The sequence below is a fragment of the Pseudomonas mandelii genome (assembly GCF_024138395.1).
Lineage (GTDB): Bacteria > Pseudomonadota > Gammaproteobacteria > Pseudomonadales > Pseudomonadaceae > Aquipseudomonas > Aquipseudomonas mandelii_E.
Window position 1 is genome coordinate 115,344 of the sequence record NZ_JAMYDU010000008.1, and the last position, 57,671, is coordinate 173,014.

The following is a 57,671-nucleotide window of genomic DNA, read 5'->3' on the forward strand; positions in this document are numbered from 1 at the left end:
GACCACCTTGCCGCTGCCCAAGTCAAGTTTGGGCTGGTAGTGCAGGACAAATTCGTTGCGTTCCAGCGCCAGACGAATACCCGACTCGATGCTCTGCTGTTCCCGGGCGCGCTGGTTCATCTCATCGATGAAAAAGCTGAAATCGTTGGGGCCGCTTTCCTTGACGTTGCGCATCGCGGTTTCGGCTTTTTTGATCAGCGCGATCGCATCGAAACCGTCCTCGGGGTAGATGCTGATGCCCAGGCTGGCCGTCACGCTCAGGTCGTGGCCGGCGATGTGTTGAGGGGCGCGTATGGCGTTCAAGAGCTTTTCGGCGATGCCCTTGGTCTGCTGTGGGTGGTGGATATCAGCCAGGATCACCACAAACTCATCGGAGCCGTAACGAAACACCGAATCGGATGCGCGCACGCAGGCCACCAGGTTGTGCCCGACACGTTTGAGCATCTCGTCACCGGTCGGGTGACCCAAGGCATTGTTGATGCGCTTGAAGCGATCGAGCCCCAGAAACATCACGGCCAGCTGTTTGTCATGGCGTCTGGACAGGGCCAGTGACTGGTTCAGCCGGTCGCCCAGCAAGGTACTGTTGGGCAACTCGGTCAATACGTCGTACTGCAACAAGTGCGACACCTTGAGCAGCTCGTGGACCCTGGCCTCGATGGTTTGCTCCAGGGTCTGCACTTTCATGGCCGCATCCTGCGCCATCTGCCATTTCCAGGTCAGGGCGCTGGCCATCTGGCGGATTTCCAGGCTGTCGAAGGGTTTTTTCAGCACCAGTAACTGATCGCCGAACTCCAGTCGTTCGGCCATGGCTTCCCAGGTGTAATCGGAGAAAGCCGTGCACAGCGCGATTTGCAGGTGAGGATCAGCCTTCCAGAGCCGTTCGATGGTTTCCAGGCCATCCCACCCCGGGGGCATGCGCATGTCGGTGAACGCCATGGCGTAAGGGCGACCTTGTGCCTGGGCGCGCGTGACCAGTTCGAGCGCTTCCTGGCCCTGATAGGCGGAGTCGAGCTGGAACACCAGTCGTGCCGACTGCGGGCTGCCGAACAGCGCTGCTTCAGTGCCGGCGAGGGTTTGTTCGTCGTCGGTATCCGGGCCGAGAATCTTGCGGAAATCCTGATGGATCGAAGGTGTGTCGTCGATGATCAGAATGCGCCGGTTGGCCTGGACGGACGGAGTTTTCATTCCTTGTCCTCCGTGGCACGTCGCGGGTCGTCGGGCATCGCTCCGGTTCCGTGGGTGGCATGCACAATGCTCCCGGCCTTCAGCAACTCGGCGGCCTGTTGGCTGCTGACCGCTTGGCTGAAGTAGTGACCCTGGGCGTTCATCGGTGAGCCGGTGGCCATCAGTGAACTGCGCTGCTCCTGGGTCTCGACACCCTCGGCGATAATGCCGATCCCTACGTCGCGGGCGAAGTTGATGATGGCCCGCAAGGTGGTTGCACTGGCTGGGTCGCGTGCGGCCATGTCAATGAAGGTCTGGGCGAGTTTCAGGTGATTGACCTGGTAAGTCTTGAGGTAATCGAACGAGGAGTATTCGGTGCCGAAGTCGTCGATGGCGATTTTCACCCCCAGCTCACGCAGGCGCGGCAGTACGTCGTTGTGCGTCCACTTGGTCTGCGCCAGGGTGGCTTCGGTAACGTCGAAGCGCAGGTCCCACGGGCACAGTTCCCAACGCGCGGTAGTGCGCAACACGTCATAGATCAGCTCGGGACCGCTCTTGAGTTGAGCCAGGGACAGTTTTATCGCCACCACCGGTGGCGCCATGCCCTCTTCACGCCATTGACGCATTTGCCGACAGGCGCGCTCCAGCACCCAGTGCCCGAGGGCGATGATGGTGCCGGTCCTTTCCGCTGCGGGCAGAAACGCCTGGGCTTCGAGCAAACCGCGCAGGGGGTGATTCCAGCTGACTTGCGCTTCCATGCCAAGGATCTTGCCACTGCTCAGGTCCACTTCCGGCCAGTAACGCAGCTCGAGTTCATCGTTTTCGATGGCCGTTTTCAAGTCGTTGGCGATGGTCATGCGCTCGACCACTTCCTGATTGATCTCCTCGGAATGGAAGTGGTACTGGTTGCGGCCTTTTTCCTTGGAGCGATACAGCGCCATGTCGGCCTGGGTCAACAGGCTGTCGGTACTGAGGCTGACCGGCGCGTAGCTGCTGATGCCGATGCTGACCGAGACCCGCACGTCATTGCCGGCCAGGGAGTAGGGCAGCACCAGTGCATCGCGGACCTTGGCGGCCAGGGCCGCTGATTGGGTCGGATCGCCGACGTCCAGTTGCAGTATCGCGAACTCGTCGCCACCCAGTCGGGCGACCACGTCGTTTTCGCGCACGCAGTTTTTTATGCGCCCGGCGACCGCTTGCAACAGCAGGTCGCCCACCGGATGGCCCAAGGTGTCGTTGATCCGTTTGAAGTGATCCAGGTCCAGGTAAAACATCGCAAAGGGGGTGGCCCCGCGTCGGGCGGCAGCGAATGCCTGGTGCAGCCGCTCGATCAGCGTCGCGCGATTGGCCAGCCCGGTCAGCCCGTCGGTGCGGGCCAGCAGGGCGATTTTTTCCTCGGCCAGTTTGCGTTCGGTGATGTCGATGATGATGCCTTCGACTTCCAGCAAACGACCTTCATCGTCACGCACCGGAATGTAGCGGTTTTCGACCCAGCGCCAGTCACCGTCACCGGTGCGCATCCGAAACTCGATGGAAGCACCTAACGCATGGCGGTCCAGTACCCTGGCCATGGCTGTATCGACTTTTGATTGATCGTCAGGATGGACCAACTCCTGCGCCCAGTTGGACGATGCCACCAGGGCCGCCGCGATGTGGCCATATTTGGTGATGTTGTGGGAGATGTACATCAAGGGAAACGACGGTTCGCCCCGCAGCCGATACAGAATGGTCGGGCTGTTCTGCACGATGATGTTGGCGTCGGACAGCTCCCGGGTGCGTTCCTCGACCGCGTGCTCCAGCAAGGACATCTTCAGCGCCGCGTCTTCGGTCATTTGCCACTTGGCGGTCAATGCGCTGGCCATCTGGCGGATTTCGATGGCATCGAAGGGCTTTTTCAGGATAAGCAGGCGATCACCCAGTTCCAGACGCTCGGCGATGTCTTCCCAGGAATAGTCGGAATACGCGGTGCAGAGCGCCACCTGCAGTTTGGGATCGACTTGCCACAAACGTTCGATGGTTTCCAGACCGTCCCAGCCCGGCGGCATGCGCATGTCGATGAACGCCATCGCGTAGGGCGAGTCATTCGCCAGTGCGTTCTCGACCTTGTCCAGCGCTTCGCGGCCCTGAAACGCGGAATCGATGACGAAACTTTGCAACGATACCGACGCAGGGGTACCGAACAGGGCGTTTTCGGCGCTGAGCAGGCTATCGTCTTCGATCGATGGCGGGCTGAGAATCTTGGCAAAATCCTCATGGATCGACGCGGTGTCATCGACGATGAGAATCCGACGATTAATGCGCGCAAGCAGCGTGTTCACTGACATGCGCCTGTACTGACAGCAGGTTGGTGCAATGAGCTCATAGAGGGTATCCCTTCCCTGATCGCTGGATGGAGCGGGTATCGTTCTGGATCCGAGTGATCTGAGCATAGTCGCCCGGCCAGCACTTCGCCCGGTTGACTGAAACGAATCATTTCCGGGGTCGGGCCGAAAATCATCTAGCCTGTAGGTCAGGCTCGGGAACGTCGGACGTTTGCCCCCCGCGCGCGATAAAGACACCGTTTTACTTGAGGTAATGCCATGGAAGAGCAACTCCCCACGACTGTGACCGATAAGCCCAAGTTATTGCTGGTCGACGATGAGGAGTCGATTCTCAACAGTCTGCGCCGCCTGCTGCGCGGCCAACCCTACGAGGTGCTGCTGGCTACCAGCGGTGCCCAGGCGCTGGAGATCATGGCGCAGCAGCCGATCGATCTGGTGATGAGTGACGCACGCATGCCCAATATGGACGGCGCCACGCTGCTGGCTCACGTCCACCAGCGCTATCCCGACACCACCCGGATCATGCTGACGGGTTATGCTGATCCGTCGGCCATTATCAAAGCCATCAATGAAGGGCAGATTCATCGTTACATCAGCAAACCCTGGCACGATGAGGAAATGCTGCTGACCTTGCGACAATCGCTCGCCTATCAGCATTCCGAGCGTGAACGCTTGCGTCTGGTACAGGAGGCGTGGGATCAGAACGAGAAACTGAAGCAGCTCAACGCCACCCTCGAAAAACACGTCGCGGCCCGCACCAGCGAGCTGCAACAGACCGCCGACATGCTGGATCTGGCCTACGAAGAGCTCAAACGCAGCTATGTCACCGGCACCGAAGTGTTTTCGTTGCTGGCCAACCTGCGCCTGCCGCCCGCCAAACAGACCAATCGGCAGATCATCGAACTGGTGCGGGTGTACTGCAAACTTCATGGTCTGGACGAAGGCACCAGTCGTGACCTGACCATGGCCGCGGCGCTCTACAACATCGGTAAATTGAGCTGGACCGACAGCATGATGAGCACGCCCTCGGACCTGCTGCATCACAATGACCGCGAACGCTATCGGGGTTATCCGAAGCAGAGTGAGTCGCTGCTGATGACGCTCGATCCGATGAAGGATGCCGCCCGGCTGATCCTGCATCATCAGGAGCGTTGGGACGGCAGCGGTTTCCCTGATCGACTCAAGGGCGAAGCGATTCCGTTCGGTTCGCGGTTGCTGAAACTGGCGGTGGATTTCATCGAGTTGCAGCGCGGGCTGATCCTCGAACGGCAGATGAACAGCGATGAAGCCCTGGTGTACATCCGCCAATACGCCGGTCGCCTCTACGACCCGGAACTGGTGGAGGATTTCATTCAGGTCTGCGCCACGTATCTGAGCGATGTGACGCTGGCCGATCCGATGGTCAAGGTGCTGACCACCCGGGATCTGGTGGCGGGCATGATCCTGGCGCGCAATCTCAATGCCGACAACGGCATGCTGCTGCTCAATGCCGGCAAGGTGCTGAATGGGCCGCTGGTGGAGAAGTTGATCGCTTTCGAGGCGATGGAAGGGGCCAAGTACAGCATTTTCGTGAAAGTGCCGGAGGAAGTGCAGGGCGCGGTTCTCGAGACGAGTTGAGCCTTCAGGCCGTAAGTAAAGACGCATAACCTGTAGGAGTGAGGCTTGCCCGCGAAGAACGATGACGCGTAGTACCTGAAAAAACGCGGTGCATTCTTCGCGGGCAAGTCGGGTCGCCGCACCGCTCGCTCCTACAGGGAGGGCTGCGGAGATTTTTTCGGCGTGACGAAGAACCGGCACTCATGTGATCCTTGCGGCTTTTACCCAAGGCCAATCCTGATCCATGACGCTTTCATCCGCCACTTCGCCCCGCCTCATCCGCATTGCCGCTGCCCTGCTGATCGGCTCCGACGGTCGCACTTTGTTGGTCCGCAAGCGCGGCACCCAGGCGTTCATGCAACCGGGGGGCAAGATCGAGGCCCATGAGCAACCGGTTCATGCCCTCGCCCGTGAACTGGAAGAGGAACTCGGCCTGGTCATCGATCCGGCGCAAGCCACGTACCTTGGGCAATTCTCGGCACCGGCCGTCAATGAGCCGGGTTTTGTCGTACAGGCCGAACTCTTTCAGCTGACCATCGATTCGCACGTTTCCCCGGCGGCGGAGATCGAAGAGGTGCGCTGGATCGATCCCGCCACCGACGGCGATGTCACGCTGGCGCCATTGACACGGGACCAGATCTTGCCGTTTTATCGAGCTTCACTGATCGAAACTGCCTGATCGTCCAGGGACGGAGAGTGTCCATGATTCCACTTCAAGACTTGCTGATTTTTGCCGCCGCGGCGCTGCTGATGGTGCTCACGCCCGGGCCGAACATGATCTACCTGATCTCTCGTTCCATCTGCCAGGGGCGCAAGGCCGGGGTGACTTCGTTACTCGGCGTGGTCGCGGGATTTTTAGTGCACCTGTTCGCGGCTGCCGCGGGTTTGACCGCGGTGTTCGTGGCAGTGCCGATGGCTTATGAAGTGTTGAAGTGGGCCGGTGCGCTGTACTTGCTGTGGCTGGCCTGGCAAGCGGTGAAACCCGGTGCGCGTTCGCCATTCGAAGCGCAGCAGTTGCCGGCGGATTCGTCGCGCAAGTTGATCACCATGGGCTTTCTCACCAGCGCCCTGAACCCGAAGATCGCGGTGTTTTACCTCTCGGTGTTTCCGCAGTTCATTAGCCCTGAGCACGGTTCGGTGTTCACCCAGAGCATCATTCTCGGCCTGACCCAGATCAGCGTGAGCTTCAGCGTCAACCTGCTGATCGCGTTGTTTGCCGCGGGCATCGCCTCCTGGTTCGTCAACAATCCGAACTGGCTGGCGATGCAGCGTTACTTCATGGGGTTTGTGTTAGGCGGGTTGGCCGTGCGCCTGATGCTCGAGCAACGCCGGACGGCTTGAGCATGTGGATCGAACGGCTGGACGCCAGCCATGCGCTGGCTTATCGGGAACTGATGCTTGAAGCCTACGACCGCCATCCACAGGCGTTTACTTCCAGCGTGCGCGAGCGCGCGGTAATGCCGTTGAGCTGGTGGGAAGGGCGCCTGACCCACAAGCTGGACGTAGTGTTCGGGGCGTTTGAGAAGGGTAAGCTGGCGGGCATCGTCGGCCTGGCATTCGAACCGCGAGAGAAGGCTCGACACAAAGCCACATTGTTCGGCATGTATGTCTCCACCGATTTTCGCCAACGCGGTTTGGGCTTCGAGCTGGTGCAAGCCGTACTGGCCGAAGCGCGAAATCACCCGGCGCTGAAACTCATCCAGCTCACCGTCACCGCCGGCAACGACGCCGCGTTCAACCTCTACCAGCGCTGCGGGTTCATCCAGTTCGGTCTGGAACCGCTGGCGGTGCGAGTGGGGGAGGACTATTTCGACAAGTTTCACATGTGGCGCGAACTCTGAAACCACCCCCGATCGTTCCCACGCTCTGCGTGGGAATGCAGCCCGGGACGCTCCGCGTCCCATCCAGAGCCGAACGCAGAGCGTCCGTTGAGGCATTCCTTTGCTGCGCGTGGGAACGATCAAATCCTCATTAGCCTCGCGGATCGAGGTTATCCAGCACCCGGTACAGGGGCAGTCGCTCTATCGAACGGCACTAACCCCATCCAGCGTCGAAAACGACGTGTCTTTGGCCGTCAGCAAAAAATCGCGCATGTACGGTGCATCGAGCATGTCCGTGCGAATCGCCGCGTACAACGTCGCGAACAAACCTTTCTCGCCAAGCCGCTTGGCCTTCACATAACCCCGTGAGCTGTATTCATGCAGCGCCCAATGGGGCATGCCGCAGACGCCGCGACCGCTGGCCACCAGTTGCATCATCATCACTGTCAGTTCCGACGTGCGCACCTGGGCCGGTTCGATGTCGGCTGGCTCCAGGAAGCGGGTGAAGATGTCCAGCCGGTCACGCTCCACCGGGTAGGTGATCAAGGTTTCCGTGAGCAAATCTTCGGGCACGATGTGCGTTTTGCTTGCCAATCGGTGCTGATTCGCCACCGCGAGCATGGCTTCGTAGGTGAACAACGGCACGTAAGTGATCCCGGCCAGTTCCAGCGGATCGGAGGTTACCACCAGGTCCAGATCGCCTCGGGCCAGCGCCGGCAGCGGGGCGAAGGAGAACCCTGAGGCCAGGTCCAGTTCGACTTCCGGCCAGGCATCGCGGAACTGGTCGATGGTCGGCATCAGCCACTGAAAGCAACTGTGGCACTCGATCGCCATGTGCAAACGCCCCGCAGTGCCGCCGGCCAGTCGTGCAATGTCGCGCTCGGCGCCGCGCAGCAATGGCAGGGTGGCATCGGCCAGTTGCAGCAGGCGCAAGCCGGCACTGGTGAAGCGCACCGGTTTGGTCTTGCGCACGAACAACTGCATGCCCATGCGCTCTTCCAGCTCCTTGAACTGGTGGGACAGCGCCGACTGGGTCAGGTGCAGGCGGTCAGCCGCATCTACCAGGCTGTCGGCTTCGCGCAAGGCGTGCAGGGTTTTCAGGTGACGGATTTCAAGCACCGGGGGCTCCATGAGGAAAACTTGTGATCAACACGAAAAGGTTGAGTTTGTCTCATGTTGGGTGGGCTGTCGACAATAGCACCATCTTTTACTGATGGAGTGCATTCGACATGGCTGTGGCACATACCCTGGGTTTCCCGCGCATCGGCGCCGATCGCGAATTGAAAAAAGCCCTCGAATCCTACTGGAAAGGCGACCTCGATCAGGACGCACTGAAAAGCGTCGGTCGCCAACTGCGCGCCACCCACTGGCAATTGCAAAAAGACGCCGGCATCGACCTGCTGCCCGTGGGCGACTTCGCCTGGTACGACCAGGTACTGACTCATTCTCTGACCTTCGGTGTCATCCCCGAGCGCTTCGACAGTGCCAAGGATTCCCGTGGCCTGCCGACACTCGACACCCTGTTCGCCATGGCCCGTGGTGCTAGCGTGGCCTGCTGCGACGGCGAACATGGCAAGGCGCAATACGCGCAGGAACTGACCAAGTGGTTCGATACCAACTACCACTACCTGGTCCCGGAGTTCACCGCTAATCAACAGTTCAAACTGAGCTGGGAACAGCTGTTCGACGAAGTCGACGAAGCCAAAGCCTTGGGCCACAACGTCAAACCGGTGATCATCGGCCCGCTGACTTACCTGTGGTTGGGCAAGGCGAAGGGCGATGGCTTCGACAAACTCGACCTGCTGGAGCGCCTGCTGCCAATCTACGGCGAAATCCTCGGTCGCCTCGCCGCCCAAGGCGTGGAGTGGGTGCAGATCGACGAACCGATCCTGACCCTCGACCTGCCACAGGCCTGGAAAAACGCCTTCGAGCGCGCTTATCACATCCTTCAATATTCGCCGCTGAAAAAACTCGTGGCGACTTACTTCAGTGGCTTGGAAGACAACCTCGGCCTGGCTGTCAGCCTGCCAGTGCAAGGCTTGCACATAGACGCGGTGCGCGCGCCGGATCAACTTGGCCAAGTACTGGATCGCCTGCCGACTTACAAAATTCTCTCGGTGGGCCTGGTCAATGGTCGCAACGTCTGGCGTTGCGAATTGGAGCAAGTCCTCGCGCAACTGCAGCCGGCTCAGGAGCGCTTTGGCGATAACTTGTGGGTCAGCAGTTCCTGCTCGCTGCTGCACAGCCCGGTGGACCTGGACCGTGAAGACAAACTCGATCCGGAACTGAAAAGCTGGCTGGCGTTTGCCGTGCAGAAGTGCGGTGAAATCGCCGTGCTGCGTGATGCCCTCAACGATCCGCAATCGCCCAAGGTACAAACCGCCCTGGCCGAAAGCCGCGCCATTGCGGCCAGTCGCGCCCAATCTCCGCGTATCCACAAAGCGGATGTTCAGGCCCGAATCAACGCCATCGGCTCAGCGGACAGCCAACGCCACTCGCCGTTTGCCAAACGCATCGAACAACAACAGGCACGGCTGAAACTGCCGGCGTTCCCGACCACTACCATCGGCTCGTTCCCGCAGACGGGTTCGATCCGTCTGGCGCGCCAGGCCTTCAAGCAAGGCAAGCTGTCGGCCAACGATTACACCGATGCCATGCACAGCGAAATCCGCCACGCCGTGCAAATCCAGGAACGCCTGGGCCTGGACGTATTGGTACACGGTGAAGCCGAGCGCAACGACATGGTCGAGTACTTCGCCGAACAGCTTGAGGGTTATGCATTCACCCGGTTCGGCTGGGTTCAGAGCTACGGTTCGCGCTGCGTCAAACCGGCGATCATTTACGGCGACTTGAGCCGTCCAAAGCCGATGACGGTCGACTGGATCACCTATGCCCAGAGCCTGACCGACAAGGTGATGAAAGGTATGCTCACCGGTCCCGTGACCATGCTGATGTGGTCGTTCCCGCGCGAAGACGTCTCGCGCAAAATTCAGGCGCAGCAACTGGCCTTGGCCTTGCGCGATGAAGTGGTGGACCTGGAAAACGCCGGCATCAAGATCGTGCAGATCGACGAAGCCGCGTTCCGCGAAGGGCTGCCGCTACGCCGGGCGCAATGGCAGGAATACCTCGACTGGGCGGTTCAAGCCTTCCGCCTGAGTGCTTCGGGCGTGCGCGACGAAACCCAGATCCACACCCACATGTGCTACAGCGAATTCAACGACGTGATCCAGTCCATCGCGGCCATGGACGCCGACGTGATCACCATCGAAACCTCGCGCTCGGACATGGAACTGCTGGAAGCCTTCGAAGCGTTCGACTACCCGAACGACATCGGCCCGGGCGTCTATGACATCCACTCACCACGGGTGCCGGACACGGCCGAGATGGTGAAGTTGATGAGCAAAGCGGTGAAGCGGATTCCGGCAGAGCGGTTGTGGGTCAATCCCGATTGTGGGTTGAAGACTCGCGCGTGGCCGGAGACTGAGGCGGCGTTGGTGAACATGGTGGCGGCGGCGCGGCAGTTGCGCAGTCAGTTGGCTTGAGCTGTGGCGCGGGGGGCTTGTCGGAACTTGCGTTCCCCCACCCCCCACTGACCACCTAGTGTTCAGGCGTTTTTTGTCAAAGCTGTTTAAAGTCCACGTCATCCAGATACACCGGCCCTTTATTGGCAAAAGGATCGGACGGTACCGAAAAGCGTATTTCGGCCTCTTTCACCCCAAGTAACAATTCGCCGCGGTAGCTGACCGTATTCGAGGTGGGGTTGATCCCGGCCATGCTGAAATCATGTTGAACCGGTACACCGCTGGCATCGAATCCCGTGATGATAAACAGCACGAAAGCGTGAATCAGCGGGTCGGGTGGCCCTTCGTGCTCGATGGATTGCGGGGCGATGGCAGTGAAACTCAAGGTGAATGTTCCGGGCTTGGCGTTAGCTCGGGTAAATAACAGTTGGCCGGTGCTCCTGCCACCCGCCAGTCGCGCTTTGTAACTACCGCCGTAGTGAACTACGTTGGCCGGTGTGTTGAAAGCTTGCACCGTCCAATGAGTGAAGTCCTTGGTTTCGAAATCACCGTTGAGAATGGGCATTTCAGGCGTCCTTATGTTCGAGTGAGAGCATCATCAAATTCCTTGGATGGATTCCCGGTCTACTGTCAGATCTGATAGTAGTGATGAACGGTCGACTGTTTGGGTACTCCTGTCGTAATGACCACTCGGCACAATTCATCAAACTGTCACGTAACTGTGGCAGCGCGCTTGAACAAACTTCATCAGACTCGCGTTCTACTCGAGTTCTGCGTTTCGGTGTTTTTCATGCGTGCACGATTTTTATCCACAGTGGTCTTTCTGGCCGCTGTGTTATTCAATTTTCCGTCTCTTGCGGCGTCTCGTTGCGATGTCAATGTTCCGACCGAGCGGGTCGATCTCGAGCAGGTGAGCCTGGCCTATCAGAGTATTGGCCGTGCCTCGGACCCTGCGTTGTTGCTGGTGATGGGTCTGGGCGGGCAGTTGATTCACTGGCCGGACGAGGTGGTGGTTGCGCTGTGTCAGCAGGGGTTTCGGGTGATTCGCTATGACAATCGCGATGTGGGCCTCTCGACTTGGCGGCAGACGCCTATCGAGGCCAACCTGACCTTCGAAGTGCTGCGCTACAAACTCGGTTTGCCGGTATCGGCGCCGTATACCCTGACCGACATGGCCGACGATGCCTTTGGGCTGATGGATGCCTTGCACGTCGAGCAATTCCACGTACTGGGCGCCAGCATGGGCGGGATGATCGCTCAGCATATGGCGGCCATGGCACCGCAGCGTGTCGAGAGCCTGACGTTGCTGATGACCAGTTCGGGTGCCGAAGGTTTGCCGGCGCCGAGTGCGGCGCTGCTGCAGTTACTCGCGCGACGCGGCGCGCCGAATCGCGAAGTGGCGCTGGAGCAACAGGCCGATTTGCTGGCGGCGCTGGGCAGCCCGGCGGTGAGCGATGACCGGCAGGCGTTGTTGCAGCAGGCGGCGCAATCCTATGACCGGGCGTTCAACCCGGAGGGCGTGAAGCGTCAGATCATGGCCATCCTCGCCGAACGGAGTCGGGTGGCGCTGCTTAATCAATTGCGGGTGCCGACGCTGGTGGTTCACGGCACTGCCGATCCGTTGTTGCCGGTGATGCATGGCGTGCACCTGGCGGCACACATTCGCGGCAGCCAATTGAAGCTGATCCCGGGGCTGGCTCATCGTTTTCAAGAGGCGTTCAAGGCGCCATTGTTGGCGGCAGTGTTGCCGTATTTGCAGGCCCATCGCGAAGATACCTCGCATTGGGCGCAGATCGATCCAGTGGCCGAACACAATCTTCTATAACCCCCAAATCCAAACTGTGGGAGCGAGCCTGCTCGCGATGGCGGACCAGTCGGTATTGATGAAACAGATTGACCGCTATCGCGAGCAGGCTCGCTCCCACAGGTTTAGGTTCTCCGACAGGTCAGGTTTTACGTTGGAACGAAGTTATCCAGCATCCGGTTCACTGCCAGTTCACCCAACATGACGGAGTTCTGGATGCCAAGCACGGTGTTGCGCTGCGAGCCATTCAGCAGCCCCGCGAAATCGCTCAACATCACGCTCGCCGCCGCCAGCGATTCGCAGGCGCTGACCAGCAGGGTTTCGTTATCGGCTTCGGGGGCGACGGAGTAAAGGGTGCTGGGTTTGCGTGGGGTGTCTTTGGGAATTTCCGGTTTGAGGTAGTAATCGAGGGCGCGGTCGGCGGCTTCGTTGAGCTTTTTGGAGCTTGGGGTTTCGTACGGGGAAACGTCGTCGGTTTCCGGTGGATTTGGTGTGATTTTGAACATTGGATTGGAACTCCTGTTAGTAGAGCTGCAACCTGTCTCGCTACTAAACGGAAGGGTGGCAGCTGTGCGCAAGTTAGTAGACCGGCCCCAATCCAAAACCGGCGCGCCCGAAGGCACCATGCGCACAGCCACCATCAAGTGCAGGCGAATGCCTGCTGGATGACACTTATGCGGTCGGTTGGAAAAAGCCGGGCTACTAAACCCGATCACTGGGAATCAGTGACACGAACCAAGTTACCGACGGGCCTCCAGGCGCACAAGCCGGCGGATTCTGACGTGGTTGTAGGCGATGGCGCAAGGCGCTGTAGCTTTCAGGAAGTAACGCTAAACAGAACTAAACACGCCCTCCCAAACACCCCAATACCTGTGGGAGCCGGGCTTGCCCGCGATGACGGCCTTCCAGACGACATCTGCAGTGACTGACACGTCGCCATCGCGGGCAAGCCCGGCTCCCACAGGGATCGTGGAACGGCTGCCACACAGGCTCAGCCTTCGGGTGTATCGTTCAAACTTTCCGGCGCGACCCAAGCCTGCGAGGTGTGTGATGAGTACTCCCCTGAAAATCGATTTCGTCAGCGACGTTTCCTGCCCCTGGTGCGTTGTCGGCCTGTATAGCCTGACCCGTGCCCTGGATATGCTCGGCGACGAAGTCCAGGCCGAGATCCGTTTCCAGCCGTTCGAACTGAACCCGAAGATGGGCCCCGAAGGCCAGAACATCACCGAACACATCAGCGAAAAGTACGGCTCGACGCCTGAGCAATCGCAGAAGAACCGCGAAATGATCCGCGCGCGTGGCGCCGAGGTCGGGTTTGCCTTTCGCACGGATGGCAACAGCCGCATCTACAACACGTTCGATGCTCACCGCTTGCTGCACTGGGCGGGGCTGGAAGGGTTGCAGTTCAACCTGAAAGACGCATTGTTCAAGGCGTACTTCACCGACGGTGGCAATCCGTCCGATCACAAGCAATTGGCGCAGATCGCCGAAAGCGTGGGACTGGACCGGCAGCGGGCCGAGGCGATCCTGGCGTCCGATGAATTCGCCAAAGAGGTTCGCGAAGAAGAACAGTTGTGGTTATCGCGCGGCGTGAGTTCGGTGCCGACGGTGGTGTTTAACGGGCAGTACGCCGTCAGTGGCGGGCAGCCGGTGGAGACGTTTGTCGGTGCGATTCGCCAGATCATGAGTGAGGCCAAGGGCGGAACCGTGAGCTGATTTGTGGCAACCTAAATGCGATATGCCGCCCCGCCACAAAACTTGTAGCAGCTGCCGAGCCTGCGAGGCTGCGTTCGACGGCGTAGCCGTCGTGAAATCAGGCAACGCGCTATTTCGGGTAACTCCGGATAAACAGTTGGCGAGGACTTCGTCCTCGAACGCAGCCTCGCAGGCTCGGCAGCTGCTACAGGTGGCCTATATTTCGGGCAGGATCAGAGTCTCAAGCGTGCAAGCGAACCCAAACACTGACTAACACCGTCGCCGCCATCAACCACGCCACTGCCGCCACTGCCAACGAAGCCTCCAGCCGCATCCGGTCGACCATCACGTACAAGGTCGCCAGGTAGACGAAGTACGGAATGATCGACCACATGCCAAACACGATGGTGGTTTTCAAATCATCCAGCGAACGCCCTTTACCAACGATGTAATGAGCGATTAGCGCAAAGGTCGGAAACAGCGGCACCAAACCTGCGATGTAATAGTTTTTGGTCTTGGCCAGCATGGCCAGAATCACCACCACCGCTGCACCCAGGGTCGCTTTGAAAATCAGGTCCATCAGTGGCTCAGCCCGTATTTCTTCACTTTGTCGAACAGCGTGGTCTTGGCCATCCCCAGTTCCAGACTGGCCTGGGTCAGGTTGCCACCGCTGCGCTGCAAGGCGTCGCTGAGCAGGTTGCGTTCGAAGGCTTCCACCGCTTCGGCGAAGGCCAGGCCCTGATTGCTGCCATTGGTGCCGGATTTTTTGAAGGCCGGCAGGCCCAATGCGAAACGCTCGGCGACGTTGCGCAGTTCGCGCACGTTGCCTGGCCAGTCGTGGCTCATCAGGTTCGACAGGGTCTGGTTATCCAGTTCCGGCACCACGCGGTCGAAGCGCAGGGATGACTGCTGCAAAAAGTGTTCGAACAGTTGCAGGATGTCTTCGCGGCGTTCGCGCAGCGGCGGCAGTTCCAGGGTCACCACGTTCAGGCGGTAATACAGATCGCTGCGAAACTCGCCGGCCTTGCTCGATTGATCCAGGTCGGACTTGGTCGCGGCGATCACCCGGCAATCCACCGCCACGCTCTGGTTCGAGCCGAGGCGTTCAAGGGTGCGTTCCTGCAACACCCGCAGCAGTTTGATCTGCAATGGCAGCGGCATACTTTCCACTTCGTCGAGGAACAGTGTGCCGCCGTCGGCATGTTCGATCTTGCCGATCCGCCGCTTGCCGGCACCGGTGAAGGCGTTGGCCTCGTGGCCGAAGATCTCGCTTTCGAACAGGTTCTCCGGCAGGCCACCGCAGTTCAGCGCGACGAACTGTTTGGTGTGCCGGCGACTGAAGTCGTGCAGGCAGCGCGCAACCAATTCTTTACCGGTGCCGGTCTCGCCTTCGATCAGCACGTTGGCCGAGGTATCGGCGACGTTGGCGATCAGTTCCCGCAGGTTCTGCATGGCCGGCGAGCGCCCGATGATCCGGCCTTCGAGGGAATCCCGCTCGAACAGTTGTCGACGTAATGACGACACTTCCCGCGCCAGGCTGCGTTGTTCCAGCGCGCGGCGAGCGACGTCCACCAAGCGTTCGGGGGAGAAGGGTTTCTCCATGAAGTCGTAGGCGCCTTTTTGCATTGCGCCGACGGCCATCGAGATGTCGCCGTGCCCGGTAATCAGCACCACTGGCAGGCTGCGATCGCGGGCCTTGAGCCGGGTCAGCAGTTCCAGGCCATCGATGCCCGGCAGGCGGATGTCGCTGATGACGATGCCTGCGAAGTTATCGCCGACTCGCTCCAGCGCTTCTTCGGCGCTGCCGACGCCCACGCAGGGAATGTCTTCCAGGGTCAGCGCCTGTTGACAACCGAGTAGCACATGGGGGTCGTCTTCGACGATCAGCACACTAAGGTCGTTGTTCATATTGGCTCGGCGGGAGTGGGGCTTACCAACGGTAAACTGAGGACGAAGGTGGTGCCACCGCTGGCCGGGTGTTCGACACCCAGATGCCCGCCGGTGGCGGCGGCCAGGCTGGCTGAAAGCGTCAGGCCGAGGCCCAGGCCTTGTTCGCCGGGTTTGGTGGTGAAGAACGGTTCGAACAGATGCTTGCGCGCTTCGGCATCGATGCCGTGGCCATTGTCGCGCACCCGCAGGCGATATTTGCCGTCGAACTCCTCGCCTTCGAGCCACAACGCCGGTTGGGGCTGCGATTGCATGGCGTCGAGCGCGTTGCCGATCAGGTTGACCAGGATCTGCTCCAGACGCGTCTGGTCGATCTGCACCTGCACGTCAGCAAAGTCGCGATGCAATTGCAGATGCACGCTGTCCATCCGGCTGCCCAGCAATTGCAGGGCGGCGTCCACAGCCTTGCCAAGGCTGGCCTGGCCCTTGTCATCGCCGCGTCGGGCGAAGGAACGCAAGCTGGCGGTGATCCGGCCCATGCGGTCGATCAATTCATTGATGGTCTTGAGGTTGGTGCTGGCCACATCCAGCTGACCGCGTTCCAGAAAACGCACGGTATTGCCGGACAAGGTCCGCAAGGCGGCCAGCGGCTGGTTCAATTCGTGGGCGATGCTGGTGGACATCTGACCGATGGCGGCCAGCTTACCGGCCTGGACCAGTTCATCCTGGGCGCGGCGCAACGTCTCTTCCGCCTGCCGGCGTTCACGGATCTGGCCCTTGAGCCGTTCGTTGCTGGCGCGCAGGTCGGTGGTGCGTTCGGTAATCCGACGCTCCAGTTGATTGTTGGCTTCCTGCAAGGCTTCCCGCGCCGCGAGACGGGTGGCGATCACTTTACGCCGCTCGTTCCAGGCGATCAGCAGAAACGCCACCAGGGCAAACGCCACCGCCACCAGAATCCCCTGATTGATCGCTTCACGCCGCAAATCCTGCAGGGGGGTGAGCAGGGTGAAATTCCATGGTGTGTCGCTCAGTGGCCGGGTTTGCGAGAGGTAGCTGATGTTTTCTTCATCGGACATCAATTCGCTATTGGCGGGGAAGGTCAGTTTTTCCTCGCCTTCGGCGAGTTTCTCTCGCGCCAGCGGTTGCAGTTCATTCAGCGGAAACCAGTAGTACTGCAGGCTACGCGCCAGTTTTTCCTTGGTTTCCTCGCTCAATGGCACAACCGATTTAAGCCGCCGCGCCGGATCGCTGGAGAGAATGATGATGCCGTTCTCGTCGCTGACGAAGGCTTCCAGGCGCGCACGCTGCCAGCGTTCTTCCATGGCTTCGAGGCGGACCTTGACCACGGCGACGCCGATGATCTTGCCGTGCTCTTCCAGGCCATGAGCCAGGTAATAGCCGGGTTCGCCACTGGTGCTGCCGATGCCGTAGAAACGCCCCGGCTGACCGCGCACGGCGTTCTGGAAATAGGCACGGAAGGACAGGTCTTCACCCAGATAACTGTCGACATCGCGCCAGTTGCTGGTGGCCAGTACGCGACCGGTGGTGTCCATCACATAGATGGCCCGACTGCGGCTGCGCCGGTTCAGGCCTTCAAGGTATTCGTTGACCGTCTGCCGGTGTTCCGGCGACGTGTCGGCCAGCAGTTTGGAAACACTGGATTCGAGTTCCAGCAAACTGGGCAGGTAGGTGTACTTGCTAATCTCGCTCTCGACGGCGCGGGCGTGCAGTTCCAGCTGACGCTGGCCATTCTCGCTGAGGCTGCGAATCCCGTAGTGTTCACTGACCCAGAAGCCGATGTAACCCAATCCGATCATCAGGGCGATGATCAGCGGCGGCAGGAACAGATGGCGAATCAATCGGGGTTTCACGGCGAGTGATGGCGGCGCTGCGCGATAAAGAGTGGAGTCGCATTTCATCACAGATGCCTTGGGTCAACCACAACACAAATATCCATATACCCACAGGGCCCCTGTGGAGACTGCTGTGTGGTGAGGGCGCAAACCCAATCGGATCTTGTAGGAGCCAGGCTTGTCGGCGAAGGCGTCCTTGAGTGCGCCTTCGCCGGCAAGCCTGGCTCCTACGAAAAGCGGTTCACTCCCACACAAATCCGCTCCCACATTAGTTGGGGAGCGGTGCCTTTCTTAGTGCTGCAAAATTTTCGCGAGGAAGTGCTGTGTGCGCTCGGCACGGGCGTTGATGTCGCCGAAGAACTCTTCTTTCTTGCAGTCTTCGATGATCTTGCCCTGGTCCATGAAAATCACCCGGTCCGCCACTTTACGGGCGAAGCCCATTTCGTGGGTCACGCACATCATGGTCATGCCTTCGTGGGCCAGTTGCACCATCACGTCGAGTACTTCGTTGACCATTTCCGGGTCCAGCGCCGAGGTCGGTTCGTCGAACAGCATGACGATCGGGTCCATCGCCAGCGCACGGGCAATCGCCACACGCTGTTGCTGACCACCAGAAAGCTGGCCCGGGTGCTTTTTGGCGTGGGCGGTGAGGCCGACGCGCTCAAGCAGTTGCAGGGCTTTTTTGCTGGCTTCTTCCTTGCTGCGGCCCAGCACCTTGATTTGCGCGATGGTCAGGTTATCCATGATGCTCAGGTGCGGGAACAGTTCGAAATGCTGGAACACCATGCCCACGCGCGAACGCAGTTTCGGCAGGTTGGTCTTCGGGTCGGCGATGGACGTGCCATCGACGATCACGTCGCCTTTCTGGAACGGTTCCAGCGCGTTGACGCATTTGATCAAGGTGGATTTGCCGGAACCGGACGGCCCGCACACCACGATCACTTCGCCTTTCTTGACCTCGGTGCTGCAGTCAGTCAGTACCTGGAAGTCGCCATACCACTTGTTGACATTCTTGATAGAGATCATACGGCAAACCTTTTTTGCAGACGCTTGACCAGCTGCGAGGCGGCAAAGCTGATGATGAAGTATGTGAAACCGGCGAAGATCAGGAACTCATTGGAGCGGCCGATGATGTCGCCACTGGCGCGCGAGGCATTGAGGAAGTCCACCAGGCCCACCGCGTAAACCAGCGAGGTGTCCTGAAACAGGATGATGCTCTGTTGCAGCAGCAGCGGGGTCATCTTGCGGAACGCTTGCGGCAGGATGATCAAACGCATCATCTGGCTGTAAGTCATGCCCATGGCCTGGGCAGCCGCCATCTGGCCCTTGGGAATCGACTGCACGCCGGCCCGGACGATTTCGCAGAAGTACGCCGCTTCGAACATCATGAAGGCTACGATGCACGAGGCGAACGCGCCGATCGGAGTATCTTCGCCGGTGATCCAGCGCAGTACGAATGGCACCGCCAGGTAGAACCAGGTGATGACCAGCAGCAATGGAATCGAACGGAAGTAGTTAACGTAGGCGCCGGCGATGTTCGACAGCAGTTTGCTGTGGGACAGGCGCATCAGTGCCAGGATCGTGCCGAGGATGATCCCGCCGACGACGCCCAGCGCCATCAGTTTGAGGGTCATGACCATGCCGTTCCACAAACCCGGCAGGGACGGAATGATGCCCGTGAAGTCGAATTCCATCATTTACCCCCTACGGAAATCAGGCCCGGTACGGCAACTTTCTTCTCGACCGCGCGCATCACCAGCATCAGGCCCATGTTCAGCGTGAAGTAGATCAGCGTGGCCAGGGTGAAAGCTTCGAACAGGTTGGCGGAGAACTCGGCGGTCTGTTTGGTCTGCGCGAGCAGTTCCATCAGGCCGATCAGCGAGGCCACGGACGAGTTCTTGAATACGTTCAGGAATTCCGAGGTAAGCGGCGGAATGATGATGCGATAAGCCTGGGGCAGCAGCACGTTCCAGTAGATCTGTGGCAGCTTGAAACCCATGGCGCGGGCAGCGGATTCCTGGCCGCGAGGCAGCGCCTGGATACCGGTGCGCACTTGTTCGCAAACCCGAGCAGTGGTGAACAGACCCAGGCACACGACGACGCTGAGGAAGGCCGAGGTGGTCGGATTCAGGTCCTGCTTGTACCACTCCTGGATGTCCGCAGGCAGCAGGTCGGGCACCAGGAAGTACCAGATGAATAGCTGAACCAGCAGCGGCACGTTACGGAAGAGTTCGACGTAGCAGGTCGCGATGCCCGATACGATGCGGTTCGGCACCGTGCGCATGACGCCCAGAATCGAGCCCAGCAGCAGGGCAATGATCCAGGCCGCGATGGCGATAGCGATAGTCCAGCCCAGACCGGAAAGGTACCAGTCGAAATAAATCTCGCTGCCCACGCCGGTGGACTTGAAGAACACGCCCCAGTCCCAGTTGTAATTCATTAGGGTCTCCCCTCGGATTCGTTCGATGTACAGATGCCCGCCTGGGGAAGCTCCGTTCCCGCCCGAACCTTGAAGTTCAGGCACACACGAGCGGCTCGACAGCCACCGGTTCGAGTGTTTCCAGAAATGCCAGCAGGGAGTGACAAATCCCTGAAAGGGCGCAGGCCCTCTCAGGGGATAAGGTTAGTCAGAAATCAGGATTTCTTTTCTTCAGCCGCTTTGTCGGTCGGATTGGCGATCAGGTCCTTGAGCTCTTCGCTCATCGGGAAGTTCAGGTTCAGACCTTTTGGCGGGATTGGCTGCATGAACCATTTTTCGTAGATCTTGTTGATCTCGCCGGACTTGTAGGTCGCGATGATGGCGTCGTCGACAGCTTTCTTGAACGGCGCGTCGCCTTTGCGAACCATGCAGCCGTAAATCTCATTGGACTGCGCAGTCCCGGTCACGGCCCAGTCGGCAGGCTTCTTGGCCTTGGCCATTTCACCGGCCAGCAAGGCGTCGTCCATCATGAAAGCCACGGCGCGGCCGGTTTCCAGCATCTGGAAGGACTCGCCGTGGTCCTTGGCGGAGATCACGTTCATGCCCATCTGCTTGTCGGCGTTCATCGACTTGAGGATGCGCTCGGACGTCGTGCCGGCGGTGGTCACGACGTTCTTGCCTTTGAGATCGGCGAAGTCTTTGTACGGGGAATCTTTCTTGGCCAGCAGTTTGGTGCCGATTTCGAAGATGCCGACGGAGAAGTCAACTTGCTGCTGACGTTCGACATTGTTGGTGGTGGAGCCGCATTCCAGGTCCACGGTGCCGTTCTGCACCAGCGGGATACGGGTCTGCGAGGTCACCAGGTTGTAGTTGACCTTGAGCTCCGGCATGTTCAGGTCTTTCTTGATCGCTTCAACGACTTTTAGCTGAATGTCGTGGGAGTAGCCAACCGGTTTGCCGGAAGCATCCGCGATATAGGAAAACGGAATGGAAGCATCACGATGCCCGAGGGTGATGGTGCCGGACTCTTTGATCTTCTTCAGTGTGCCGGTGAGTTCGGCAGCGAAAACTGGAGTGCTAATCAGAGCGGCAGCAATGGCTGCGCCCAGGATGTGGGGAACGATGCGCATCAAATTTTCCTCGACATTGTTTTTTTTATGGAGCCAGTTCATCGGCCTATTGGTGCTTCGAATGCCTGACGGCTCCTGAAGTGTTGGCACAACAGGCATTCGTCCAAGAGTGTAGAGCATGACTCGTGCCAGGCCAGGCGATATAGATCAAGTTATTGATTTATAAGGGTATTAAATATTTGTGGCGTTGGATTTTTCTGTTGTGCGATCCGGTTTACCGAATCGACTGGCAAGTCGCGTTCGGAAAACCGAATGGATCCCCTTCAATCTGTAGGAGCGAGGCTTGCCCGCGAAGAACGATAACGCGGTGCAACAGACAGATCGCAGCGATCCCCTTCGCGGGCAAGCCTCGCTCCTACAGTTTTGCGGGGGGGTATGAAAAAAGCCCCTGAATCGTGAGATTCAGGGGCTTCGTTTTAACCGGATTCCCGATCAGGCCGCTTCGATCTTGCCGCGGTTCTGTTCGACCTTGTTCAGGTAATCCTTGAGCTTTTGCTGTTCCGCCGGGGTGGTGAACAGCCCAAGCTTTGTGCGGCGCCACAGAATGTCGTGGGCGGTGGTCGCCCATTCTTCGCTGCACAGGTAATCGACTTCGCGAGTGTAGAGACCGCCGCCGATGTGCTCGCCCAGGTCACTGAGGTTTTGCACACCTTCGAGCATGCGCCAGGTGCGGCTGCCGTAAGTGGTGGCCCAGCGTCGGGCGATCTCGGTGGGCACCCAGTCAAACTGGTCGCGGATCCGCGAGCTCAAGGCTTGCGGCGTGGTCATGTCTTCGCCGCCGGGTAGGGTGGCGCTGGCGGTCCAGCTTGGTTTGATGTGCGTGAAGTACGGGGCCAGTTGTGCCAGCGCCGACTCGGCGAGTTTGCGATAAGTCGTCAGTTTGCCGCCGAACACCGACAGCAGCGGTGCTTCTTCGCCATTGCCCGACAACGCCAATGTGTAATCGCGGGTGACGGCCGACGGGTTGTCGGATTCGTCGTTGCACAGCGGACGCACGCCGGAATAGCTGTGCAGGATATCGTCACGGCTGACTTGCTTCTTGAAGTGGGCGTTGACCACTTTGAGCAAGTAATCGGTTTCGCCTTCAGTGATCGCAACTGCAGCCGGGTCGCCGGTGTACTCGCGGTCGGTGGTGCCGATCAGGGTGAAGTGGTTCAGGTACGGAATAGTGAAGACGATGCGCTGATCTTCGTTTTGCAGAATGTGCGCGTGTTCGCCTTCATACAGTTTCGGCACGATCAGGTGGCTGCCCTGGATCAGACGGATGCCGTACGGCGATTCCATCTTCAGGTCGTCACGAATGAACTTGGCGACCCACGGGCCGGCCGCATTCACCAGCGCTTTGGCGCGGATCGAAAACAGACTGCCATCGGCGCGTTCCAGATGCAGGTGCCACAGGCCCTTGGTGCGACGGGCACTGACGCAACGGGTTTGGGTATGGACGTGAGCGCCTTTCTCGCGGGCGGCCATGGCATTGAGCACGACCAGGCGTGCGTCATCGACCCAGCAATCGGAGTATTCGAAGCCTTTGGTGATTTCGCTTTTCAGGGCGCTGTCCGGGCCGAACTTCAGGCTTTTCGAGCCTTCGAGCTTTTCCCGTTTGCCCAAGTGATCATAAAGGAACAGGCCAGCGCGGATCATCCAGGCCGGACGCAGGTGCGGGCGGTGCGGCAGCACGAAGCGCATCTGTTTGACGATGTGCGGTGCCTTGGCCAGCAGCACTTCGCGCTCGGCGAGGGCTTCGCGCACCAGGCGAAATTCGTAATGTTCGAGGTAGCGCAGGCCGCCGTGGATCAGCTTGCTGCTGGCGGACGAGGTGTGGCTGGCCAGGTCATCCTTTTCGCAAAGGAACACCGAAAGTCCGCGACCGGCGGCATCCGCTGCGATCCCCACGCCATTGATCCCACCACCGATGACGGCGATATCGTAAACCTCGGCGAGAGGGGGCGTAGGCAAGGTAGAAGTGGGCATCGGCTGGCCTCGGGCTTTTTGAATTTCTATATTGGAATTCGAACATTAATGTTCATTTGCGAAAATATTAGCCCATAAAGACGCGCGCAGCCAGTCAACTTCGATTGAAAATACTGATCGAAGGGCGGTTAAAGGAAAATTTACGAACATTTAGACGCGCGGCGGAGCGCGAGAGATGAATTGCGAGTGCGGCCGTCATCGCGGGCAAGCCCGCTCCCACAGGTTATGTACAGACCCTGTGGGAGCGGGCTTGCCCGCGATGGCGTCGGTACAGACGACGAAAATTTGGGGGGGGTTAAACCACTTCCAACCGAATCTTGTGCTGGCTCAGCAACTGCGCCAACGCCGGCGAAGGCGGCTGATCAGTGACCAGGCAATCGATCAGGCTGATCGGTCCCAGACGAATCATGGCGTTGCGCCCGAATTTGCTGGAGTCCGCCGCCAGAATCACCTGTCGGGCATTGGCGATGATCGCCTGGGATACCCGTACTTCCTGATAATCGAAGTCCAGCAAGCTGCCGTCTTCATCGATGCCGCTGATGCCAACCAGCGCGAAGTCGACCTTGAACTGGTTGATGAAATCGACGCTCGCCTGACCGACCACGCCACCGTCACGCCGCACATTGCCACCGGTCAGCAGTACGTCGAAATCGTCCTTGGCGCTGAGCATCGAGGCCACATGCAGGTTGTTGGTGATGATCTTCAGATGGTTGTGGTTGAGCAGCGCTCGAGCGATGGATTCGGTGGTGGTGCCGATGTTGATGAACAGCGAGGCGTGATCGGGAATCTGAGCGGCAATGGCTTCGCCGATACGCTGTTTTTCATCGCGCATCTGATCGGCGCGCATGGCGTAGGCGGTATTTTCAACGCTGGAATCATAGGCTGCGCCGCCGTGGTAGCGACGCAGCAGATTGACTTCCGCCAGTTGATTGATATCGCGGCGGATGGTTTGCGGTGTAACGACGAACAGCTGAGCCATTTCCTCGATGCTGACATAGCCGCGTTCGCGGACCAGTTCGAGGATTTGCTGCTGACGGGGAGGCAGATTCATGGGGCTTCCTTTGGGCTGCCGTGCAAAATTTGCCCATGATGCCGGAGGAATCTGCTCCCTGCCAGTTAGAACCCGTCCTCGATTTATTCAGCGCCCTCGTGCGGTTCCCAATCGCGAGTGCGGCTGACGGCTTTTTTCCAGCCGGCGTAGAGTTTTTCCTTCGCGGCTTCGTCCAGCGTCGGTTCGAACTCGCGCTCGATCACCGCTTTGCCGCGCAGTTCTTCAAGGCTGCCCCAGAAGCTGCACGCCAGACCCGCCAGGTAAGCCGCGCCCAATGCGGTGGTTTCGCGCATTTGCGGGCGCTCGACCTGAGTGCCGAGGATGTCGGCCTGGAATTGCATCAGGAAGTTGTTCGCGACTGCGCCGCCGTCCACGCGCAGGGACTTGAGGCGTTCGCCGGAATCCTGCTGCATGGCGTCCAGGACGTCGCGGGTCTGGTAGGCAATCGACTCCAGCGCGGCACGAATGATGTGATCCACGCGCACGCCGCGAGTCAGGCCGAACAATGCGCCGCGGGCATACGGGTCCCAGTACGGAGCGCCCAGGCCGGTGAAGGCCGGCACCAGGTACACGCCGTTGCTGTCCTTGACCTTGTTGGCGAAGTATTCGGTGTCGTGGGCGTCGTTGATGATTTTCAACTCGTCACGCAGCCACTGCACGGTGGAGCCACCGTTGAATACCGCTCCTTCGAGGGCGTAGGCCACTTCGCCGCGCGGGCCACAAGCGATGGTGGTGAGCATGCCGTGTTTGGATTTCACTGCTTTGTCGCCGGTGTTCATCAGCAGGAAGCAACCGGTGCCGTAGGTGTTTTTTGCCTGGCCTGGCTCGACGCACATCTGACCGAAAAGGGCTGCCTGCTGGTCGCCGGCGATACCGCCAATGGCAATGCCGCTTTTGGTGTGGCCGTAGATTTCGGACGAGGATTTAACTTCCGGCAGCATCTCGCGCGGGATGTCGAGGACCTCCAGCATCTTCGCGTCCCACTCCAGCGTGTGGATGTTGAAGAGCATGGTGCGCGAGGCGTTGGTGTAGTCGGTGACGTGCACCTTGCCGCCGGTAAATTTCCAGATCAGCCAGCTGTCGACGGTGCCGAACAGCAGTTCACCCTTGCGTGCCCGCTCACGGCTGCCTTCGACGTTGTCGAGGATCCACTTGAGCTTGGTGCCGGAGAAGTACGGGTCGGTAACCAGGCCCGTGGTGTCACTGATGTATTGCTCGTGGCCATCGCGCTTGAGCTGCTGGCAGATTTCGGTGCTGCGGCGGCACTGCCAGACGATCGCGTTGTAGATCGGGCGGCCGGTGGTCTTGTCCCAGACCACGGTGGTTTCACGCTGGTTGGTGATGCCGATGGCCGCGACCTGATCGTGATGCAGGCCGGCTTGCGCCAGGGCCTCGACCATCACGGCGCTTTGGGTGGCGAAAATTTCCATCGGGTCATGTTCGACCCAGCCGGCTTGCGGGTAATGCTGTGCGAATTCGCGTTGAGCGGTGCAGACCACGTTCGCGTCACGGTCGAAAATGATCGCGCGGGAGCTGGTCGTACCCTGATCGAGGGCAATGATGTAGTTCTTATTCTGAATGTCGGTCATGTCGATTGCCTTGGACGAAAATTAGGAAGTGAGGTCAGGCGCGGGACCACATGGGCAGGATCGCGCGCCAACGGTTTCAAGACGTTCTTGGTTTGCCGTCAATGGCCGGTGCTGCATCCTTTGTAGCAGGTATGGCGCTAGGCAGATGACGGGCAATCAGCCCGCGATAAGCTGCGGCACCGAGGCAGGCACCGACAATCGGTGCAAAAATCGGGATCAGGAAGTACGGGATATCGCGCCCGCCAGTGAAGGAAATTTCACCCCAACCGGCGAAAAAAGTCATTAGTTTAGGACCGAAGTCGCGGGCCGGGTTCATCGCGAAGCCGGTCAACGGACCCATCGAGCTACCAATCACGGCAATCAGCAGGCCGATCAACAACGGCGCCAGTGGCCCTTTGGGCAAGCCATTGTTGTCGTCGGTCAGCGACATGATCACGCCCATCAGGATGGCGGTGATGATCACTTCAACCAAAAAGGCCTGGGCTGTGGACAGGGCAGGGTTAGGGAAGGTGGAGAACACCGAAGCCAATTCAAGGCTCGCCTGAGTGCCACGAACCATTTGGTGAGTTTGTTCGAAATCGAAGAAAAGGTTGCTGTACAGCGTGTAAACCAACAAGGCCCCGCAAAAGGCACCGGCCACTTGGGAGAGGATATAGAACGGCAGTTTGCGCTTTTCGAAGTCAGCGAAAATGCTCAGCGCAATACTCACGGCAGGATTGAGGTGCGCGCCGGAAACGCCGGCGGTGAGGTAGATCGCCATGCTGACGCCAACCCCCCAGATGATGCTGATTTCCCACAGCCCGAAGCTGGCGCCCGCCACCTTGAGCGCGGCAACGCAGCCGGTACCGAAAAAGATAAGCAGTGCAGTACCCAGAAATTCGGCCATGCATTGGCTCGAGAGCGACGGTTGTTGTAACGCAGTTGTCATTGAAAACCTCGTTTTTGTTGTTGTCTGGCGCTTATTGATCAAAGTCAAAGCGCGATTTTCACCAAGGCAGGATCCCCATCCTGTGCTCGGCTTACTGCCGGGTGCTGCAGTGAGACATTCGTACAGTATTCAGATTCGAAAAAATATAGACAAGAAACGCTGCTGTCAAAGGTCGAAAGTGAACTGCAGGTCACATTTGAACTATTAGTCACGTGAATGACCGCATCGTTCATCAGGGAGGCTGATGGTGGACGAATGGCAGAGGGACCCGGCCAACCCTTTGAAATGGCGCCGCAATAGAGCCTTTTGTCGAGCAATGGCCTAGAATCCTGCGCAATATTTTTCTTCTGCCGCCAAGCCTGGAGCTGCCATGACCCCCGCATTGGATTTGTTGAAAAAAGTTCGTGCCGAACATCGCGTGCACAGTTATGAACATGATCCGAAGGCGGCGTCCTATGGTCTGGAGGCCGCGGAGAAACTGGGCCTGGACCCGGCTCAGGTGTTCAAGACGTTGCTGGCAGCCAGCGAGAAGGGGGAATTGTTGGTGGCGGTGGTGCCGGTCGTCGGAAGTCTGGACCTGAAGGCGCTGGCGCATGCCGCTGGGGTGAAGAAAGTCGAAATGGCCGATCCGGCGGCTGCACAGCGTTCGACGGGATATCTGTTAGGCGGCATCAGTCCGATTGGGCAGAAGAAGCGCCTGCGCACTTTTATCGATCAGTCGGCTCAGCCTTTTCCCAACATTTTCGTCAGCGCCGGGCGGCGCGGTCTGGAAGTTGAACTGGCGCCCGCCGTGTTGGCCGAACACACCCAAGCGAAGTTCGCCGATATCGGTCGTGCCTGAGCAGAAGGCTCATCAGTGTCCGGCGCGGGGCGGGGGAGTTGTTCTGCCGACTGGAAGGGGGCGAGCGGCTTATTGCTCGGATGATCTTGTGTAGGAGCCAGGCTTGCCCTAATGCCAGTCAGTTAAGCCGTAATGCGATCTGTAGCAGCTGGCGAAGCCTGCGTTCGGCTGCGTAGCAGTCGTGAATCCGGCTGATGCGGTCTGCCTGACATACCGCGATCTCTGATTTACGACTGCTACGCAGCCGAACGCAGGCTTCGCCAGCTGCTACAAAGAGCGTCGCGGCTGAAATTGCTTAACTGACTGGTATTAGGGCTTGCCCCCTCGCCACATAAGCACGCTCCCCCAAAAATCAGGTCGTCGACGCTGCCCGCAGGAAGAACACCCACTCGCGCCCCATCCTCCTTTTCTCGAACACCTTCAACTCGACCAAGCCATTCAGGGTTGCCGACGCGGTGTTGTAAGAGCAGTTCAGATTCTCCTTCACATTGACCGCCGTGAATTCGTTGGCCATTCCACTCTTGGCCACTTGGTACACGGCGCGCTGTTTCTCGGTCAATCGGTCGAAAAAACCGGACTCCAGCAACCATCGATCAAAGCTTTCGGTATAGGCCAGGCTTTTTCGATAAGCCTCGGTAAAAGCGCTGACTGCTCGGGAGATGACTGAACACTGGAAATCGATGAAATAGGTCAGGTCCAGATCATCGGCTTCGGTATTCAGATACGAGCGCCCATATTTCACCGGCGCGTTGCGCAGCAGCAGGCTGATCGCGATGTAGCGAAAGGCCGAGAAGTCATTCTTGAACATGAACCAGTAAAACAGCGCCCGCGCGACCCGACCGTTGCCGTCGCGAAAAGGATGCTCATAACCCAGCGCAAAATGCAGCGCGATACCTTTGATCAAGGGATGAAGGTAATCCACTTGACCGGGATCGTCGTGAGACTGGTTGATCCACTTCGACAGCACCTGCAATCGTGACGCGAGCCCCGCTACGGGAGGCGGCGTATGCACGGTATTACCTTCGCCATCCTGCACCACCACGTCATCGTTGATCCTGAAAGCACCCGGTGAATATTGCGGGTCATCGATACCTTCGACGCCGACACGATGCATCGCCGCGATCAGCTCGACGCTCAAGGGTTCATAACGCTTTTCCCAGGCGAAGTTCATCATTTTGTAGTTGCCAATGACCATCCGCTCATCCGGCGTGCGCGGCAGGCGTTTGCGCTTGAGCATGTCCTTGGCCACCCGCGTGGTGGTCGCCGCGCCTTCGAGCTGGCTGCTGCTGATGGCTTCATCTTCGATCAGATCGTTGAGCAAATAGCTGAAATGCGCGCGCTCGCCGATCTGTCCGGTCATGTACTCCAACGCGGCTGTCGTCGCTTGTCGATCGACGGCCGAAACAGCTTTCTGGGCCAATGGAGTCAGCACAAACTGGCCCCACTGAATGGGCTCGCCCAATGGCAAAAGACTGGAATACTGCGCGGTCCGGGCTTTCTTGACCAAGGCCCAGCACAGATTCGAATCCAGCCCCGGCGCCCAGCGATAGCGCAACTCATCGAATGGAAGATAACGCCCCTGATCGTCCAAAGGCTTGAGCAGCGCGAGATAGTCCGAAAGGCGTTCCTTGTGGGGCGATTGCCCCAACAGATCGAACACCGGGTCGGATCTGCCCTTCAGCGTGGGCGGTTTTTTCATTATTGGTGGCTCAAAAACTCACGAAATTGAGTCTTGAGTACAACAGCGCACCTACGTTGACTCAATATCAGACGGATCTGAAATATGTGTAGGAGCCTGGACCGCCTTCGCGGGCAAGCCTCGCTCCTACAAGTGGGACGACGTATGTCTGAGAGAGATTGGTCGGCTGTCAGGCCGCCTTCGCGAGCAAGCCCGCTCCCACAGTAGAGCGGCGTACACCCGCCCTCACCACTCAACAGGCCGAGCGTTAGCTCGCCTGCAGCTTTTGATCTTGTCGCACCGCCCCATCGAGAGGCCGAGCGGAGGTTCTGCGCAGTGGGCAACCCGGCATGGATGCCGGGTTAGCCGCGCACGGCCATGGATGGCCGATCGCGGCGGGCCCACGGAGCAGGACCGGAGCGAGGGCATGCCGAGCCTGAGCGAGGCACCGAACGAAAGGGGCAAGAGCCCTTGGTTACTTGGGGCTTTTCCAAGTGACTCGCTGTAAAAGCGAAACCGCCAGGCGCCGTTACCGCAGCAACGGATATGCCCCCACCAAAAAGAGCATGGTCGGCCCGAAGGCCGCCAAGATCAAACAATCACACCGGCTCTTGCTTGACCCTGAACCAAGCCGCATACAACGCCGGCAAAAACAGCAATGTCAACGCCGTCGCCACAATCAGCCCGCCCATGATCGCCACCGCCATCGGCCCGAAAAACACACTGCGCGACAATGGAATCATCGCCAGCACCGCCGCCAACGCCGTCAGCACAATCGGTCGGAACCGCCGCACCGTCGCCTCGATAATCGCCTGCCAAGGCTTAAGCCCGGCAGCGATATCCTGCTCGATCTGATCCACCAGAATCACCGAGTTACGCATGATCATCCCGGACAAGGCGATCGTCCCGAGCATCGCCACAAAGCCGAACGGCTGACGGAACACCATCAAAAACAGCGTCACCCCGATCAGCCCGAGTGGCGCCGTCAGAAACACCATCACCGTGCGTGAGAAACTGCGCAGTTGCAGCATCAGCAACGTCAGCACCACCACGATAAACAGCGGCACACCGGCCTTCACCGAGTTCTGCCCACGGGCCGAGTCTTCTACCGTACCGCCGACATCCAGCAGATAGCCGTCCGGCAGTTCCGCGCGAATCGGATCGAGGGTCGGCATGATTTGCTGCACCAGCGTCGCCGGTTGTTCCTTGCCATAGATGTCGGCGCGAACCGTCACGTTGGGCAGGCGGTTACGGTGCCAGATGATGCCTTCTTCAAAGCCGTATTCCAGCGTCGCAATCTGCGACAACGCCACACTGCGACCGTTGTCGGTCGGCACGGCCAGACTTGGCAGCAACGCCAATTCGGTACGCTCATGCACCGTGCCGCGCAGCAGGATCTCGATCAACTCGTTGTCTTCGCGGTACTGGCTGACGCTGGCACCGGTCAGCGAGCTTCGCAGGAAACCCGAGAGGTTCGCCGTGCTCACACCCAGCGCTCGCGCGCGGTCCTGATCGACGTTCAGGTAAACGACTTTGCTCGGCTCTTCCCAGTCCAGATGCACGTTGACCACGTGAGGATTCTCGCGAACCTTGGCCGCGACTTTGCGCGCCAGGGCGCGGACGTCTTCGATGTGTTCACCGGTGACCCGGAACTGCACCGGATAGCCAACTGGCGGGCCGTTCTCCAGCCGCGTGACACGTGAACGCAGGGCCGGGAATTGTTCGTTGAGGGTTTCAATCAGCCAGGTGCGCAGGGTTTCGCGGTCTTCGATGGTTTTGGCCAGCACGACAAACTGCGCAAAGCTCGCTGCTGGAAGTTGCTGATCCAGCGGCAGGTAGAAACGCGGCGAACCGGTGCCGACGTAAGCCACGTAGTTGTCGATCCCGGCGTGATCCTTGAGCAGACCTTCGAGGCGTTTGACCTCCTCGGCGGTGTTGCTCAAAGACGCTCCTTCGGCCAGTTTCAGATCGACCATCAACTCCAGTCGCCCCGAAGCCGGGAAGAATTGCTGCGGGACGAAACGGAACAGCACCACTGAGGCAACGAACATCGCGATGGTCAGGACGATCACTGTTTTGCGCCGGCGCACGCACCACTCCACCAAGCGTCTGACGCGCTGATAGAACGGCGTGCCATAAGGGTCAGGTTGGCCGTCGCCGATGCCATGTTTGGCAGCATGAATTTTCGCCAGGTCCGGCAGGAGTTTTTCCCCCAGATAAGGCACAAAGACCACGGCCGCAACCCACGACGCTACCAACGCGATGGTGACCACCTGGAAGATCGAACGGGTGTATTCACCGGTGCCCGATTGCGCGGTGGCAATCGGCAGGAAACCGGCGGCGGTGATCAACGTGCCGGTGAGCATCGGGAACGCGGTGCTGGTCCAGGCATAGCTGGCGGCTTTGACCCGGTCGAAGCCCTGCTCCATTTTGATCGCCATCATTTCCACGGCGATGATCGCGTCGTCCACCAGCAACCCCAGCGCCAACACCAGCGCGCCGAGGGAAATCTTGTGCAGGCCGATGCCTAAGTAATACATGCAGGCGAAGGTCATCGCCAACACCAGCGGAATCGCCAGCGCCACGACCATGCCGGTGCGCACACCGAGGGAGAAGAAGCTCACCAGCAACACAATCGCCAGAGCTTCCACCAGCACCTGAACAAACTCACCGACACCGGTTTTCACCGCGGCGGGTTGATCGGACACCTTTCGCAGCTGCATGCCGGCCGGGAGGTTTTTCTGGATCCGGGCGAACTCGACTTCCAGTGCCTTGCCCAATATCAGAATGTCGCCGCCATCCTTCATCGCCACAGCCAGACCGATGGCGTCTTCAGCCATGAAGCGCATGCGCGGCGCCGGTGGATCGTTGAAGCCACGACGAACGTTGGCCACATCACCGATGCGGAACGTGCGATCACCGACGCGGATCGGGAAGTTCTTGATCTCGTCGACCGTCTGAAAATTCCCCGAAACCCGTAGCTGCAAACGCTCGCTGGTGGTTTCGAAGAAACCTGCGGTGGACATCGCGTTCTGCTCTTCAAGCGCCTGCTGCACCGTCGCCAACGGCAATCCGAGGGTGGCCAGTTTGACGTTGGAGAGCTCGATCCAGATCTTCTCGTCCTGCAGCCCGAGCAGGTCGACCTTGCCCACATCCTTGACCCGTTGCAGCTGAATCTGGATGCGGTCGGCATAGTCCTTGAGCACCGCGTAATCAAAGCCTTCGCCGGTCAGGGCGTAGATGTTGCCGAAGGTGGTGCCGAACTCATCGTTGAAGAAGGGCCCCTGGATGCCCGGCGGCAACGTATGGCGAATGTCGCTGACTTTCTTGCGGGCCTGATACCAGAGCTCCGGGATCTCCACCGAGTGCATGGAATCCCGAGCCATGAACGTCACTTGGGACTCGCCCGGGCGGGAGAACGACGCGATCCGTTCGTACTCGCCGGTTTCCATCAGTTTCTTTTCAATACGCTCGGTGACCTGGCGCGACATTTCCTCGGCCGTGGCCCCCGGCCAGTTGGTGCGAATCACCATGGCTTTGAAGGTGAACGGCGGGTCTTCACTTTGGCCGAGCTTGGTGTAGGACAACGCGCCGACGACGGCCAGCAAGATCATCAGGAACAGTACGATCTGGCGGTTACGCAGCGCCCATTCGGAAAGATTGAAACCCATCGGGGATTACTCCTTGTGCGCCAGATTGACCACGCGGTTGGAGCGATCCACCGGGCGCACTTGCTGCCCGTCGTGAAGCACATGAACACCGGCCGCCACCACCCAGTCGCTGGCGTTCAGGCCTTCGAGCACCGGCACGGTTTTCTCACCGAATGCACCGACCCGCACCTGGGCTTTCTTCAAGGTGTTGTTGGCGCCGACCACCCAGACATAAGTGGCACCGTTTTCCGCGGTGACCGCCGACAGCGGCACCGACAACGACACTACTTCGGCGGTCTGGATGAACACCCGCGCGCTCTGGCCGAGTTCGGCGGGAACCTTGCCGGCGGTAAATGCAATGCGGGCGGCGAAGGTGCGGGATTTCGGATCGGCCGCAGGCGACAGTTCACGGATGCGGCCCGGGAAACGTTGGTCGGGTTGGGTCCAGAGTTCCACCGAGACCGGTTGGCCGACCTTGAAGCGACCGAAACTCTGCTCCGGCAGGCTGATCAACACTTCGCGCTCGCCATCGGTGGCGAGGGTAAACACGGTTTGCCCGGCCGCGACTACTTGCCCGACTTCAACCGCACGTTTGGCCACCACGCCATCCTGGGGCGCACGCAGCACCGCGTAACTGGCCTGATTGGTCGAGACGTTGAATTCGGCTTTGATTTGCTTGAGGCGTGCTTCACCGGAGCGGTAGAGGTTTTCCGCATTGTCGTACTGCGAACGGCTGACCATCTGCCGCTCCATCAAGGTCTTGTAGCGATCACGCTCGGCGCGCACCAGGCTCAGGTTGGCTTCGGCGGCCGCGACCTGGGCACGGGTGGCTTCCAGTTGCAGGCGCACGTCCTGAGGATCGAGCTCCGCCAGAGGCTGGTCGGCCTTGACCCGCTGGCCTTCCTCGACCAGTCGTCGGCTGACTTTGCCGCCAATGCGGAAGGCCAGATCTGGTTCATAGCGCGCACGGACTTCACCGGGATAACTTTCCATGGCCTGAGCCGAGGGCTCTGGTTGTATGACCATGGCCGGGCGGACGGTGACTTGAGGCGCCTCTTCATGGCCACACGCAGACAATAAAAAAGCCAGACTGACCGGCAATGCGAGGGGCAAGGCATAGCGGAACATGGTGAAGGACCTTTCGCTAATGGTGCTTGGAATAATTATACTGACCAGTATGTTATTAATAGCAAACTCACCAGTCCAGTATTAAAGCGAAGAATGTCTAACAATCTTTCAACACCCAGTGGTCCGGGCCGTCCCAAGGATCTGGCCAAGCGCCAGGCAATCCTCGATGCGGCGAAAATCCTGTTTCTGAGTAAGGGATACGCCAACACCAGCATGGATGCCGTGGCGGCCGAGGCCGGCGTGTCGAAGCTGACGGTCTATAGCCATTTCAACGACAAAGAGACGCTGTTCGCCGCCGCGGTGATGGCCAAGTGCGAGGAGCAACTGCCAACGCTGTTTTTTGAATTGCCGGACGGCATTGCGGTGGAAACCGTGCTGCTGAACATCGCGCGCGGCTTTCATCAGCTGATCAACAGCGACGAATCGGTGAACCTGCACCGGCTGATGATGACGCTGGGTAGCCAGGACCCGAAACTCTCGGCGATCTTCTTCGAGGCCGGGCCAGAGCGCGTGCTACACGGCATGGAGGGGTTGTTGAGCAAGGTCAATCAGAGCGGCGCGTTGAGCATCGATAAACCGCGCAATGCGGCAGAGCATTTCTTTTGCCTGCTCAAAGGCGCGGGGAATTTCCGCTTGTTGTATGGCTGCGGCGAGCCGGTGATCGGGGATGCGGCTGAAGCCCATGTGCGGGAAGTGGTGGGGCTGTTTATGCGGGCTTATCGACCGGGGTCGGTCTGATGGTTTTTTAGTGACCGGACTGACGCCTTCGCGGGCAAGCCTCGCTCCTACAGGATTTGAGTGGTCGCGGATGTTGAACACGACAAATAATCTGTAGGAGCGAGGCTTGCCCGCGAATGGGGCGACGCGGTCTCAGGGCTTGAGCGCTTTCTTCGGATAAATGTCGTATCGACTGGATTTGCCATCCAGCGCATGACTCGGCTTCGGCCCATCGATGCATGGCGCCTTGCGTGGGCGTTTGACCACCACCCGGTGACTGGCCAGGGCCAACGCCGCTGCGAGCAATGCCGGCGCATCCGGGTCATCGCCTACCAGCGGCCGGAACAGGCGCATTTCCTTCTTCACCAACGCAGTTTTCTCACGATGGGGAAACATTGGGTCGAGGTAAATCACCTGCGGTGGCTCGCCTTCCCAGTTGCGCATTACCTCGATCGAATTGCCCTTGAGCAAACGCATCCGCGCCACAATCGGTGCCACGTCGAAATCTTCCGCGCCGCGCGCCAAGCCATCTTCAAGCAAGGCACCGATCAGCGGCTGACGCTCGATCAGGCTCATCTCGCAGCCCAGGCTGGCCAGCACGAACGCGTCCTTGCCCAACCCCGCCGTGGCGTCCAGCACGCGCGGGCGCACGCCTTGGGCGACGCCGACCGCCTTGGCGATCATCTGACCGCTGCCGCCGCCGTACAACCGACGATGGGCCGCGCCACCCTCGACAAAATCCACTCGCACCGGTCCCGGTGCATCCGGCCCGAGCTGCTGCAGCTGCAACCCCTGCTCGCCCACCTGCAAGGCAAACTCGCCGTCATCCACCTGCAACGGCAACCCCAGGCGCTCGGCCCACTTTTCGGCCTGTGGCTGAAAGGTCGTGCCCAAGGCCTCGACATGGATGCGGCAGGCCGCAAGTTGCTCAATCATGGGAAAACACGCTCAAAAAATTAATGATCGGCAAAAACGGCCGATAACCAAACTATCGAGCATTTTGCCAGAGCTGAGCGTCGACCGAGAGAAATGTCAGACATTCAATCCACATTCACAGGTTTTATCTCGCCCTACGGCGACTACAACCTGCGAAACACCCAGGCACTGAGCGGCGTCAGCCACATCTGGCAGGATTTCTTTGCCCGAGCGCTGGCCGAACAGCCGGGTGAAGTGCTGCCTGAATCGCTGAATTTTCCGCCGGTCGATCTCGACAGCCCGGTCGAACCGACCGTTGGCAGCGAGCTGCTGGCACACATCATTTCCCAGCGCGAATGTGATGTGATCGAAACACCAGTCCGTCCACCCGAGCCACTGTTCCTGCCGATTGCCGAGTTCGAAATGGACCTGGCCGACAAGCCATTCCCGCCGTTCCCGCCGGAAGAAATCGTCGCGCAACAGAAACAACAGGACTTCGACAGCGGCTGGGTACGCCCGATCGTGCTCACCGCCGGTCAACCGCTGCCAGAACCTGGCACCGCGCCGCAACCGCGTCCGCTGCGCTTGCCGATCGCCGAGTTCGAACTTGAGCTGCTGGACAAGCCATTCCCGCCGTTCTCGCCTGAAGAGCTGTTGGAACAACAGAAACAATTCGATTTCGATAACGGCTGGGCACGCCCGATCGTTCTGCAGAACCTGCGCATCGCCGCATAACCCTTCAGCGACACCGCCACCACGGCCCGACATCCACGTGAAAGTGATTGCGATGGGCGGCGTTGTAGTCCGGGCTCAATACCACACTGAACATGTCGCAGGCGCCGTCGCGGACCTGACGGAGAAATCGCGCGTCCCGATTATCCTTCGGCCAATCCCTGAGCACACTGATCGATCGGCCGTCCGCCAGCCGGAATCCGCTGATATCCAGTGCATCAGCCGTGGCATGCTGACTGCGTCTGCCGTTTTCGCGGTTGTAGACGTTACGACAGGCAAAGCTGCCGAGATGGTCGACCCGTTTCACCGCCTGCCCGTAGACAGCCTGAGCCGCCGGTTGCAGGGCGTGGCGTTCGAACAAAGCGAACGCCACCGCCAGACGGCAACTGGCGAGGAAACTGCTGCTCAGCGCCACCTCGCCACCTTGCACACGCAAAGCGTTGGTCAATGGGCAGGCCGCGTCCGGGCTGTCGGCCTGACGGGCCACCCGCAAATCTGAGCTGCTGAGGGCCTGGTCGCATAACTGCGGATCATCACGCAGACGCATCAGTTTGTAGCGGGTCAGCAGGTTCGGTTCGGCCTTTACGTCCAGCGGCGCCCACGGGTTCCATTGCGGGGGAATGGCAACCCAGCCGCGCCAGACGCTCAACCCGGCAGCGCCGATGATCAACAGCACCAGCAACAGCCCCCACCGAAACCGCATCGTCAGCCTTTGAACAATTGATTGGCCTTCTGGAACGGCATCGACCGAGAGGTGAAACCGAAGGTCCCGTGTTGCTGGATTTCCTCGGCGGCGCGGAAGAACTCGCCATACGCCGCCAGCGCCAGGGCCGAACCGACGCTGATGCGTTTGACGCCCATTTCACTCAACTGCTCGACCGTCAACTTGAGCCCGCCGGACATCAATACATTGACCGGTTTTGGCGCCACGGCGCGAACCACCGCCAAGACCTCTTCAGCGCTGCGCAGGCCCGGTGCATAAAGCACGTCGGCCCCCGCCTCGGCGAATGCCTGCAAGCGGCGAATGGTATCGTCGAGGTCAGGATTGCCATGCAGAAAGTTCTCGGCACGTGCTGTCAGCACGAAAGGAAAAGGCAAGCTGCGGGCCGCCGCGACAGCAGCTTCAATGCGCGCAACGGCATGTTCGAAGCAATAGATCGGACCGTCCTCGCGCCCGGTGGCATCTTCTATCGAACCGCCGACCGCACCGGCCTTGGCCGCGCGCACAATACTTTGAGCGCAATCCGCAGGGGCATCGGCAAAACCGTTTTCGAGATCCACCGCTACCGGCAAATCAGTGGCCGCGACAATTGCTTCAACGTTCGCCAGGGTCTCGTCGAGCGTCAGCCCACCGTCGGGACGCCCCCGGGAAAAGGCGTAACCGGCACTGGTGGTCGCCAGCGCCTCGAAGCCAAGGCTGGCGAGCATTTTCGCCGAGCCGGCGTCCCAAGGGTTGGGAATGACAAAAGCGCCCTCGCGTTCGTGCAGTGCTTTGAACGCCTGGGCTCGAAGGGTTTGCGCATCCATTGGCAGGCTCCTGAAAAGGGGGAAAGAACCCCAATGCCGAATAAACCGGCTTTTCGTAGGAGCCAGGCTTGCCGGCGAAGGCGCACTCAAGGACGCCTTCGCCGGCAAGCCTGGCTCCTACAGCAAGCCAAGTTGCTCGGCGGCGGGTTCTCTGTATAGCTCAGGCAGCGGCGGCAAGCCAGGCAAACGCAGCATCAGTTGTGCGTGAAAACGTTGGGCGAGTTTTGCCGCCAGCAGGTTATCGGCGGTGTGCAGGAAAATATAGGGCGTGCGGCCCTCTTCGATCCAGACAGCGATTTTCTCGACCCACGGCACCAGGAATGGATCGTTGGCTTCAAGCACAGGATGGCCGATGAAGCGCACTTGTGGGAATTGAGTAAACGCTGCAGGGCGAGGTGGCACCCTGGGCTTTTTCGATTGGGCGTGGAGCACCGAAGGATCGATCAAGGTGCAGCTGAACAGCGCTCGCGGATCGAGGCAGATGCGCTCGACACCGCGGTCCAGCAATAGGCGATTGAGCATTCGCTCGGCATCGCCCTTGGCGAAGAACTCATCATGTCGCACTTCGACCGCCAAGGGCCGGTCCACCGCGTCGATAAAACCGGCCAGCTCGGACAAGCGTTGAGGGGTGAAGCTTTTCGATAATTGCAGCCAGAGAGGAGAAACCCGTTCACCCAAAGGGCTGAGCAATTGCACGAAGGTTTCGGCAGCGGTCAGTTGTTCGCGCAGGTCGCCGCTATGGCTGATGTCGCCGGGGAACTTGGCGGTGAAACGAAAGTGTTCGGGCATGGTTTCGGCCCAGCGCTGCACGGTGGCGGCAGAGGGGCTCGCGTAGAAGGTCGTATTGCCTTCCACGGCGTTGAATACTTGCGAATAAAGATTGAGAAACTCGGCGGGCCTGGCGTCTTGTGGATACAAGTAATCGCGCCAGGCGTTTTCACTCCAGGACGGGCAGCCGAGGTAGTAAGGCAGCATCAGATGTACAGGTCGAGACCCAGTACATCCGCATCCCAATCGACAAAAGTGGCGGTGCTCAGGTAACTGGCCAGTGCCATCGCCACGCTTTTGCTCATGGCACGGTGATAAATCATGTCTTGTTGACGAGCGGGAAGATTGCTCAGGCGTTGCGCGGAGGCTTTGGCGGCGCGGGCGGCCAATTGCTCTTCGGTAGGGAATTCCAGCTCGCCGTCGATATCGACGGAGTCGTCCTCAGACACATGGCCTTTGCGAGGCTTGCGCTTGATGGGGTAGGACTGAGAGGAAACGCCGTCTATACGCATGAGTACATGTCCGGTATCAATGATGGCAGTTTAATGGCGCATAACCCACTTCGCAAACCGCCGAGTGATAACTAGAACACATAAAAGACAAAAGGTTTAAAAGCGGCAGGTAGAAAACTGACGATTGGCTATCACTGGGGAGATTGCCTTCGCGGGCAAGTCGGATCGCCGCACCGCTCGCTCCTACAGGATATCGCCGATATTTCGACTGGTGCAAAACCTGTAGGAGCGAGGCTTGCCCGCGAAGGGATCAACTCAGTATCAAGGATTAACGCGCTTTCGGGGTTGCGACTTTATCGCGCAGATACACCGGCTGCGCCTGATCGGCCACGATCGCTTCACCGCGCTCCCAGGCAAAACGCGCCAGGGTCAGCAGGTCTTCCGCGTGGGGCAGCATGCCCGCATCCTGCCCGCTCAGGTTGACGGCAATGCGCTCGGCATATCCCCAACCGGTGCCAGCGCCGAACCACTCGCCGTTGGCATCGGCCGGCAACGCAGCGGCTTCGGGTGGCAATACCGCTTCGTTGCCCACCAGTCGCATCTCCCCCGCCGTTTCGCGGTAGCAACCCCAATACACCTCATCCATGCGCGCATCGATGGCCGCCGCGACCTGGCTGACGCCGTGTTCGCGATAAGCCCGTTGAGCGAGTACGGCAAGATTGGAGACCGGCAACACCGGGCGATCCAGCGCAAACGCCAGACCTTGCACCACGCCGATGGCGATCCGCACACCGGTGAACGCGCCCGGTCCACGGCCGAATGCAATGGCATCGACCGCTTGCAGCGTGGTCCCGGCATCGGCCAGCAGTTGCTGGATCATCGGCAACAGCTTCTGCGCATGCAGGCGCGGGATCACCTCGTAATGACTCGTGACTTTGCCGTCGTGCAGCAAGGCAACGGAGCAAGCTTCAGTCGCGGTGTCCAGGGCCAGCAAGGTGCTCATCGATGTTTCCGTAAGAGAGATCAGAAAAAAGTGCGTCAGTATAAACAACTACGGCCCGCAAGCGGGCCGTAGAAGATGAAGCCGATCAGACTTTTCAGCTCAGTGCTTCAAGCACCTTGCCAGTGATCACTTCAACCGAGCCAACACCCGGAATATGGCTGTATTTCGGCTTGCCCTGTGCAGACGCCAGACCTTGGTAGAACTCCACCAGTGGTTTGGTCTGGGAGTGGTAGACCGACAGGCGATGACGCACGGTTTCTTCGGTGTCGTCCTTGCGCTGCACCAGCTCTTCACCGGTGATGTCGTCTTTACCGGCGATTTTTGGCGGGTTGTAGACGGTGTGGTACACGCGGCCGCTGGCCTCGTGAACGCGACGGCCGGCGATACGCTGAACGATTTCTTCGTCATCGACGGCGATTTCGACCACGTTGTCCAGCTCCACGCCAGCTTCAACCAACGCTTCAGCTTGTGGAATGGTGCGCGGGAAACCGTCGAACAGGAAACCGTTGGCACAGTCAGGCTGCGCGATACGGTCCTTGACCAGAGCGATGATCAGATCGTCAGAGACCAGACCACCGGCATCCATGATGCCTTTGGCTTTAACACCCAGCTCGGTACCGGCTTTTACAGCAGCACGCAGCATGTCGCCGGTGGAGATTTGCGGAATGCCGAATTTCTCGGTGATGAACTTAGCCTGAGTACCTTTACCGGCCCCGGGAGCTCCCAGCAGAATGACGCGCATCGATGTGCTCCTCAATTTTTTATTTAAATAACAAAGGATTCGCCTCGTGGGGCCAATCTCAAAAAATAGGGTCGTGACCGCCCAAACGGCCAAAGGCTGATCAAGATACACAGCAGGCCCGGCCCACACAAGCCGCCGAAAGTCGGAGAAACCCGCGCCTGATGAGACCCTGCCAAGGGGTGACCCAAGTCGCAACCCCATCATTAACTGTCGCGTGACAGACCTTTTCGACCGCTCGCCAGCAGGCACTCGACGCTCGCGCCGGGTGCCTGTCCCCCACGACGAAAACCTTAGCCGGTATTTCGCAAACCGGCGGCAATCCCCGCCACAGACACCAGTAACGCCTGTTCTACCGGGCTGCCCTGGGCCACATCCTGTTGCCGCGAACGTGCCAACAGTTCGGCCTGCAATAGATGCAGCGGGTCGAGGTATGTGTTGCGCAGGCGGATGAATTCAAGGGTAGCTGGGCTATGTGCCAGTAGCTGCGACTGACCGGTCAACCCCAGGACCACCGCACAAGCCTGCGACAATAGGTCGCGTAAATGCGCCCCCAAAGGAAGCAGATCCGGCTCGACCAGGCGCTCATCATAGGACTGGGCGATATCGGCGTCGGCCTTGGCCAGCACCATTTCCAGCATATCGATGCGGGTACGGAAGAACGGCCACTGCTCGCGCATCTGCCCCAGCAACTCGCCTTCGCCGCGCTCCAGCGCCTTGCTCAGCGCTGCTTCCCAGCCGAGCCAGGCAGGTAGCATCAGACGCGTCTGGGTCCAGCCGAAGATCCATGGAATGGCGCGTAGGCTTTCAATCCCGCCAGCACGGCGCTTGGCCGGGCGGCTGCCCAACGGCAAACGCCCCAACTCCTGCTCCGGGGTAGATTGGCGGAAATACTCGACGAACTGCGGATTCTCTCGCACCACGGCGCGGTAAGCCTTGACGCCATCGGCGGCCAATTCGTCCATCAAATGGCGCCAGGCAGGCTCAGGTGGTGGTGGCGGCAACAAGGTCGCCTCCAGCACCGCCGCCAGGTACAGATTGAGGTTTTGCTCGGCGATGTCCGGCAGGCCGAATTTGAAACGAATCATTTCCCCCTGCTCGGTGGTGCGGAAACGCCCCGCCACCGACCCTGGCGGCTGCGACAGAATCGCCGCGTGCGCCGGACCACCACCACGGCCCACGGTGCCACCGCGACCGTGGAACAACAGCAGCTCTACTTGCTGTTCGTGACAGATGTCGACCAAACGCTCCTGCGCCCGATACTGTGCCCAGGCCGCTGCGGTGGTGCCGGCGTCCTTGGCCGAGTCGGAATAACCGATCATCACTTCCTGCGGCCCTTGCAGGCGCGAGCGATAGCCCGGCAGCAGCAAGAGTTTTTCGATCACCGGGCCGGCGTTATCGAGGTCGGCGAGGGTTTCGAACAGTGGCACCACGCGCATCGGCCGCAATACGCCAGACTCTTTGAGCAGCAATTGCACGGCCAGCACGTCGGAAGCAGCACCGGCCATCGAAATCACATACGAACCGAGGGAAGCCCCCGGTGCCGCGGCGATTTCCCGGCACGTCGCCAGCACTTCGGCGGTGTCGGCAGACGGCTTGAAGTACGCCGGCGCCAATGGCCGGCGATTGTTCAGTTCGCGCATCAGGAAGGCGATGCGCTCCTCTTCGCTCCAATCCTCATAATGGCCCAAGCCGAGGTAATCGGTGATTTCGGTCATGGCCGCCGTGTGGCGGGACGAGTCCTGGCGCACATCGAGGCGCACCAGAAACAACCCGAACGTCACCGCACGGCGCAGGCAATCGAGCAACGGGCCATCGGCGATGACGCCCATGCCGCATTCATGCAGCGAGTGGTAGCAGAGCTCCAGCGGGTCCAGCAGGTCACGATTGTTTTGCAGCACATCGGCCGACGCTGACGTGGTTGCCGTCAAGGAGGCGTGGGCCCAATTACGGGTTGCGCGCAGGCGTTCACGCAATTGCTTGAGCACTGCGCGGTAAGGCTCGGCGCTGTCGCCGGCCTTGGCTTTCAACTCGTCACTGGCCTGCTGCATCGACAACTCGGCGGCGAGGTGATCCACATCGCGCAGGTACAAATCGGCGGCCATCCAGCGCGCCAGCAGCAACACTTCGCGGGTCACGGCGGCGGTGACGTTGGGGTTGCCGTCGCGGTCGCCGCCCATCCACGAGGCAAAGCGAATCGGCGCGGCCTCCAGTGGCAGGTGCAGGCCGGTGGCGGCATGCAGGGCCTGATCGGCCTTGCGCAAATAGTTGGGAATCGCCTGCCACAGCGAATGCTCGATCACCGCGAAGCCCCACTTGGCTTCGTCCACCGGTGTCGGTCGGGTGCGGCGGATTTCTTCGGTGTGCCAGGCTTCGGCGATCAGGCGCTGCAACTTCGTCTTGATCTGCTCGCGCTCGGCGGAGGTCAGGTCACGGTGGTCCTGGGCGGCCAGTTGCGCGGCGATCGCGTCGTATTTCTGAATCAGCGTGCGACGCGCCACTTCGGTGGGGTGCGCGGTCAATACCAGCTCGATTTCCAGCCGCCCCAATTGCCGCGCCAAGGACTCGGCATCATGGCCCGCGGTCAGCAAACGAGCGAGCAGTTCCGGCAACACCCGGGCCTCGAACGGCTCGGGCTGCGACTCTTCGCGGCGATGAATCAGCTGATATTGCTCGGCGATATTGGCCAGGTTGAGGAACTGGTTGAACGCCCGCGCCACCGGCAGCAACTCGTCTTCGCTCAACTGGTTGAGGCTGGCGCTAAGCTCGGCGTCCATCGAACCGCGACGATCAGCCTTGGCACCTTTGCGGATCTGCTCGATCTTGTCGAGAAAGTCGTCCCCGTACTGTTCACGAATGGTGTTGCCCAATAGCTCACCCAACAGGTGAACGTCCTCGCGCAAGCGTGCATCAATATCGGTCATCAGCAGTTCTCCAGCGAAAATCCGGGCGGCTATGCTTTGATAATAGAGAGTGCCGTCCTAAAGCGGTTCTTACAAGCAGACGACGAGGGGACCTCAAACCCCGAGCCTTGCAGCTAGTCTCAACAATAAGCCGTACAACGGCTTGCCGCCGGCCACCGCCGGCCACTCACCCGGCCTGCCACGAGCAGGTGCGCAATGAGGTCATTATGAAAATCCGCGAGCTCGCCAAGCATTGGGAAGAAAACGCCAAGGGTCGCCTGACCGACACGGGCTACACGATTCGTCTGGACGTGGAAGCGGCCGCGCGGCTGGCGGCGATTATCGAGATGTACCCTAAACGACACCCCGAAGAACTGCTCGGCGAGCTGATCGGCGCCGCTCTGGAAGAACTCGAAGCGAGCTTTCCGTATGTGAAAGGGTCAACGGTGGTTGCCACCGACGAAGAAGGTGATCCGCTGTACGAAGACGTCGGTGCGACCCCGCGTTTTCTCGCCTTGTCCCGTCGTCATTTGCACGACTTGTCGACCGATTGACAAGCAAAAAAACACTGATTTAACCCATATCAAATTGTGGGAGCGAGCTTGCTCGCGATAGCTGTCTGTCAGCCACCATTGATGTCGACTGTGCTGACGCTATCGCGAGCAAGCTCGCTCCCACAAGGGTCGCATTCCTCCTTAAAAATGATGCACTCCTGAGCCTATGAAAGCCCAGAGATACCACCGCACATCGCTAAAGTTCCCGTCCTAGAGCCTTGTCTGCTCGATCAGTTTTTTTCGGGCGAAAAGCCATCTTCTCTGAACTTTTGAAAAACACCTGGGGTCAACCCAGTAACCACGCCTGGGACGGCCGTTTCAAAAAGCACTCTGGAAATTGTCGGTTGCGGCTCCTTGCCCAGGATGGATTCAGATGTTTTTCAGGAGTTATCCAATGGAGTTGAAGACCATGAAGACCAGCACTGCCCCATCCTCGTTCACCCACCTGCGCGGTCTCAAACTGGCGGCCCTGGCGATCGGCAGCAGCTTCGTTCTGGCCGGTTGCGCCGGTAACCCGCCGAGCGAGCAATACGCCGTGACCCAATCGGCCGTGAACAACGCCGTCAGCGCCGGCGGTACCGAATTCGCCGCCGTGGAAATGAAGGCCGCTCAAGACAAGCTCAAACAAGCCGAAATCGCCATGCACGACAAGAAGTATGACGAAGCCAGAATGCTGGCCGAGCAAGCCGAGTGGGACGCCCGTGTTGCCGAGCGCAAGGCTCAGGCGATGAAAGCCGAACAAGCTGTGAAGGATTCCCAGAAAGGTGTTCAGGAACTGCGTCAGGAAAGTCAGCGCACCGTGCAATAAGCGCGCATCCCGATTTTCAGACCTGAAACTCTTATCGATAGAAAGGACGAACCATTATGCGCAAACAATTGATGATCCCCGCCCTCCTGGCCGCAAGCGTTGCACTGGCTGCCTGCTCCACACCGCCCAACGCGAACCTGGAACAAGCCCGTACCAACTACACCGGCCTGCAAGCCAACCCGCAAGCGAGCAAAGTTGCGGCGCTGGAAACCAAAGACGCCAGCGAATACCTGGACAAGGCCGAAAAGGCTTACCTGGATCGTGAAGACCAGGCCAAGGTCGACCAACTGGCTTACCTGACCAATCAGCGTGTTGAAGTGGCCAAGCAGACCATCGCCCTGCGCACCGCTGAAAACAACCTGAAAAATGCCGCGGCACAACGGGCCCAGGCGCGTCTGGATGCCCGCGACCAGCAAATCAAGCAGCTGCAGGACAGCCTGAACGCCAAACAGACCGATCGCGGCACGCTGGTGACCTTCGGTGACGTGCTGTTCGCCACCAACAAGGCTGACCTGAAGTCCAACGGTTTGGTGAATATCAACAAACTGGCGCAGTTTCTTCAGGAAAACCCGGACCGTAAAGTGATTGTCGAAGGCTACACCGACAGCACCGGTTCGGCGTCGTACAACCAGTCGCTGTCCGAGCGTCGCGCGACCTCGGTGCAAGTGGCCCTGATCAAGATGGGTGTAGATCCTGCGCGCATCGTGGCCCAGGGTTATGGCAAGGAATACCCCGTGGCAGAGAACTCCAGCATCTCGGGCCGTGCGATGAACCGTCGGGTGGAAGTGACCATTTCCAATGACAACCAGCCGGTCATTCCGCGTTCGGCGATCAGCGCCAAATAAGCTGGCCACGCTGAACCTTAAAAGCCCCGCCTGAGTTGATCAGGCGGGGCTTTTTTATGGCGTCTGTTTTACTGTTTCAGGACTAGACAGTCCGTAGGAGCGAGGCTTGCCCGCGAAGAACGATGATGCGGTCTAACAGATACACCGAATCATCGTTCTTCGCGGGCAAGCCTCGCTCCTACGGGAAGTTCATTGTTCGAGTTTTTGCGGCGTTTCCTCACCCATGCAGCGCACGGCTTTTTTCTTGCTGTTGATCAGCACGCCGGTCAGGCCTTTCTGGTCGGTGTCGAACAGCACCAGCACGCCATCGATGCACTGGGCCACTTGCGGGGCTGGTTCCAGGGAGACCTTGTAGTCTTCGCCTGGCACAGTCTTGAGCATGGTGAAGTCGCTGAGCAGTAGCGCATCTTCGGGCTTGGCGAAGTGCAAGTAGCCGTACCACCACAGGGCACCAACGGTGCCGAGGATGCTGCAAATACCGGTGATGATCAGCGGGATGGCGTTACGTTCTTCACTCATTGCGGACTCTCTGGTGGTTCATCTTCAGAATTCGGGGGTGCCGGGTAATTAGGGATTTCACCCAGGCGGCGCAGGCCGTCGAAATGCTGCGGGTCTTCGAGGTAGCGCAGCATGACCTTGCGCCAGACCGGGTCGGCGAAGGTTTGCACATGACCGCCTCGGGTCAGTTGCAGCACTCGCGGCGGCGGCGCAGCTTGATACAGACGGATGCCGTTGGAAAGGGGCACCAACTGATCGTCGATACTCTGATACATCAGTTTCGGCACGCCGTTGAGCTTCTTCATGGAATGGATCGCGCTGTCGCCATCCGGCACCAACCAGGACAACGGCACCTGAAATGGCCAGGTCATCCATGACGTGCTCAGGGCGAAACGCCCGACATCGCGGTAACTGGCAGGCACGCCATCGAGCACAAATGCCTTGAGTTGCCGCTGGCGCTCGGGATGCCGGGCCAGGAAATGCACGGCCATCGAACCGCCAAGGCTCTGACCGAGAAGGATCAGTGGCGTGCCCTTGACCTCCGGAGCCTGGTCGAGCCATTTGAACGCGGCGTCGATGTCTTGATAGATCGCTGGCAACGCCGGTTTACCTTCGGACCAACCGTACCCGCGATAGTCCACCAGCAACACTTGATAGCCCTGCTCCGGCAACCACCAACTCCCACCCAGATGCCACGCCAGATTGCCGCCATTGCCGTGCAGATGCAGCACCGTGCCTTTGACTTCGACACCTTTTTTTGCCGGCAGCCACCAGCCATGCAGCTTGAGGCCGTCAGCGGTGGTCAGGGTGACGTCGCGGAATTCGAGTTTGGCTTTTCCCGGGGTGAACGGCTGGCCGGGCTCGGGATAGAACAGCAGAGAGTCGCAACCGCCGAGGGCCAGGAGCAGACAAAAGATGCCGAGGATTCTCATCCGGTGAAGCCTCGCACTAACGATTGATAGCAGGTCCGTAGGAGCGAGGCTTGCCCGCGAAGAACGATAACGCGGTGTATCTGTTAGATCGCATTATCGTTCTTCGCGGGCAAGCCTCGCTCCTACAGGGTGTGTGGTGATCACAGGATATTGGAATAATCCGCTTCGATCCGGTCCAGGCTCAGGTGGTTGAGGAAGTTGGAGAAGCACATCCAGGCCGACAGCGCGTTCATGTCGCGGAATTGGTCGGGCAAGTACTTGGGCGGCACCACCAGGCCTTCGTCCACCAATTGGCGCAAGGTCCGCATGTCTTCCAGCGTGGTCTTGCCACAAAACAATAGCGGTATCTGCTCCAACTTGCCTTTACGCACGGCCAACTGAATGTAGTTGTAAACCATGATAAAGCCCTTGAGGTAGGACAAGTCTTTGGTAAATGGCAGACCGGTCGGCACCGAGCCGCGGAAAACCCGACTCGCATTGCCATAGCTTTCGGCCATTTCGAAGCCTTGCTCACAGAAGAAATCATAGATCTGCAAGAAGTCCGCGCCCTCCTCCACCATATGAATGGCGCGGGTGCGGTTGGTCAGTTTGCGCAGGCGGCTCGGGTAGGAGGCGAAGGTGATGATTTCCATCAGGATCGCCAGGCCTTCCTGGGTCACGGTGGACGACGGCGGGCCCTTGGACAGGAAGGTGCAGATCGGCTGATTCAGGCCGTTAAGCGTGGTGCCCACGTGCACCAGCCCTTCATGGACTTCCAGCGCACGCACGTCGCGGTCGTTGAACATCGCGTCGGCGCGGATCTTGATGTAGTCGGCACCGGCTGCGGCATCGGCGACGATCCCGTCGGATTCGAACACCCGAATGGTTTCCTCGTTTTCGCCAAACACCTTGTTCAACCGATGTTGCAGCAGGTCGACGGCTTCCTTGGCGGTGAGGATTTTCGGTTCGTCCTTGAGGTCGCCACGGCCATCGATGTTGTTCAGGTAATCGGAGAGCATCAGGCCCAGGTCGGCCAGGGTGGGGTCGCCGGCGTGAAACGCATCGGACGCCGCGCCATACAACTCCTGGGAAATCAGCCCGAAATCCTCGGTGCCGCGCGCTTCGAGCATGCGCACCACCATCCGGTATTCCTTGCACATGCGACGCATGATCTGGCCGACCGGGTTGAACTGGCCGAGCTGGCGGGTGATGTCGCGCTCGATGTTCTGGAATTCCAGCTTCACTTTGCTGGAGTCAAATGCCAGCGGTCGATTGAGGTAATAGTCGCGGTCCACGGCCGGCATTTCCTTGCCCTTGCCTTTGAAGAACCCCTTGCGAATGCTGTCGTCCCACTTGACCGCATCCAGAACGCGAATCGGCGTCTGCGCCAGCACTATGCGATCGGACAAAATGCGTATCGTCTGCTGGTATTCGTCCACCCGAAACTCCTGTAGTAAAACCGTTACGTGCTGGGTTTATTTGGTTTTGGCCAGGCGCTGGTAGCGCACCGCTTCGACGAAAACATCGGAATTGGCCGGATCATCGAGGTAGGCAAACACCTGATCCAGGCTGTTATCGATCAACACCCCGTCGCCGTCGTCGGTCTGGAAGCCTTGGCCACTTAGGGCTTCTTGGCCCATGGCCTGTTTGATCTGCTCGAGGTCGAGGTTGTAGACCACCAGTTCGTGCTTATCGTTGAGCTCGAAGCCGGTGATGGTGAAATTCCCGCCGAACTGCGCCGGCACCTTCGCCGACAGGTACCAGCGATTGCCATGGCGCGACACGGTGAAGGGATAGGCTTCACGTTCATGGGGGTTGGCCTTGAAGTAGCTGACCGCCTGATAGCGATTGTCGCCGATGCGCGTCAGTTCCAGGTTCATCGGCTCGCCCCAGGCATTGGTGCTGGTCCATTTGCCGAGCAACCCTTTGGGCGCGGGCTCGCTGGCGGGCAGCGGCTCCTTGAAGGTCACCAGACAGCCACTAAGCAGCAGGATCGACAAGGCGATCACAATGACGCGCCAGGCTTTCATTCAACACTCCCTATGAACATAACGCCGACCTCAGTTGATCGTACCCACGCTCTGCGTGGGAACGCATCCGGTGACGCTCTGCGTCACGTCGGTAAGGGACGCGGAGCGTCCCGGGCGGCATTCCCACGCAGAGCGTGGGAACGATCGGAGTACCGGGTTACACCGACGCCAGCACCAAATGCATGTAGCGGTTTAGGATGCCGAGCATTTCCTCTTCGGCAACAGGCTCGGCGTCGTTGAGCAGGCCCTGATATTCCATCCGTCCGATAATCGCCGTCAACACTTTGGCATCTTGTTGTGGCTCACGGGAACCCAATACTTCGAAAAGTTGGCAGGTGCCCTGCAGGAGAATTTGCTGATGGGAGCGCACCAACAACGCCAGGCGCGGGTTGAGCAACGCTTCCTGGCGGAAGGCTTGCTCGGCCATCAGATGCTCGCGGCGATTGATCAATTGCCGATGAACATAGTCAGCCATCAGCCGTGCGATATCATCCGCCAGCTGTGAGCGGGACTCGGCGGTGCCATCGCCGCTGACAACCATCTCGCGCAACAGGCCTTCGTTGCTGGCCCACAACCGGGCCATGAACGCAGCGCTGCGCTCCACGTATTGAGCGAAGGTATCGGTGAGCAGGTCATCGATGTCCTTGAAATAGTAGGTGGTGGCCGACAGCGGCACACCCGCTTCAGCGGCCACTGCACGGTGGCGCACGGCCCGCACGCCATCGCGCACGACAATGCGCATCGCCGCGTCGAGAATGTCCTGTCGACGCTGTTCGCTGCCCTGTCGGCTGGCCTTGCGGCCCTGGTACTGAACACTTTCAGCGACCGCAGTGGCGATACCCGCTGCACCTTCTTGAGCCATTGCACGATTCACGACAGGTATTCCTCTCTAAACGTCAAAAGTAACCAATTGATACGTTTGTACCAGACAGGCAATAAAAAGCCGCCTGTTATAGGCGGCTTTTTAATTGAAACATTTACGCTTGTGGCCGCATGTGCGGGAACAGGATCACGTCGCGGATCGACGGTGAGTTGGTCAGCAACATCACCAGACGGTCGATGCCGATCCCTTCACCGGCCGTTGGCGGCATGCCGTACTCCAGCGCGCGAACGAAGTCGGCGTCGTAGTGCATGGCTTCGTCGTCGCCGGCGTCCTTGTCGGCCACCTGCGCCATGAAACGCTCAGCCTGGTCTTCCGCGTCGTTCAACTCGGAGTAGGCGTTGGCGATTTCACGGCCGCCAATGAACAGTTCGAAACGGTCGGTGACGTTCGGGTTCTCGTCGTTACGACGAGCCAGCGGCGACACTTCGAACGGGTACTGGGTGATGAAGTGCGGCTGCTCCAGCTTGTGCTCGACCAGCTCTTCGAAAATCATCACCTGCAATTTGCCCAGACCTTCAAAGCCCAGCACCTTGGCGCCGGCCTTCTTGGCGATGGTGCGGGCCTTGTCGATGTCAGTCAGGTCGTCAGCGGTCAGCTCAGGGTTGTACTTGAGGATCGAGTCGAACACCGACAGACGCACGAATGGCTCGCCGAAGTGGAACACTTTGTCGCCGTAAGGCACGTCGGTGCTGCCCAGAACCAGCTGCGCCAGTTCGCGGAACAGCTCTTCGGTCAGGTCCATGTTGTCTTCGTAGTCGGCGTAAGCCTGGTAGAACTCCAACATGGTGAATTCAGGGTTGTGACGCGTCGAAACGCCTTCGTTACGGAAGTTGCGGTTGATCTCGAAGACTTTCTCGAAACCGCCGACTACCAAGCGCTTGAGGTACAGCTCAGGCGCGATACGCAGGAACATTTCCATGTCCAGCGCGTTGTGGTGGGTTTCGAATGGCTTGGCCGCCGCGCCGCCCGGAATGGTTTGCAGCATCGGCGTTTCCACTTCCAGGAAGTCACGCTTCATCAGGAAGCTGCGGATGTGGGCAATCACTTGCGAGCGAACGCGGAAGGTCTGGCGCACCTCTTCGTTGACGATCAGGTCAACGTAACGCTGACGGTAGCGCTGTTCGGTGTCGGTCAGGCCGTGGTGCTTGTCCGGCAGTGGGCGCAGGGATTTGGTCAGCAGGCGCACGCTGGTCATTTCGACGTACAGGTCGCCCTTGCCGGAACGCGCCAGGGTGCCTTCGGCGGCAATGATGTCGCCCATGTCCCAGGTTTTCACCGCGGCCAGGGTGTCTTCGGACAGGGTTTTACGGTTGACGTAAACCTGAATCCGCCCGGTCATGTCCTGAATCACCATGAACGAGCCACGGTTGAGCATGATGCGACCCGCCACCTTGACCGGAATTGCAGCCTCTGCCAGCTCTTCCTTGGTCTTGTCCGCGTACTGTTTCTGCAAGTCTTCGCAGTAATTGTCGCGGCGGAAGTCGTTGGGGAAGGCATTGCCCTTGGCGCGCTCGGCAGCAAGCTTTTCCTTGCGCAGGGCGATCAGGGAGTTTTCTTCCTGTTGCAGGGCTTGCGGGTCGAGTTGTAGGTCGCTCATGTCTTTAAATATTCCATCAGGTTCGTTGCCCCCGGCATTCGCCGGGGTTCGCGGGCAAGCCTCGCTCCTACAGGGGTCGTATTGACCCCCATCGGGCGTGCGTTAAAGCCCTTGTTTCAAGCTGGCTACCAGGTATTCGTCGATGTCGCCGTCGAGCACCTTGTCGCAGTCGCTGCGTTCGATGTTGGTACGCAGATCCTTGATCCGCGAGGCATCGAGCACATACGAACGGATCTGATGACCCCAGCCGATATCCGACTTGGTGTCTTCCAGCGCCTGGGAAGCGGCGTTGCGCTTCTGCACTTCCTGCTCATACAAACGCGCCCGCAACATTTTCATCGCGGTGTCTTTGTTCGCATGCTGGGAACGTTCGTTCTGGCAGCTGACCACAGTGTTGGTCGGTACGTGGGTAATCCGTACGGCCGAGTCGGTGGTGTTAACGTGCTGACCACCGGCACCGGAGGAGCGGTAGGTGTCGATGCGCAGGTCCGATGGGTTGATGTCGATTTCGATGTTGTCATCGATTTCCGGCGACACGAACACCGCCGAGAACGAGGTGTGACGACGGTTGCCGGAGTCGAACGGGCTCTTGCGCACCAGACGGTGTACGCCGATTTCGGTACGCAGCCAGCCAAAGGCGTATTCGCCCTTGATGTGCACGGTAGCGCCTTTGATACCGGCGACTTCACCGGCCGACAGCTCCATGATGGTCGCGTCGAAACCGCGTTTATCCGCCCAGCGCAGGTACATGCGCAGCAGGATGTTGGCCCAGTCCTGAGCCTCGGTTCCGCCGGAGCCGGCCTGGATGTCCAGGTAGGCGTTGTTGGCGTCCATCTCACCGCTGAACATGCGACGGAATTCAAGTTTTTCCAGGGACTCGCGCAGGCGCTCGACTTCGGCAGCGACGTCATCGACGGCGGCCTGGTCTTCTTCTTCGGCGGACATCAGCAGCAGGTCTTTGGCATCGGCCAGACCGCTGTGCATTTCGTCGAGGGTTTCGACGATCTGAGCCAGCAGCGACCGCTCGCGGCCCAGCTCCTGGGCGTACGACGGGTTGTTCCAGACACTCGGATCTTCAAGCTCGCGATTGACTTCAGTCAGACGCTCATGCTTTTGATCGTAGTCAAAGATACCCCCGAATAGTTTCGGAGCGCTCGGACAGGTCCTTGATACTGTTAAGGATCGGGTTGATTTCCATGGCGGGCAGCACTCGTTGGCGAACTTTTGAAAGCCGACGAGTATAACGTAATGAAGCTGTCAAGGCAGCCCGCCTGGCGGCTTTAGCGGCGAATGAGTTTGGGGCTGAACACAGGAATAACGCGGGTGCCTGTAGCACCGTAGCAGCTGCCGAGCCTGCGAGGCTGCGTTCGAGGACGAAGTCCTCGCAAACCCTGTGTCGCGGTTTTCATGAACGACAGCGTTGTCTGCTTTTACGACGGCTGCGCCGTCGAACGCAGCCTCGCGGGCTCGGCAGCTGCTACAGCACTACAGCGCTACAGCGCTACGGGACGTACCCTATTCGATCCCCACCTGATTACGTCCATTGTTCTTCGCCAGGTACAGCCCCTTGTCCGCCGCCGAGATCAATTGCCGGCAATCGCTGCCCGGCTGGGGGATCAGGGTCGAGAGGCCGATGCTGATGGTCAGGCTTGAACCTTCGGTCGGGAAAATGTGCGGGATCTTCAACCCGGCCACGGTCTGGCGCAGTTTTTCCGCCACCAGCCGCGCACCGCCCGGGGAGGTGTTGGGCAGGACCAGGACGAACTCTTCGCCGCCGTAACGGGCCGGCAAGTCCGAAGGTCTGGAGCTGGCGTCGCGAATCGCCGTGGCGACTTTGCGCAGCGCTTCATCGCCTTCGAGGTGGCCGAAGCTGTCATTGAAGGACTTGAAGTAGTCGACGTCGATCATCAACAACGACAGTTGGGTCTGGTCCCGCAGCGAACGCCGCCACTCAAGCTCCAGGTATTCATCGAAATGCCGGCGATTCGACAGCCCGGTCAGGCCGTCGGAGTTCATCAAGCGCTGCAGCACCAGGTTGGTGTCGAGTAACTGCTGCTGGCTGACCCGCAGCGCGCGATACGCCGCGTCACGCTGCAGCAGGGTCATGTAGGAGCGCGAGTGATAGCGGATGCGCGCCACCAGTTCGATGTTGTCCGGCAGTTTGACCAGATAGTCATTGGCACCGGCGGCAAAAGCCGCGCTCTTGATCAGCGGATCTTCCTTGGTCGACAGAACAATGATCGGAATGTCCTTGGTCGCCGGGTGATTACGGTACTCGCGCACCAGGCTCAGGCCGTCGAGGCCAGGCATGACCAGATCCTGAAGGATCACCGTCGGCTTGATGCGCACCGCGTGGGCGATGGCCTGGTGCGGGTCAGCACAGAAATGGAAGTCGATATTTTCTTCGTTCGACAAACCACGCCGCACCGCCTCGCCGATCATCGCCTGATCGTCCACCAATAACACCATGGCGGCGTTTTCATCGGTTTTGAAGTCGTCGAGCTGTAAATCATTCATGTGCGGTCACCTGAGTACTGCTTTGGCCACGATTGCTGCTAATGATAGTCATTTTGAGAAGATTTCCAGCAATCGTGGCGCTATCTTGTCCAGTGGGCGAACTTCCACAGCCGCATTGATGGCCGCGGCCGCCTTCGGCATTCCGTACACCGCACTGCTTTGTTGATCCTGAGCGATAGTCAGGTAGCCCTGTTGGCGCATGAGTTTAAGTCCTTGCGCGCCGTCGCGCCCCATACCGGTCAGCAGAACGCCCACGGCGTCACCGCTCCAGTAACTGGCCACACTCTCGAAAAACACATCGATCGAAGGCCGGTAGATCTCGTTGACCGGTTCGGCGGTGTAGGCCAGCGTGCCGTTTTTCAGCAAACGAATATGATGGTTGGTCCCGGCCAGCAGGATCGTGCCGCTTCGTGGCGGTTCGCCTTCCTGGGCCAGGCGCACATCCAGGCCACTGGCGCTGGCAAGCCATTCGGCCATGCCCGCGGCGAACACCTGATCCACATGCTGGACCAACACGATGGCCGCCGAAAAATCTCGTGGCAGGCCCTTGAGCAGCACTTCGAGCGCCGCCGGCCCGCCAGCGGATGAACCGATGGCCACCAAATGCTGGCGCGAGGACGAGTGGCGGTGCGAGCTCGGTGCCGATCGCACCCGATTGCTCTTGTCGCCGATCAGCCAGCCAATGTTCATGATCTTGCGCAGCAGCGGTGCGGCGGCTTCCTGAGGATTGCCGCCCCCAATAGCCGGGGTATCGACCACATCCAGCGCGCCGTAGCCCATGGCTTCGAACACCCGGTGCACGTTCTGCTCGCGGTCGACGGTGACGATGACAATCGCGCATGGGGTCTCGGCCATGATCCGCCGGGTCGCTTCCACGCCGTCCATCAACGGCATGATCAAATCCATCAGGATCAGATCCGGAGTGTATTCGGCGCAACGTTGCACCGCCTCGGCCCCGTTGCAGGCGACCCAGACCACCTCGTGCGCCGGTTCGAACGCTAAAGCGCGACGCAAAGCCTCTACGGCCATGGGCATGTCGTTGACGATGGCGATTTTCATGCCCGCGCGCCTCCAATGAGCTCAACCACTGCATCCAGCAAAGCGTCATCATGAAAACTCGCTTTGGCTAGATAATAGTCGGCTCCGGCGTCCAGGCCACGGCGGCGGTCTTCTTCGCGGTCCTTGTAGGACACCACCATCACCGGCAGGGATTGCAGGCGGTTATCGCGACGCAATAAAGACACCAGCTCGATGCCGTCCATGCGCGGCATGTCGATGTCGGTGATCAGCAGATCGAAATCCTCCGAACGCAGAGCGTTCCAGCCATCCATACCGTCCACCGCCACGGCGACGTCATAGCCGCGATTGAGCAGCAATTTGCGCTGCAACTCACGAACGGTCAGCGAGTCGTCCACCACCAGAATCCGTTTACGCGCTGCTTCGACAACCTGATTGGCGTGTCGGGCAATGCGCTCCAGACGCCCGGTGTTGAGCAGTTTGTCCACCGAACGCAGCATGTCTTCGACGTCGACGATCAGCACCACCGAGCCGTCGTCGAGCAAGGCCCCGGCGGAAATGTCCTGCACCTTGCCCAGGCGCTCGTCCAGCGGCAGCACCACCAGCGTTCGCTCGCCAATAAACCGCTCGACTGCCACCCCGTAGATCGCCTCGCGCTCGCGGATGACCACGACCTTGAGGGTTTGCGCGTTGTTCTGGCTCGCCGGACGATGCAACAGCTGACTGGCGGCGACCAGCCCGACATGCCGACCTTCGTACCAGAAGTGCTGCCGGCCTTCGACCTGCACGATGTCCGCAGGCGCCAGGTCGCACATGCGCTCGATGTGCGCCAGCGGAAAGGCATACGCCTCGTCACCGACTTCCACCACCAGACTGCGCACCACCGACAGCGTCAGCGGCACTTCGAGATGAAAACGACTACCCTCGCCCGCCGTTTGCTCCAGCACCACGGCGCCGCGCAACTGACGGACCATGTGCTGGACCGCATCCAGCCCGACGCCGCGTCCGGACACTTCGGTGACCGCGTCGCGCAGGCTGAAACCCGGCAGGAACAGGAACGTCAGCAGTTCTTCTTCGCTCAACTGGGCAGCGGTTTCGGCTGGGGATAACTGCCGCTCGACAATGTTGCGACGCAGCTTTTCAAGATCAACGCCATTGCCGTCATCGCTAAGTTCCAGCACCAACAGACCGGCCTGATGGGACGCGCGCAAACGGATCACGCCTTCCTCCGGTTTGCCAGCCAACCGCCGCTGCTCCGGGGTTTCGATGCCGTGATCCACCGCATTGCGCAGCAAGTGCGTCAGCGGCGCTTCGAGTTTTTCCAGTACGTCGCGATCGACTTGAGTCTTGTCGCCCTCGATCTCCAGCCGCACCTGTTTGCCAAGGTTGCGGCCGAGGTCGCGGACCATGCGCACTTGCCCGCTCAGCACGTCGGCGAATGGCCGCATGCGACAGGCCAGCGCCGTGTCATACAACACCTGCGCGCGCTGGCTGGCATGCCAGGCGAACTCATCCAGTTCGGCGTTCTTTTCCGCCAGCAATTGCTGGGACTCCGCCAGTAACCGACGGGCATCGCCCAAGGCTTCCTGGGCTTCGAGACTCAAGGCGTGGTCCTTGAGATGGACGTTGAGGTTTTCCAGCGCCCGCAGGCCGTTGCTGTGCATGCGTTTGAGGCGCTGCATGGTGGCCAGGTGCGGTTTGAGCCGCTGGGTTTCCACCAGGGATTTACTCGACAGGTCGAGCAGGCTGTTCAGGCGCTCGGCCGTGACGCGCAATACGCGCTCGCCACTTTCGGTGGTGCGTTTAGCCATGGGCGCTGGTTCGACGGGCGCTGCCGGGGAGGCTTCGGTGGCGGCCGGCATGGGCGGCTCAACCTTGGTCGTCGGCGGCTCGAGCTGAAGTTCAGCCATCGGCGGCGTGACGGGTACAGACGCCATGTGATCAAGCAGCCGTCCCATCAAGACGACGTAAGCGTCGATATCCGCAGGCGCCGGAGCGTTGCCCGGCGTCGCAATCCGCATCAGCAGATCGGTGCCTTGCAACAGTGCATCAATGTGTTCGGGCCGCAGGTACAGGCGCCCTTCCTGGGCGCTGACCAGGTAATCTTCCATCACATGGGCAACGCTGACCCCGGCATCGACACCGACAATCCGCGCCGCGCCCTTGAGCGAGTGGGCGGCGCGCATGCATGACTCAAGGTAATCGGCCT

Annotated in this window: 50 protein-coding genes (2 of these 50 cut by a window edge); 13 read left to right on the forward strand and 37 right to left on the reverse strand. The window is 59.7% G+C overall.

What is annotated here, in order from left to right:
* Positions 1-1,185, reverse strand: partial view of a putative bifunctional diguanylate cyclase/phosphodiesterase gene (locus NHU87_RS14895; RefSeq protein WP_253549856.1) — the 5' portion only. It extends 690 nt beyond the left edge of the window; the window shows 1,185 of its 1,875 coding nt (coding positions 1-1,185); its start codon is at positions 1,183-1,185; its stop codon lies beyond the left edge, outside the window.
* On the reverse strand, positions 1,182-3,488 hold the full coding sequence (locus NHU87_RS14900; RefSeq protein ID WP_253549859.1) for an EAL domain-containing protein: 2,307 nt from the start codon (positions 3,486-3,488) through the stop codon (positions 1,182-1,184). The genes NHU87_RS14895 and NHU87_RS14900 overlap by 4 nt, the downstream gene beginning before the upstream one ends.
* Positions 3,489-3,743: 255 nt before the next feature.
* On the opposite strand from NHU87_RS14900, the gene NHU87_RS14905 reads away from it, so the two are divergent.
* The 4 genes from NHU87_RS14905 (at position 3,744) to NHU87_RS14920 (ending at position 6,922) form a co-directional block, all read left to right on the forward strand.
* Positions 3,744-5,102 (forward strand): HD domain-containing phosphohydrolase, encoded by a 1,359-nt coding sequence (locus NHU87_RS14905; protein ID WP_253549862.1) that lies wholly within the window; start codon positions 3,744-3,746, stop codon positions 5,100-5,102.
* 223 nt (positions 5,103-5,325) lie between these two features.
* Positions 5,326-5,760, forward strand: a complete 435-nt coding sequence (locus NHU87_RS14910) for an NUDIX hydrolase (protein ID WP_253549865.1) — start codon at positions 5,326-5,328, stop codon at positions 5,758-5,760.
* Positions 5,761-5,783: 23 nt separating this feature from the next.
* On the forward strand, positions 5,784-6,422 hold the full coding sequence (locus NHU87_RS14915; RefSeq protein WP_253549868.1) for a LysE family translocator: 639 nt from the start codon (positions 5,784-5,786) through the stop codon (positions 6,420-6,422).
* Positions 6,423-6,424: 2 nt separating this feature from the next.
* On the forward strand, positions 6,425-6,922 hold the full coding sequence (locus NHU87_RS14920) for a GNAT family N-acetyltransferase (RefSeq protein ID WP_253549872.1): 498 nt from the start codon (positions 6,425-6,427) through the stop codon (positions 6,920-6,922).
* A 180-nt stretch (positions 6,923-7,102) separates the two neighbouring features.
* On the opposite strand, the gene metR is transcribed toward NHU87_RS14920, so the two are convergent.
* Positions 7,103-8,020 (reverse strand): transcriptional regulator MetR, encoded by a 918-nt coding sequence (metR, locus tag NHU87_RS14925; protein WP_253549875.1) that lies wholly within the window; start codon positions 8,018-8,020, stop codon positions 7,103-7,105.
* 110 nt (positions 8,021-8,130) lie between these two features.
* Between metR and metE the strand changes: the two genes are divergently transcribed.
* Positions 8,131-10,443 carry a 5-methyltetrahydropteroyltriglutamate--homocysteine S-methyltransferase gene (gene metE / locus NHU87_RS14930; protein ID WP_253549878.1) on the forward strand — a complete coding sequence of 771 codons (2,313 nt, stop codon included), beginning with the start codon at positions 8,131-8,133 and terminating at the stop codon, positions 10,441-10,443.
* 76 nt (positions 10,444-10,519) lie between these two features.
* Here the strand turns inward: metE and NHU87_RS14935 are convergent, their stop codons facing one another.
* A complete protein-coding gene (locus NHU87_RS14935) occupies positions 10,520-10,987 on the reverse strand; it encodes a hypothetical protein (protein WP_253549881.1) in 468 nt (155 codons plus the stop codon).
* Positions 10,988-11,212: 225 nt separating this feature from the next.
* Between NHU87_RS14935 and NHU87_RS14940 the strand changes: the two genes are divergently transcribed.
* A complete protein-coding gene (locus NHU87_RS14940) occupies positions 11,213-12,247 on the forward strand; it encodes an alpha/beta fold hydrolase (protein ID WP_253549884.1) in 1,035 nt (344 codons plus the stop codon).
* A 128-nt stretch (positions 12,248-12,375) separates the two neighbouring features.
* On the opposite strand, the gene NHU87_RS14945 is transcribed toward NHU87_RS14940, so the two are convergent.
* On the reverse strand, positions 12,376-12,732 hold the full coding sequence (locus tag NHU87_RS14945) for a DUF6124 family protein (protein ID WP_253549887.1): 357 nt from the start codon (positions 12,730-12,732) through the stop codon (positions 12,376-12,378).
* Positions 12,733-13,276: 544 nt separating this feature from the next.
* Here NHU87_RS14945 and NHU87_RS14950 point away from each other — a divergent pair.
* Positions 13,277-13,942: a DsbA family oxidoreductase gene (locus NHU87_RS14950; RefSeq protein WP_253549891.1), complete on the forward strand. Its 666-nt coding sequence runs from the start codon at positions 13,277-13,279 to the stop codon at positions 13,940-13,942.
* Positions 13,943-14,162: 220 nt separating this feature from the next.
* On the opposite strand, the gene NHU87_RS14955 is transcribed toward NHU87_RS14950, so the two are convergent.
* From NHU87_RS14955 to NHU87_RS15005, 11 genes are all read right to left on the reverse strand, one after another.
* Positions 14,163-14,492 (reverse strand): GlpM family protein, encoded by a 330-nt coding sequence (locus tag NHU87_RS14955; RefSeq protein ID WP_185047110.1) that lies wholly within the window; start codon positions 14,490-14,492, stop codon positions 14,163-14,165.
* Between the two features lie 8 nt (positions 14,493-14,500).
* Positions 14,501-15,829, reverse strand: coding sequence for a sigma-54-dependent transcriptional regulator (locus NHU87_RS14960; protein ID WP_253549894.1), 1,329 nt, complete (start codon positions 15,827-15,829; stop codon positions 14,501-14,503).
* A complete protein-coding gene (locus NHU87_RS14965) occupies positions 15,826-17,727 on the reverse strand; it encodes a sensor histidine kinase (RefSeq protein ID WP_253549896.1) in 1,902 nt (633 codons plus the stop codon). Before NHU87_RS14965 ends, NHU87_RS14960 begins: the two co-directional genes overlap by 4 nt.
* Positions 17,728-17,952: 225 nt before the next feature.
* Positions 17,953-18,687, reverse strand: a complete 735-nt coding sequence (locus tag NHU87_RS14970) for an amino acid ABC transporter ATP-binding protein (protein WP_217854344.1) — start codon at positions 18,685-18,687, stop codon at positions 17,953-17,955.
* Positions 18,684-19,355 carry an amino acid ABC transporter permease gene (locus tag NHU87_RS14975; protein WP_095051339.1) on the reverse strand — a complete coding sequence of 224 codons (672 nt, stop codon included), beginning with the start codon at positions 19,353-19,355 and terminating at the stop codon, positions 18,684-18,686. The genes NHU87_RS14970 and NHU87_RS14975 overlap by 4 nt, the downstream gene beginning before the upstream one ends.
* Positions 19,355-20,101, reverse strand: coding sequence for an amino acid ABC transporter permease (locus NHU87_RS14980; protein WP_253549898.1), 747 nt, complete (start codon positions 20,099-20,101; stop codon positions 19,355-19,357). Before NHU87_RS14980 ends, NHU87_RS14975 begins: the two co-directional genes overlap by 1 nt.
* 194 nt (positions 20,102-20,295) lie before the next feature.
* Positions 20,296-21,210 (reverse strand): glutamate/aspartate ABC transporter substrate-binding protein, encoded by a 915-nt coding sequence (locus NHU87_RS14985; protein WP_253549900.1) that lies wholly within the window; start codon positions 21,208-21,210, stop codon positions 20,296-20,298.
* A gap of 432 nt (positions 21,211-21,642) precedes the next feature.
* Entirely contained in the window at positions 21,643-23,181 is a 1,539-nt protein-coding gene (gene glpD / locus NHU87_RS14990) for a glycerol-3-phosphate dehydrogenase (RefSeq protein ID WP_253549902.1), read from the reverse strand.
* Positions 23,182-23,476: 295 nt separating this feature from the next.
* Complete coding sequence (locus NHU87_RS14995) at positions 23,477-24,232, reverse strand: DeoR/GlpR family transcriptional regulator (RefSeq protein WP_095632280.1); 756 nt, start codon at positions 24,230-24,232, stop codon at positions 23,477-23,479.
* A gap of 83 nt (positions 24,233-24,315) precedes the next feature.
* The gene (glpK, locus tag NHU87_RS15000) at positions 24,316-25,821 is read right to left on the reverse strand and encodes a glycerol kinase GlpK (protein ID WP_253549904.1); all 1,506 of its coding nucleotides are present in this window, start codon (positions 25,819-25,821) and stop codon (positions 24,316-24,318) included.
* A gap of 76 nt (positions 25,822-25,897) precedes the next feature.
* On the reverse strand, positions 25,898-26,749 hold the full coding sequence (locus NHU87_RS15005; protein ID WP_217854472.1) for an MIP/aquaporin family protein: 852 nt from the start codon (positions 26,747-26,749) through the stop codon (positions 25,898-25,900).
* A gap of 370 nt (positions 26,750-27,119) precedes the next feature.
* Here NHU87_RS15005 and ybaK point away from each other — a divergent pair, with 370 nt between their 5' ends.
* Complete coding sequence (gene ybaK / locus NHU87_RS15010; protein WP_253549906.1) at positions 27,120-27,590, forward strand: Cys-tRNA(Pro) deacylase; 471 nt, start codon at positions 27,120-27,122, stop codon at positions 27,588-27,590.
* A 352-nt stretch (positions 27,591-27,942) separates the two neighbouring features.
* On the opposite strand, the gene NHU87_RS15015 is transcribed toward ybaK, so the two are convergent.
* The 3 genes from NHU87_RS15015 to NHU87_RS15025 form a co-directional block, all read right to left on the reverse strand.
* The gene (locus tag NHU87_RS15015; protein WP_253549908.1) at positions 27,943-29,289 is read right to left on the reverse strand and encodes a Fic family protein; all 1,347 of its coding nucleotides are present in this window, start codon (positions 29,287-29,289) and stop codon (positions 27,943-27,945) included.
* A gap of 578 nt (positions 29,290-29,867) precedes the next feature.
* A complete protein-coding gene (locus NHU87_RS15020; protein ID WP_253549910.1) occupies positions 29,868-32,939 on the reverse strand; it encodes an efflux RND transporter permease subunit in 3,072 nt (1,023 codons plus the stop codon).
* Between the two features lie 6 nt (positions 32,940-32,945).
* Positions 32,946-34,046: an efflux RND transporter periplasmic adaptor subunit gene (locus NHU87_RS15025; protein ID WP_253549912.1), complete on the reverse strand. Its 1,101-nt coding sequence runs from the start codon at positions 34,044-34,046 to the stop codon at positions 32,946-32,948.
* Positions 34,047-34,139: 93 nt separating this feature from the next.
* Between NHU87_RS15025 and NHU87_RS15030 the strand changes: the two genes are divergently transcribed.
* Positions 34,140-34,784, forward strand: a complete 645-nt coding sequence (locus NHU87_RS15030) for a TetR/AcrR family transcriptional regulator (RefSeq protein WP_253549915.1) — start codon at positions 34,140-34,142, stop codon at positions 34,782-34,784.
* Between the two features lie 132 nt (positions 34,785-34,916).
* Here the strand turns inward: NHU87_RS15030 and NHU87_RS15035 are convergent, their stop codons facing one another.
* Positions 34,917-35,699: a class I SAM-dependent methyltransferase gene (locus NHU87_RS15035; protein WP_301271454.1), complete on the reverse strand. Its 783-nt coding sequence runs from the start codon at positions 35,697-35,699 to the stop codon at positions 34,917-34,919.
* 93 nt (positions 35,700-35,792) lie between these two features.
* Here NHU87_RS15035 and NHU87_RS15040 point away from each other — a divergent pair, with 93 nt between their 5' ends.
* Positions 35,793-36,413, forward strand: coding sequence for an energy transducer TonB (locus tag NHU87_RS15040; RefSeq protein WP_253549919.1), 621 nt, complete (start codon positions 35,793-35,795; stop codon positions 36,411-36,413).
* A 4-nt stretch (positions 36,414-36,417) separates the two neighbouring features.
* On the opposite strand, the gene NHU87_RS15045 is transcribed toward NHU87_RS15040, so the two are convergent.
* From NHU87_RS15045 to ppc, 7 genes are all read right to left on the reverse strand, one after another.
* Positions 36,418-37,113 carry an extensin-like domain-containing protein gene (locus tag NHU87_RS15045; RefSeq protein ID WP_253549922.1) on the reverse strand — a complete coding sequence of 232 codons (696 nt, stop codon included), beginning with the start codon at positions 37,111-37,113 and terminating at the stop codon, positions 36,418-36,420.
* A 2-nt stretch (positions 37,114-37,115) separates the two neighbouring features.
* Positions 37,116-37,937 carry an isocitrate lyase/PEP mutase family protein gene (locus NHU87_RS15050; protein ID WP_253549925.1) on the reverse strand — a complete coding sequence of 274 codons (822 nt, stop codon included), beginning with the start codon at positions 37,935-37,937 and terminating at the stop codon, positions 37,116-37,118.
* A 117-nt stretch (positions 37,938-38,054) separates the two neighbouring features.
* Positions 38,055-38,915: a DUF72 domain-containing protein gene (locus tag NHU87_RS15055; RefSeq protein ID WP_253550095.1), complete on the reverse strand. Its 861-nt coding sequence runs from the start codon at positions 38,913-38,915 to the stop codon at positions 38,055-38,057.
* Positions 38,912-39,217, reverse strand: coding sequence for a hypothetical protein (locus tag NHU87_RS15060; RefSeq protein WP_007940187.1), 306 nt, complete (start codon positions 39,215-39,217; stop codon positions 38,912-38,914). The genes NHU87_RS15055 and NHU87_RS15060 overlap by 4 nt, the downstream gene beginning before the upstream one ends.
* Before the next feature lie 268 nt (positions 39,218-39,485).
* Complete coding sequence (gene tsaB / locus NHU87_RS15065) at positions 39,486-40,160, reverse strand: tRNA (adenosine(37)-N6)-threonylcarbamoyltransferase complex dimerization subunit type 1 TsaB (protein ID WP_253549928.1); 675 nt, start codon at positions 40,158-40,160, stop codon at positions 39,486-39,488.
* A gap of 94 nt (positions 40,161-40,254) precedes the next feature.
* Complete coding sequence (gene adk / locus NHU87_RS15070; protein WP_007906266.1) at positions 40,255-40,902, reverse strand: adenylate kinase; 648 nt, start codon at positions 40,900-40,902, stop codon at positions 40,255-40,257.
* Between the two features lie 290 nt (positions 40,903-41,192).
* Positions 41,193-43,823, reverse strand: coding sequence for a phosphoenolpyruvate carboxylase (ppc, locus tag NHU87_RS15075; RefSeq protein WP_253549931.1), 2,631 nt, complete (start codon positions 43,821-43,823; stop codon positions 41,193-41,195).
* A gap of 206 nt (positions 43,824-44,029) precedes the next feature.
* Between ppc and NHU87_RS15080 the strand changes: the two genes are divergently transcribed.
* From NHU87_RS15080 to NHU87_RS15090, 3 genes are all read left to right on the forward strand, one after another.
* Positions 44,030-44,356: a pilin assembly protein gene (locus NHU87_RS15080; protein ID WP_237886590.1), complete on the forward strand. Its 327-nt coding sequence runs from the start codon at positions 44,030-44,032 to the stop codon at positions 44,354-44,356.
* 394 nt (positions 44,357-44,750) lie between these two features.
* A complete protein-coding gene (locus NHU87_RS15085) occupies positions 44,751-45,164 on the forward strand; it encodes a DUF4398 domain-containing protein (protein ID WP_052967474.1) in 414 nt (137 codons plus the stop codon).
* Positions 45,165-45,220: 56 nt separating this feature from the next.
* Entirely contained in the window at positions 45,221-46,009 is a 789-nt protein-coding gene (locus tag NHU87_RS15090; protein WP_253549934.1) for an OmpA family protein, read from the forward strand.
* 189 nt (positions 46,010-46,198) lie between these two features.
* Here NHU87_RS15090 and NHU87_RS15095 read toward each other — a convergent pair whose 3' ends face one another.
* From NHU87_RS15095 to NHU87_RS15140, 10 genes are all read right to left on the reverse strand, one after another.
* Positions 46,199-46,528 (reverse strand): hypothetical protein, encoded by a 330-nt coding sequence (locus tag NHU87_RS15095; RefSeq protein ID WP_007897662.1) that lies wholly within the window; start codon positions 46,526-46,528, stop codon positions 46,199-46,201.
* A complete protein-coding gene (locus NHU87_RS15100) occupies positions 46,525-47,439 on the reverse strand; it encodes an alpha/beta hydrolase (RefSeq protein ID WP_253549936.1) in 915 nt (304 codons plus the stop codon). The genes NHU87_RS15095 and NHU87_RS15100 overlap by 4 nt, the downstream gene beginning before the upstream one ends.
* Positions 47,440-47,579: 140 nt before the next feature.
* Positions 47,580-48,857, reverse strand: a complete 1,278-nt coding sequence (locus tag NHU87_RS15105; RefSeq protein ID WP_052967470.1) for a flavohemoglobin expression-modulating QEGLA motif protein — start codon at positions 48,855-48,857, stop codon at positions 47,580-47,582.
* Positions 48,858-48,893: 36 nt separating this feature from the next.
* A complete protein-coding gene (locus NHU87_RS15110; protein ID WP_253549939.1) occupies positions 48,894-49,448 on the reverse strand; it encodes a hypothetical protein in 555 nt (184 codons plus the stop codon).
* Positions 49,449-49,605: 157 nt separating this feature from the next.
* Complete coding sequence (locus tag NHU87_RS15115; RefSeq protein ID WP_253549942.1) at positions 49,606-50,322, reverse strand: TetR/AcrR family transcriptional regulator; 717 nt, start codon at positions 50,320-50,322, stop codon at positions 49,606-49,608.
* 103 nt (positions 50,323-50,425) lie between these two features.
* On the reverse strand, positions 50,426-51,928 hold the full coding sequence (gene lysS / locus NHU87_RS15120) for a lysine--tRNA ligase (protein WP_063342616.1): 1,503 nt from the start codon (positions 51,926-51,928) through the stop codon (positions 50,426-50,428).
* 102 nt (positions 51,929-52,030) lie between these two features.
* Positions 52,031-53,126 (reverse strand): peptide chain release factor 2 gene (prfB, locus tag NHU87_RS15125; protein WP_095920368.1). Its coding sequence is split into 2 segments (ribosomal slippage): positions 52,031-53,053 and positions 53,055-53,126, totalling 1,095 coding nucleotides; the frame shifts between segments, so codons are not numbered across the junction.
* Between the two features lie 317 nt (positions 53,127-53,443).
* Positions 53,444-54,445, reverse strand: coding sequence for a response regulator (locus NHU87_RS15130; protein ID WP_253549945.1), 1,002 nt, complete (start codon positions 54,443-54,445; stop codon positions 53,444-53,446).
* Positions 54,446-54,493: 48 nt separating this feature from the next.
* The gene (locus tag NHU87_RS15135) at positions 54,494-55,504 is read right to left on the reverse strand and encodes a chemotaxis response regulator protein-glutamate methylesterase (protein ID WP_253549948.1); all 1,011 of its coding nucleotides are present in this window, start codon (positions 55,502-55,504) and stop codon (positions 54,494-54,496) included.
* Positions 55,501-57,671, reverse strand: the 3' portion of a protein-coding gene (locus tag NHU87_RS15140) for a hybrid sensor histidine kinase/response regulator (RefSeq protein ID WP_253549951.1). 115 nt of this gene lie beyond the right edge of the window; 2,171 of the gene's 2,286 nt are visible here — the last part of the coding sequence; its start codon lies beyond the right edge, outside the window — the gene reads right to left on this strand; its stop codon occupies positions 55,501-55,503. Before NHU87_RS15140 ends, NHU87_RS15135 begins: the two co-directional genes overlap by 4 nt.

Coding starts and splice junctions, on each gene's coding strand:
- NHU87_RS14900 (WP_253549859.1), bottom strand. CDS start 3,488: ATGTCAGTGAACACGCTGCTTGCGCGCATTAATCGTCGGATTCTCATC.
- NHU87_RS14905 (WP_253549862.1), top strand. CDS start 3,744: ATGGAAGAGCAACTCCCCACGACTGTGACCGATAAGCCCAAGTTATTG.
- NHU87_RS14910 (WP_253549865.1), top strand. CDS start 5,326: ATGACGCTTTCATCCGCCACTTCGCCCCGCCTCATCCGCATTGCCGCT.
- NHU87_RS14915 (WP_253549868.1), top strand. CDS start 5,784: ATGATTCCACTTCAAGACTTGCTGATTTTTGCCGCCGCGGCGCTGCTG.
- NHU87_RS14920 (WP_253549872.1), top strand. CDS start 6,425: ATGTGGATCGAACGGCTGGACGCCAGCCATGCGCTGGCTTATCGGGAA.
- metE (WP_253549878.1), top strand. CDS start 8,131: ATGGCTGTGGCACATACCCTGGGTTTCCCGCGCATCGGCGCCGATCGC.
- NHU87_RS14935 (WP_253549881.1), bottom strand. CDS start 10,987: ATGCCCATTCTCAACGGTGATTTCGAAACCAAGGACTTCACTCATTGG.
- NHU87_RS14940 (WP_253549884.1), top strand. CDS start 11,213: ATGCGTGCACGATTTTTATCCACAGTGGTCTTTCTGGCCGCTGTGTTA.
- NHU87_RS14945 (WP_253549887.1), bottom strand. CDS start 12,732: ATGTTCAAAATCACACCAAATCCACCGGAAACCGACGACGTTTCCCCG.
- NHU87_RS14950 (WP_253549891.1), top strand. CDS start 13,277: ATGAGTACTCCCCTGAAAATCGATTTCGTCAGCGACGTTTCCTGCCCC.
- NHU87_RS14960 (WP_253549894.1), bottom strand. CDS start 15,829: ATGAACAACGACCTTAGTGTGCTGATCGTCGAAGACGACCCCCATGTG.
- NHU87_RS14965 (WP_253549896.1), bottom strand. CDS start 17,727: ATGAAATGCGACTCCACTCTTTATCGCGCAGCGCCGCCATCACTCGCC.
- NHU87_RS14970 (WP_217854344.1), bottom strand. CDS start 18,687: ATGATCTCTATCAAGAATGTCAACAAGTGGTATGGCGACTTCCAGGTA.
- NHU87_RS14975 (WP_095051339.1), bottom strand. CDS start 19,355: ATGGAATTCGACTTCACGGGCATCATTCCGTCCCTGCCGGGTTTGTGG.
- NHU87_RS14980 (WP_253549898.1), bottom strand. CDS start 20,101: ATGAATTACAACTGGGACTGGGGCGTGTTCTTCAAGTCCACCGGCGTG.
- NHU87_RS14985 (WP_253549900.1), bottom strand. CDS start 21,210: ATGCGCATCGTTCCCCACATCCTGGGCGCAGCCATTGCTGCCGCTCTG.
- glpD (WP_253549902.1), bottom strand. CDS start 23,181: ATGCCCACTTCTACCTTGCCTACGCCCCCTCTCGCCGAGGTTTACGAT.
- NHU87_RS14995 (WP_095632280.1), bottom strand. CDS start 24,232: ATGAATCTGCCTCCCCGTCAGCAGCAAATCCTCGAACTGGTCCGCGAA.
- glpK (WP_253549904.1), bottom strand. CDS start 25,821: ATGACCGACATTCAGAATAAGAACTACATCATTGCCCTCGATCAGGGT.
- NHU87_RS15005 (WP_217854472.1), bottom strand. CDS start 26,749: ATGACAACTGCGTTACAACAACCGTCGCTCTCGAGCCAATGCATGGCC.
- ybaK (WP_253549906.1), top strand. CDS start 27,120: ATGACCCCCGCATTGGATTTGTTGAAAAAAGTTCGTGCCGAACATCGC.
- NHU87_RS15015 (WP_253549908.1), bottom strand. CDS start 29,289: ATGAAAAAACCGCCCACGCTGAAGGGCAGATCCGACCCGGTGTTCGAT.
- NHU87_RS15020 (WP_253549910.1), bottom strand. CDS start 32,939: ATGGGTTTCAATCTTTCCGAATGGGCGCTGCGTAACCGCCAGATCGTA.
- NHU87_RS15025 (WP_253549912.1), bottom strand. CDS start 34,046: ATGTTCCGCTATGCCTTGCCCCTCGCATTGCCGGTCAGTCTGGCTTTT.
- NHU87_RS15030 (WP_253549915.1), top strand. CDS start 34,140: ATGTCTAACAATCTTTCAACACCCAGTGGTCCGGGCCGTCCCAAGGAT.
- NHU87_RS15035 (WP_301271454.1), bottom strand. CDS start 35,699: ATGATTGAGCAACTTGCGGCCTGCCGCATCCATGTCGAGGCCTTGGGC.
- NHU87_RS15040 (WP_253549919.1), top strand. CDS start 35,793: ATGTCAGACATTCAATCCACATTCACAGGTTTTATCTCGCCCTACGGC.
- NHU87_RS15045 (WP_253549922.1), bottom strand. CDS start 37,113: ATGCGGTTTCGGTGGGGGCTGTTGCTGGTGCTGTTGATCATCGGCGCT.
- NHU87_RS15050 (WP_253549925.1), bottom strand. CDS start 37,937: ATGGATGCGCAAACCCTTCGAGCCCAGGCGTTCAAAGCACTGCACGAA.
- NHU87_RS15060 (WP_007940187.1), bottom strand. CDS start 39,217: ATGCGTATAGACGGCGTTTCCTCTCAGTCCTACCCCATCAAGCGCAAG.
- tsaB (WP_253549928.1), bottom strand. CDS start 40,160: ATGAGCACCTTGCTGGCCCTGGACACCGCGACTGAAGCTTGCTCCGTT.
- adk (WP_007906266.1), bottom strand. CDS start 40,902: ATGCGCGTCATTCTGCTGGGAGCTCCCGGGGCCGGTAAAGGTACTCAG.
- ppc (WP_253549931.1), bottom strand. CDS start 43,823: ATGACCGATATTGATGCACGCTTGCGCGAGGACGTTCACCTGTTGGGT.
- NHU87_RS15080 (WP_237886590.1), top strand. CDS start 44,030: ATGAAAATCCGCGAGCTCGCCAAGCATTGGGAAGAAAACGCCAAGGGT.
- NHU87_RS15085 (WP_052967474.1), top strand. CDS start 44,751: ATGGAGTTGAAGACCATGAAGACCAGCACTGCCCCATCCTCGTTCACC.
- NHU87_RS15090 (WP_253549934.1), top strand. CDS start 45,221: ATGCGCAAACAATTGATGATCCCCGCCCTCCTGGCCGCAAGCGTTGCA.
- NHU87_RS15095 (WP_007897662.1), bottom strand. CDS start 46,528: ATGAGTGAAGAACGTAACGCCATCCCGCTGATCATCACCGGTATTTGC.
- NHU87_RS15100 (WP_253549936.1), bottom strand. CDS start 47,439: ATGAGAATCCTCGGCATCTTTTGTCTGCTCCTGGCCCTCGGCGGTTGC.
- NHU87_RS15110 (WP_253549939.1), bottom strand. CDS start 49,448: ATGAAAGCCTGGCGCGTCATTGTGATCGCCTTGTCGATCCTGCTGCTT.
- lysS (WP_063342616.1), bottom strand. CDS start 51,928: ATGAGCGACCTACAACTCGACCCGCAAGCCCTGCAACAGGAAGAAAAC.
- NHU87_RS15130 (WP_253549945.1), bottom strand. CDS start 54,445: ATGAATGATTTACAGCTCGACGACTTCAAAACCGATGAAAACGCCGCC.
- NHU87_RS15135 (WP_253549948.1), bottom strand. CDS start 55,504: ATGAAAATCGCCATCGTCAACGACATGCCCATGGCCGTAGAGGCTTTG.